The sequence below is a fragment of the Stenotrophomonas sp. STEN054 genome (genome assembly GCF_056854535.1).
On the sequence record NZ_JBXFWG010000034.1, the window covers coordinates 1 to 45,050 of the forward strand.

The 45,050-nt window shown below is 67.3% G+C and carries 39 protein-coding genes and 2 pseudogenes; 17 read left to right on the top strand and 24 right to left on the bottom strand.

What is annotated here, in order from left to right; all coding sequences use genetic code 11:
- The first annotated feature begins 226 nt into the window (after nt 1–226).
- From AC1VXD_RS13770 to AC1VXD_RS13780, 3 genes are all read left to right on the top strand, one after another.
- Nucleotides 227–880 carry a TetR/AcrR family transcriptional regulator gene (locus AC1VXD_RS13770; protein ID WP_482992505.1) on the top strand — a complete coding sequence of 218 codons (654 nt, stop codon included), beginning with the start codon at nt 227–229 and terminating at the stop codon, nt 878–880.
- 53 nt (nt 881–933) lie between these two features.
- The gene (locus AC1VXD_RS13775; RefSeq protein ID WP_482992506.1) at nt 934–3,306 is read left to right on the top strand and encodes a 3-hydroxyacyl-CoA dehydrogenase/enoyl-CoA hydratase family protein; all 2,373 of its coding nucleotides are present in this window, start codon (nt 934–936) and stop codon (nt 3,304–3,306) included.
- A 100-nt stretch (nt 3,307–3,406) separates the two neighbouring features.
- Complete coding sequence (locus AC1VXD_RS13780; protein WP_482992507.1) at nt 3,407–4,615, top strand: acetyl-CoA C-acyltransferase; 1,209 nt, start codon at nt 3,407–3,409, stop codon at nt 4,613–4,615.
- Between the two features lie 488 nt (nt 4,616–5,103).
- Here the strand turns inward: AC1VXD_RS13780 and galU are convergent, their stop codons facing one another.
- From galU to cmk, 8 genes are all read right to left on the bottom strand, one after another.
- The gene (gene galU / locus AC1VXD_RS13785) at nt 5,104–5,985 is read right to left on the bottom strand and encodes a UTP--glucose-1-phosphate uridylyltransferase GalU (protein ID WP_108768617.1); all 882 of its coding nucleotides are present in this window, start codon (nt 5,983–5,985) and stop codon (nt 5,104–5,106) included.
- On the bottom strand, nt 5,986–7,896 hold the full coding sequence (locus tag AC1VXD_RS13790; RefSeq protein WP_482992508.1) for a polysaccharide biosynthesis protein: 1,911 nt from the start codon (nt 7,894–7,896) through the stop codon (nt 5,986–5,988).
- 15 nt (nt 7,897–7,911) lie between these two features.
- Nucleotides 7,912–8,889, bottom strand: coding sequence for an MraY family glycosyltransferase (locus AC1VXD_RS13795; protein ID WP_482992509.1), 978 nt, complete (start codon nt 8,887–8,889; stop codon nt 7,912–7,914).
- 3 nt (nt 8,890–8,892) lie between these two features.
- Nucleotides 8,893–10,071 (bottom strand): lipopolysaccharide assembly protein LapB, encoded by a 1,179-nt coding sequence (gene lapB, locus AC1VXD_RS13800; RefSeq protein WP_482992510.1) that lies wholly within the window; start codon nt 10,069–10,071, stop codon nt 8,893–8,895.
- Between the two features lie 6 nt (nt 10,072–10,077).
- Entirely contained in the window at nt 10,078–10,362 is a 285-nt protein-coding gene (locus AC1VXD_RS13805; protein ID WP_108764889.1) for a LapA family protein, read from the bottom strand.
- A 77-nt stretch (nt 10,363–10,439) separates the two neighbouring features.
- The gene (locus tag AC1VXD_RS13810; protein WP_005409286.1) at nt 10,440–10,745 is read right to left on the bottom strand and encodes an integration host factor subunit beta; all 306 of its coding nucleotides are present in this window, start codon (nt 10,743–10,745) and stop codon (nt 10,440–10,442) included.
- Nucleotides 10,746–10,834: 89 nt separating this feature from the next.
- The gene (gene rpsA / locus AC1VXD_RS13815) at nt 10,835–12,520 is read right to left on the bottom strand and encodes a 30S ribosomal protein S1 (RefSeq protein ID WP_012510790.1); all 1,686 of its coding nucleotides are present in this window, start codon (nt 12,518–12,520) and stop codon (nt 10,835–10,837) included.
- A 213-nt stretch (nt 12,521–12,733) separates the two neighbouring features.
- Entirely contained in the window at nt 12,734–13,411 is a 678-nt protein-coding gene (cmk, locus tag AC1VXD_RS13820) for a (d)CMP kinase (RefSeq protein ID WP_079221613.1), read from the bottom strand.
- Between the two features lie 197 nt (nt 13,412–13,608).
- Here cmk and ykgO point away from each other — a divergent pair, with 197 nt between their 5' ends.
- From ykgO to bla, 7 genes are all read left to right on the top strand, one after another.
- Nucleotides 13,609–13,734, top strand: coding sequence for a type B 50S ribosomal protein L36 (ykgO, locus tag AC1VXD_RS13825; protein WP_054656844.1), 126 nt, complete (start codon nt 13,609–13,611; stop codon nt 13,732–13,734).
- A 149-nt stretch (nt 13,735–13,883) separates the two neighbouring features.
- Nucleotides 13,884–14,213 (top strand): hypothetical protein, encoded by a 330-nt coding sequence (locus tag AC1VXD_RS13830; protein WP_108768612.1) that lies wholly within the window; start codon nt 13,884–13,886, stop codon nt 14,211–14,213.
- A 39-nt stretch (nt 14,214–14,252) separates the two neighbouring features.
- Nucleotides 14,253–15,290 carry an agmatine deiminase family protein gene (locus AC1VXD_RS13835; RefSeq protein ID WP_482992511.1) on the top strand — a complete coding sequence of 346 codons (1,038 nt, stop codon included), beginning with the start codon at nt 14,253–14,255 and terminating at the stop codon, nt 15,288–15,290.
- 124 nt (nt 15,291–15,414) lie between these two features.
- The gene (locus AC1VXD_RS13840; protein ID WP_482992512.1) at nt 15,415–16,473 is read left to right on the top strand and encodes a sensor histidine kinase; all 1,059 of its coding nucleotides are present in this window, start codon (nt 15,415–15,417) and stop codon (nt 16,471–16,473) included.
- Nucleotides 16,466–17,107, top strand: a complete 642-nt coding sequence (locus AC1VXD_RS13845; RefSeq protein ID WP_482992513.1) for a response regulator transcription factor — start codon at nt 16,466–16,468, stop codon at nt 17,105–17,107. Before AC1VXD_RS13840 ends, AC1VXD_RS13845 begins: the two co-directional genes overlap by 8 nt.
- A complete protein-coding gene (locus AC1VXD_RS13850) occupies nt 17,104–17,619 on the top strand; it encodes a DUF1697 domain-containing protein (RefSeq protein WP_482992514.1) in 516 nt (171 codons plus the stop codon). Before AC1VXD_RS13845 ends, AC1VXD_RS13850 begins: the two co-directional genes overlap by 4 nt.
- A 147-nt stretch (nt 17,620–17,766) precedes the next feature.
- The gene (gene bla, locus AC1VXD_RS13855) at nt 17,767–18,618 is read left to right on the top strand and encodes a subclass B3 metallo-beta-lactamase (protein WP_482992515.1); all 852 of its coding nucleotides are present in this window, start codon (nt 17,767–17,769) and stop codon (nt 18,616–18,618) included.
- Between the two features lie 104 nt (nt 18,619–18,722).
- Here bla and AC1VXD_RS13860 read toward each other — a convergent pair whose 3' ends face one another.
- On the bottom strand, nt 18,723–21,005 hold the full coding sequence (locus AC1VXD_RS13860; protein ID WP_482992516.1) for an FdhF/YdeP family oxidoreductase: 2,283 nt from the start codon (nt 21,003–21,005) through the stop codon (nt 18,723–18,725).
- Between the two features lie 183 nt (nt 21,006–21,188).
- Here AC1VXD_RS13860 and fdhD point away from each other — a divergent pair, with 183 nt between their 5' ends.
- On the top strand, nt 21,189–22,022 hold the full coding sequence (fdhD, locus tag AC1VXD_RS13865; RefSeq protein WP_482992517.1) for a formate dehydrogenase accessory sulfurtransferase FdhD: 834 nt from the start codon (nt 21,189–21,191) through the stop codon (nt 22,020–22,022).
- A gap of 94 nt (nt 22,023–22,116) precedes the next feature.
- Here the strand turns inward: fdhD and AC1VXD_RS13870 are convergent, their stop codons facing one another.
- Genes AC1VXD_RS13870 through AC1VXD_RS13895 form a run of 6 tightly spaced genes read right to left on the bottom strand, consistent with a single transcriptional unit; the run spans nt 22,117 to nt 26,526 of the window.
- Nucleotides 22,117–22,845: a hypothetical protein gene (locus AC1VXD_RS13870; RefSeq protein ID WP_482992518.1), complete on the bottom strand. Its 729-nt coding sequence runs from the start codon at nt 22,843–22,845 to the stop codon at nt 22,117–22,119.
- Nucleotides 22,845–23,504 (bottom strand): DUF3299 domain-containing protein, encoded by a 660-nt coding sequence (locus AC1VXD_RS13875; RefSeq protein WP_482992519.1) that lies wholly within the window; start codon nt 23,502–23,504, stop codon nt 22,845–22,847. The genes AC1VXD_RS13870 and AC1VXD_RS13875 overlap by 1 nt, the downstream gene beginning before the upstream one ends.
- Nucleotides 23,494–24,045 (bottom strand): DUF3299 domain-containing protein, encoded by a 552-nt coding sequence (locus tag AC1VXD_RS13880; protein ID WP_482992520.1) that lies wholly within the window; start codon nt 24,043–24,045, stop codon nt 23,494–23,496. The genes AC1VXD_RS13875 and AC1VXD_RS13880 overlap by 11 nt, the downstream gene beginning before the upstream one ends.
- A gap of 3 nt (nt 24,046–24,048) precedes the next feature.
- Nucleotides 24,049–25,302 (bottom strand): ABC transporter permease, encoded by a 1,254-nt coding sequence (locus AC1VXD_RS13885; RefSeq protein ID WP_482992521.1) that lies wholly within the window; start codon nt 25,300–25,302, stop codon nt 24,049–24,051.
- On the bottom strand, nt 25,295–25,990 hold the full coding sequence (locus AC1VXD_RS13890) for an ABC transporter ATP-binding protein (RefSeq protein WP_482992522.1): 696 nt from the start codon (nt 25,988–25,990) through the stop codon (nt 25,295–25,297). The genes AC1VXD_RS13885 and AC1VXD_RS13890 overlap by 8 nt, the downstream gene beginning before the upstream one ends.
- Nucleotides 25,987–26,526 (bottom strand): ZrgA family zinc uptake protein, encoded by a 540-nt coding sequence (locus tag AC1VXD_RS13895; RefSeq protein WP_482992523.1) that lies wholly within the window; start codon nt 26,524–26,526, stop codon nt 25,987–25,989. Before AC1VXD_RS13895 ends, AC1VXD_RS13890 begins: the two co-directional genes overlap by 4 nt.
- Before the next feature lie 32 nt (nt 26,527–26,558).
- Between AC1VXD_RS13895 and AC1VXD_RS13900 the strand changes: the two genes are divergently transcribed.
- Nucleotides 26,559–27,029: a MerC domain-containing protein gene (locus tag AC1VXD_RS13900; protein WP_482992524.1), complete on the top strand. Its 471-nt coding sequence runs from the start codon at nt 26,559–26,561 to the stop codon at nt 27,027–27,029.
- A 34-nt stretch (nt 27,030–27,063) separates the two neighbouring features.
- Here AC1VXD_RS13900 and AC1VXD_RS13905 read toward each other — a convergent pair whose 3' ends face one another.
- Nucleotides 27,064–27,375: a LysR substrate-binding domain-containing protein gene (locus AC1VXD_RS13905; RefSeq protein ID WP_482992525.1), complete on the bottom strand. Its 312-nt coding sequence runs from the start codon at nt 27,373–27,375 to the stop codon at nt 27,064–27,066.
- On the opposite strand from AC1VXD_RS13905, the pseudogene AC1VXD_RS13910 reads away from it, so the two are divergent.
- Nucleotides 27,259–27,542, top strand: a pseudogene (locus AC1VXD_RS13910) (aldehyde dehydrogenase family protein). The gene AC1VXD_RS13905 and the pseudogene AC1VXD_RS13910 sit on opposite strands and share 117 nt — an antisense overlap.
- Nucleotides 27,543–27,608: 66 nt before the next feature.
- Here the strand turns inward: AC1VXD_RS13910 and AC1VXD_RS13915 are convergent.
- The 3 genes from AC1VXD_RS13915 to AC1VXD_RS13925 are packed head-to-tail and all read right to left on the bottom strand — an operon-like array spanning nt 27,609 to nt 33,117.
- A complete protein-coding gene (locus AC1VXD_RS13915; RefSeq protein WP_482992526.1) occupies nt 27,609–30,683 on the bottom strand; it encodes an efflux RND transporter permease subunit in 3,075 nt (1,024 codons plus the stop codon).
- Entirely contained in the window at nt 30,680–31,873 is a 1,194-nt protein-coding gene (locus tag AC1VXD_RS13920) for an efflux RND transporter periplasmic adaptor subunit (RefSeq protein ID WP_482992527.1), read from the bottom strand. Before AC1VXD_RS13920 ends, AC1VXD_RS13915 begins: the two co-directional genes overlap by 4 nt.
- A complete protein-coding gene (locus AC1VXD_RS13925; protein ID WP_482992528.1) occupies nt 31,870–33,117 on the bottom strand; it encodes a TolC family protein in 1,248 nt (415 codons plus the stop codon). Before AC1VXD_RS13925 ends, AC1VXD_RS13920 begins: the two co-directional genes overlap by 4 nt.
- Before the next feature lie 62 nt (nt 33,118–33,179).
- Between AC1VXD_RS13925 and AC1VXD_RS13930 the strand changes: the two genes are divergently transcribed.
- Both AC1VXD_RS13930 and AC1VXD_RS13935 read left to right on the top strand, forming a co-directional pair.
- Entirely contained in the window at nt 33,180–33,854 is a 675-nt protein-coding gene (locus tag AC1VXD_RS13930; RefSeq protein ID WP_482992529.1) for a response regulator, read from the top strand.
- On the top strand, nt 33,847–35,223 hold the full coding sequence (locus AC1VXD_RS13935) for a sensor histidine kinase (RefSeq protein ID WP_482992530.1): 1,377 nt from the start codon (nt 33,847–33,849) through the stop codon (nt 35,221–35,223). The genes AC1VXD_RS13930 and AC1VXD_RS13935 overlap by 8 nt, the downstream gene beginning before the upstream one ends.
- Before the next feature lie 691 nt (nt 35,224–35,914).
- Here AC1VXD_RS13935 and AC1VXD_RS13940 read toward each other — a convergent pair.
- The 5 genes and pseudogenes from AC1VXD_RS13940 to AC1VXD_RS13960 all read right to left on the bottom strand — a co-directional run bounded on the left by AC1VXD_RS13940 (nt 35,915) and on the right by AC1VXD_RS13960 (nt 41,641).
- On the bottom strand, nt 35,915–38,269 hold the full coding sequence (locus tag AC1VXD_RS13940; protein ID WP_482992531.1) for a GH92 family glycosyl hydrolase: 2,355 nt from the start codon (nt 38,267–38,269) through the stop codon (nt 35,915–35,917).
- A 155-nt stretch (nt 38,270–38,424) separates the two neighbouring features.
- Nucleotides 38,425–38,574, bottom strand: a pseudogene (locus AC1VXD_RS13945) (nuclear transport factor 2 family protein); the annotation flags it as partial.
- Nucleotides 38,575–38,734: 160 nt separating this feature from the next.
- Nucleotides 38,735–40,732 (bottom strand): DUF4034 domain-containing protein, encoded by a 1,998-nt coding sequence (locus AC1VXD_RS13950; RefSeq protein WP_482992532.1) that lies wholly within the window; start codon nt 40,730–40,732, stop codon nt 38,735–38,737.
- A gap of 164 nt (nt 40,733–40,896) precedes the next feature.
- Nucleotides 40,897–41,220, bottom strand: coding sequence for a thioredoxin family protein (locus AC1VXD_RS13955; protein WP_482992533.1), 324 nt, complete (start codon nt 41,218–41,220; stop codon nt 40,897–40,899).
- A gap of 4 nt (nt 41,221–41,224) precedes the next feature.
- Nucleotides 41,225–41,641, bottom strand: coding sequence for a baeRF12 domain-containing protein (locus tag AC1VXD_RS13960; RefSeq protein ID WP_482992534.1), 417 nt, complete (start codon nt 41,639–41,641; stop codon nt 41,225–41,227).
- 612 nt (nt 41,642–42,253) lie between these two features.
- Here AC1VXD_RS13960 and proP point away from each other — a divergent pair.
- A complete protein-coding gene (proP, locus tag AC1VXD_RS13965) occupies nt 42,254–43,741 on the top strand; it encodes a glycine betaine/L-proline transporter ProP (protein ID WP_482992535.1) in 1,488 nt (495 codons plus the stop codon).
- Nucleotides 43,742–43,848: 107 nt separating this feature from the next.
- Nucleotides 43,849–44,940, top strand: coding sequence for a catalase family protein (locus tag AC1VXD_RS13970; RefSeq protein ID WP_482992536.1), 1,092 nt, complete (start codon nt 43,849–43,851; stop codon nt 44,938–44,940).
- The last annotated feature ends 110 nt before the right edge of the window (nt 44,941–45,050 follow it).

A 45,050-nucleotide genomic window follows, 5' to 3' on the forward strand; every position in this document is an offset into this window, starting at 1 on the left:
CGGGGCCGGAGGGGCTACCCGCCCCCCCGGGGGGGCGGCGGTCCCCCCCCCACCCCCCCCCGGCGGGGGCGCGGGCCCCACCACGGCCCGCCTCGGCCCCTCCCCCGCCCATTCACCCACCTGAGCGGATTCTGACCGCCCCGGCCATTTTGCTGCACTGCAAAATGCCATACGCCCCCGTCTGGTCCTAGTATCAAACAATCGTTTGATTAAGGTCCGCCGCCCCATGGCCAAGCCCGCCCACTTCTCGACCAAGGACCGGATCCTCGGCGCCGCCGAGGAGCTGTTCGCCCTGCATGGCTTCGCCGGCACCTCGCTGCGCCAGGTCACCAGCCAGGCCGACGTCAACATCGCGGCGGTCAACTACCACTTCGGCTCCAAGGAAAACCTGGTCAACGAGGTGTTCCGCCGCCGCATGGACGAGATGACCAGCGTGCGCCTGGCCCAGCTTGAGCGCGCCCGCAGCGAACATCCCGGCCAGCTGCGCCCGGTGCTGGCCGCCTTCGTCGAGCCCGCCCTGGCCATGGCCCAGGACCGGCAGAGCGGCGGCGCCTTCGTGCGGGTGATCGCCCGCGCCTACGCCGAGAAGAACGACAACCTGCGCAAGTTCCTGTCCGACCACTACGGCCACGTGCTGCGCGCGTTCGGCAAGGCCATCGCCGAGTGCGTGCCGGGCCTGAGCAAGGAGGAGCTGTACTGGCGCCTGGATTTCCTGGCCGGTTCGCTCACCTACGCCATGGCGGATTTCGGCCTGATCAAGCGACCCGCAGGTGTCACCGAAGCGGCGCATCGTGCCCATGCCGCCCATGAACTGATCCATTTCGCCGAAGCCGGGTTCCGCGCCGCCGCACGCGGCAGTGCCCTGCCCGTTTCCCCGTGATTCCACCGGGTGTGACACACCCAGTAACTGCTGACCAACAAAGGCCCTACACCATGTCCAATTCCCTGCTAGTCCGCCGCGCCGCCGTGCTGGGTGCCGGCGTCATGGGTGCCCAGATCGCCGCCCACCTCACCAACGCTGGCGTCGACACTGTGCTGTTCGACCTGCCCGCCAAGGAAGGTCCGGCCGATGGCATCGTGCTGAAGGCGATCGCCAATCTGGGCAAGCTGAGCCCGGCGCCGCTGGCCAGCAAGTCGCTGGCTGAAGCCATCACCCCGGCCAACTACGAGTCGGGCCTGGACCAGCTGAAGGACTGCGACCTGATCATCGAGGCCATCGCCGAGCGCATGGACTGGAAGCAGGACCTGTATAAGAAGATCGCCCCGTTCGTGGCCGACCACGCGGTGCTGGCCTCCAACACCTCGGGCCTGGGCATCAACAAGCTGGCCGACGTGCTGCCGGAGCAGCTCCGTCACCGCTTCTGCGGCGTGCACTTCTTCAACCCGCCGCGCTACATGCACCTGGCCGAGCTGATCCCGGCCACCACCACCGACGCCACCGTGCTGGAAGGCCTGGAAGCATTCCTGGTCACCACCCTGGGCAAGGGCGTGGTGTACGCCAAGGACACCCCGAACTTCATCGGCAACCGCATCGGCGTGTTCTCGATCCTGTCCACCATCCACCACACTCAGGAATTCGGCCTGGGCTTCGATGAAGTGGACGGCCTGACCGGCCCGCTGGTCGGCCGCCCGAAGTCGGCTACCTACCGTACCTCCGACGTGGTCGGCCTGGACACCATGGCCCACGTCATCAAGACCATGGGCGATACCCTGCCGAACGACCCGTGGCATGAGTTCTTCAAATCGCCGAAGTGGCTGGACGCGCTGATCGCCAAGGGTGCACTGGGCCAGAAGACCGGCGCCGGCATCTTCCGCAAGGTCGGCAAGGACATCCTCGTCCTCGACCTGGAAAAGCAGGACTACCGCCCGGCCGACCGCACCGCCGCACCGGAAGTGGTCGAGATCCTGAAGATCAAAAACCCGGCCGAGAAGTTCGCCAAGCTGCGCGAAAGCCAGCACCCGCAGGCGCAGTTCCTGTGGGCGACCTTCCGCGACCTGTTCCACTACAGCGCCTACCACCTGGCCGACATCGCCGAGACCGCGCGCGACGTCGACCTGGCCATCCGCTGGGGCTACGGCTGGTCGCTGGGCCCGTTCGAGACCTGGCAGGCCGCCGGCTGGAAGCAGGTCGCGCAGTGGATCGCCGATGACATCGTCGCCGGCAAGAGCATGAGCAGCGCCCCGCTGCCGGACTGGGTGTTCGATGGCCGCGACGGCGTGCATGCCGCCGAAGGCAGCTACAGCCCGTCCCGCAACGCCAAGCTACCGCGCTCGTCGCTGCCGGTGTACCAGCGCCAGCGTTTCCCGGACCCGCTGCTGGGCGAGAAGTTCGCCCCGGGCGAGACCGTGTTCGAGAACGACGGCCTGCGCATGTGGCATGACGGCGACGGCATCGCCGTGGTCAGCTTCAAGACCAAGATGAACACCGTCTCCGACCAGGTGCTGGACGGCCTGCAGGAATGCGTCAGCCGCGCCGAGAAGGACTTCCAGGGCCTGGTGATCTGGCAGCAGAAGGAGCCCTTCTCCGCCGGTGCCGACCTGGCCGGTGCCCTCGGCCTGCTGCAGGCCGGCAAGGTCGACCAGTTCGAAGAGATGGTCGCCAACTTCCAGCGCACCAGCCAGCGCATCAAGTACTCGCTGGTGCCGGTGGTGGCTGCCGTGCGCGGCCTGGCCCTGGGGGGCGGCTGCGAGTTCCAGATGCACAGCGCCAAGACCGTCGCCTTCCTGGAAAGCTACATCGGCCTGGTCGAGGCCGGCGTCGGCCTGCTGCCGGCCGGTGGCGGCCTGAAGGAACTGGCCGTGCGCGCCTCGCAGGCCGCAGGCCCGGGCGGTGATGTGTTCGCCGAACTGAAGAAGACCTTCGAGACCGTGGCGATGGCCAAGGTGTCCAACTCGGCGGTCAACGCCCAGGAACTGGGCCTGCTGCGCAGCACCGACAAGGTGGTGTTCAACAGCTACGAGGCGCTGTACATCGCCAAGGCCGAAGCCCGTGCGCTTGCTGAAGCCGGCTACCGCCCGCCGCTGCCGGCACGCCGTATCCAGGTCGCCGGTGACGTGGGCATCGCCACCTTCAAGATGATGCTGGTCAACATGCTGGAAGGCCGTTTCATCAGCCCGTACGACTACGAGATCGCCGAGCGCATCGCCACCGTGCTGTGCGGCGGCAAGGTCGATCGCGGCACCCTGGTGGACGAAGAGTGGTTGCTGACCCTGGAGCGCAAGCACTTCGTCGAACTGGCCCAGCAGGAAAAGACCCAGGCCCGCATCGCGCACATGCTGAAGACCGGCAAGCCGCTGCGCAACTGATTGATGGCGGGTGCCGACCGCTGGTCGGCACTCCTCTGCCTCTGGTAGGTGCCGACCGCTGGTCGGTACACCGGCAAAACCCATTCGAGAGATGACCGCAATGACCAAGCAAATCCAGGACGCCTACATCGTCGCCGCCACCCGTACCCCGGTTGGCAAGGCGCCCAAGGGCATGTTCCGCAACACCCGCCCCGACGACATGCTTGCGCACGTGCTGCGCAGCGTCGTCGCCCAGGCCCCGGGCGTGGACGTCAACCGCATCGATGACGCGATCATCGGCTGTGCCATGCCGGAAGCCGAGCAGGGCATGAACGTGGCGCGCATCGGCGTGCTGCTGGCCGGCCTGCCGAACACCATCGCCGCGCAGACCGTGAACCGCTTCTGCTCCTCCGGCCTGCAGGCCGTGGCGCAGGCTGCCGACGCGATCCGCCTTGGCAATGCCGACCTGATGCTGGCCGGCGGCACCGAATCGATGTCGATGGTGCCGATGATGGGCAACAAGATCGCGATGGCGCCGAGCGTGTTCGATAACGACCACGTGGCCATCGCCTACGGCATGGGCATCACCGCCGAGAAGGTGGCTGAAGAGTGGAAGGTCTCGCGCGAAGACCAGGACGCCTTTGCCCTCGCCTCGCACCAGAAGGCCATGGCCGCCATCCAGAGCGGCGAGTTCAAGGACGAGATCAGCCCGTACGAGATCGTCTCGCACCTGCCGGACCTGGCCGACGGCCAGCGCATCATCACCCGCAACAAGGTTGCCGACACCGACGAAGGTCCGCGTCCGGACTCCTCGGCCGAAGGCCTGGCCAAGCTGCGCCCGGTATTCCGCAACGGCCAGTTCGGCGGCACCGTCACCGCCGGCAACTCCTCGCAGATGAGCGACGGTGCCGGTGCGGTGCTGCTGGCCTCGGAACAGGCGATCAAGGATTACGGCCTGACCCCGCTGGCCCGTTTTGTCAGCTTCTCGGTGGCCGGCGTGCGTCCGGAAGTGATGGGCATCGGCCCGATCGCCGCGATCCCGAAGGCACTGAAGCAGGCCGGCCTGACCCAGGACCAGCTGGACTGGATCGAGCTCAATGAAGCCTTCGCCGCGCAGTCGCTGGCGGTGATCCGCGATTGCGGCCTGGACCCGAGCAAGGTCAACCCGCTGGGCGGCGCGATCGCCCTGGGCCATCCGCTGGGTGCGACCGGCGCGATCCGTACCGCGACCCTGCTGCACGGCCTGCGTCGCCGCCAGCAGAAGTACGGCATGGTGACGATGTGCATCGGCACGGGCATGGGCGCGGCGGGTATTTTCGAGGCGCTGTAAGGTTCAAAGCGTTGCCGGTCGGTATGTCGGTGTGCTGCTGGGCCCGGGTGGGTGAGACTGCCCGGGACACGCCGTAAACCCATCCCTGGGGGCTTGGCAGCGGCATCCATGCCGCTGACAGTCCCGGTCAGCCTCACCCACCCGTGCCACCCTGCATTCCGCGCGGCGGAGGGGTGAGCAAAGGCAAGGTCAAAAGCCGGGGTCAGAGCCCTTTGCTGCGCAAAGGGCTCTGACCCCAAAATGCAAAAAAGGCAGCCATTGGCTGCCTTTTTTTTTGCTTTTGCCTTTGCCCTTGATTCCGCCCTTCCCGTCCGCGCCCCACGGAAACTGTCGAGAGGGGGCGGATGGCCCTCTCCAAGACCGTTGGCGCCATGGATGGCGCCATCGAGCACCATGGAGGGGCTTTGGCGTGTCTTGGAGAGGGCCATCCGCCCCCTCCCCCACGTATCAGACAAGGCGCTGCACGGAGCGCTCAAAAACCGAAAAACTCACTCTTCCGCCAGCATCTCCGTCAGCTTCGCGCGCGCCGGCTTCGCCAGCTTCTTGTTCTCAAGCGCGAAACGGATCGTCGCTTCAACCAGGCCCAGATGGGTGCCGCAGTCGAAACGGGTGCCCTCGAAGCGGTAGGCATCCACTTCCTCGGTCGCCAGCAGCGAAGCGATCGCATCGGTCAGCTGGATCTCGCCGCCGGCACCGGTGCCGGTGGACTCCAGCAGCTCGAAGATCTTCGGGCTCAGCACGTAACGGCCGACCACCGCCAGATCGCTCGGGGCGTCCTCCGGCTTCGGCTTCTCCACGATCTGCGAAATACGGCCCTTGCGGCCATCGAACGCCTCGGTCGCGACGATGCCGTAGCTCGCGGTGTTCTCGTGCGGCACGTCCTCCACCGCGATCACGCTGGCACCGCTGGCCTCGTTGAGGTCGGCCATCTGCTTCAGCGCGCCGTCGCCGCGGTTCCAGATCAGGTCGTCGGGCAGCAGCACGGCGAACGGTTCGTCACCGATCACCGCCTTCGCACACAGCACCGCATGGCCCAGGCCCAGCGCTTCGGCCTGGGTCACGAAGACCGCGCGCACACCCTCGGGCAGCACGTGGCGGATCATTTCCAGCTGCTCGTGCTTGCCCGCACGCTCCAGCTTCTGCTCAAGCTCGTAGGCCTTGTCGAAGTAATCGGCAACGGCGTGCTTGTAGCGGTTGGTGATGAAGATCAGGGTGTCACAGCCTGCCTCGATGGCCTCATCGACGGCATATTGGATAAGCGGACGATCGATGATCGGCAGCATTTCCTTCGGAACCGTCTTGGTTGCCGGCAAAAAGCGCGTCCCGAGCCCTGCCACTGGAAAAACAGCCTTACGAATTCGCTTGCTCATTTAATGCCTGTTGGCCTCACGTGCCGGAAAGGGGACCACTTTAGCGGAAGAGATGTATGCGTCTTGTTCAATCGGAGAGAACTCCGGCATGGTCGCGAACAGTACTTCCCGAATCGTATCCGTGTCGTACTCGGCGATTGCAGCACGCAGTCTCGGCACGTTGCCCAGCACCACGTCGCGCGAGAACGTGCGCACGCCGGCTTCGAGCACCTTGGGGTGCGAGGTCGGCCGGTAATCCTCGTCCGAATAGAACAGGGTCTCGTGCAGCTTCTCGCCCGGACGCAGGCCGGTATAGATGATCGGAATGTCCTTGTACGGCTGCTTGCCGGCCAGGCGGATCATCTGTTCGGCGAGCACGCGGATCGGCACCGGCTCACCCATGTCCAGGGTGTAGATGGCACCGTGCGAGCCCGACGCCGCCGCCTGCAGGATCAGCTGGCAGGCTTCGGGGATCGTCATGAAGTAGCGGGTCACTTCCGGGTCGGTCACCGTGATCGGGCCGCCGCGCAGGATCTGCTCGCGGAACAGCGGAACCACGCTGCCGGCCGAGTCGAGCACGTTGCCGAAGCGCACGGTCACGAAACGGGTGTACTTGGACGTCTGGTCCAGGCTCTGGCAGATCATCTCGGCGTAGCGCTTGCTGGCGCCCAGCGCGTTGACCGGGTCGACTGCCTTGTCGGTGGAGATGAACACGAAATGCTCGACGCGCGCTTCCATGCACGCGCGCGCCACGTTCTCGGTGGCGAGGATATTGTTGCGCACGGCTTCGCGCAGCTGGCGCTCCAGCACCGGCACATGCTTGTACGCGGCCGCATGGAAGGCGGTATCGACCGGGTGCAGCGACAGCGCGTGGCGCATCACCGCGGGGTCGCCGACGTCGCCGAGCACGGCTTCGATCTGCACGTCGGGGAAGCTGCGGCGCAGCTCGGCCTCGATGGTCAGCAGCAGCAGTTCGCTCATTTCCAGCATGACGATGCGCCCGGCACCGTGGCGCGCGCACTGGCGGCACAGTTCCGAACCGATCGAGCCGCCGGCACCGGTGACCATCACCGTGCGCCCGCCCAGCCAACCGCGGATCAGGTTCCAGTCCGGCATGATCGGCTTGCGGCCGAGCAGGTCCTCGATGGCCACTTCCTTCAGCTGGCCCGGCAGCGACTGGCCCTGCAGGATGTCGCTGAGCTTGGGCACCGTGCGGAACGGGATGCCGGTGCTCTCGCAGATGGCCACCACGCGCTGCATGCCCACCGCATCCAGCGACGGAATGGCGATGACCAGCAGCTTGGCCGCGGTTTCGCGGGCCACGGCCGGGGCATCGTCGAGGGTGCCCAGGATCGGCAGGCTCTGCAGCTTGGCACCACGCAGGTGCGGGGCGTCGTCCAGCAGACCCACCGGCTCGAAGTTGCCCGAGCGGCGCAGGTCGCGCACGAGGGTCTCGGCGGCCTGGCCGGCGCCGAGGATCAGCACGCGACGCGCGGTGGAATCGGACTGCAGCGCCTGGTAGTCCTTCCACGCGCGATACAGCAGGCGCGGCGCGCCCAGCAGTGCCGACAGCGCGAACGGATAGATCACCAGCACCGACAGTGGCACGCCGTTGAAGCGCTTCCAGGCCAGTACCAGGACGATGGCGACCAGGCCGACGAAACTGGCCTTGAAGATGTTCAGCAGGTCGCTGACGCTGGCGAACCGCCACAGGCCGCGGTACAGGCCGACCCGCCAGAACACGATGCCCTGCAGCGCCAGCACCAGCGTCGTATCGACGTTCCACAAGGGCAGCGACGGGGCGTCAGGCAGGATGGAGTAACGGCCGGCATGCAGCAGCTGCCAGCAGGCCCAGACCATGAACAGGTCATGGCAGACGATGGCCGTGCGAGGCAACAGACCGAGGATTCTGTCCCGCCAGGGTGAAGACATATGTAGCGTAATTCCTTATCGGTGGCGCAATCCATTGCGCAGGAGGAGCCATAGCAGGGCCATCGCGGAAATCCACGCGACCGCTGCGGCAGCCTCCCACCTCGACTGCAATCTGGTGCAAACAAAGAACACTGTAATACTGAACAGGCCTGCAACGAAGTACATCCCTGTCACCTGGGCGTGGCTGGCTCCTGCCTGCACTGCGCGCTGGTAGACGTGCTGGGTGTGGGGTTCCATCCAGCGCTCCCCTGAAAGGATGCGCGCCAACAGCGTGAAGCCCGCGTCCACAAGGAACGGCGAAAGGGGTACCAGCAGCAGCAACCAGTTGATTTCCGTACGCACCGCGGCCACTGCCAGCACTACCGAGACCGCGTAGCCAAGAGCGCCACTTCCGACATCGCCCATGAAAATGCGCGCGTTCGGAAAATTGAATGGGAGGAAACCCAGGCAGGCCAGGCCGAGCACGATCGCCACCAGTGAATACGGCCACGGCAGCACCAGCGCGAAGCCCAGCGCAGCAACCACCGCCTGGCTGCTGGCGATGCCGTTGATCCCATCCATGAAGTTCCAGATGTTGATCAGCGAGGCGGTGAACACCAGCACCAACAGGGCCAGCAGCCAGCTGCCGCCGTGCACCTTGACCAGCGCGGCCAGCAGGCCGGCGGCGATGAAATGGACCAGCAGGCGGCGCAGGGCCGGCAGCGGCTGGTGGTCGTCCCACCAGCCGATGCCTGCCACCAGCACCAGGCCGAGGCTGGCCACCAGCAGGCTGGGCATGGCCACCGGCCACGCCCACATGGCGGCAACCGCTGCCACCAGCAGGCTGATGACGATGGCGATGCCACCGCCGCGCGGGGTCGCCACGCTATGGCTGCGGCGTTCGCCCGGCTGATCCATCAGCTGCCGGCGCAGCGCGTAGCCACGCGCTACCCAGGTCAGTGCGGCGCTGAGCAGGGCCAGCCCCAGCAGCGCGGCCATCACCCGCCAGGCCATGGCTCAGAGCACCGCGTAATTCAGCAGTGGCTTGACCGTGCCCCATTCCTTGCAACTCGGGCACTGCCAGTGGTGGGTACGCGCACCGAAGCCGCAGCGCGTGCAGCGGTAGGCCGGGTTGCGCACCAGCAGCTGGTCGGTGATGTGCTTGAGGTCGTGCAGGGTGGCGGTGGAATCCGCGCCCTCGGCCAGGGTCAGGTCGATCAGCGCCGATTCGCCGCGCACCGACGGACGATCCTTCAGCTGGCGGCCGAGATAGGCACGCGCCGGAGCCACGCCCTCCTGCTCCTCCATCAGGCGGGTCAGCGCCAGCACCGGGGCGATGCCGCGGTAGTGCTCGGTCATTTCCGACAGGAACGCACGCGCGCCGCCGAGGTCGCCCACCTTGCGGTAGTTCTCCATCAGCGCCGGCAGCAGCTCGGGCAGGTACTCGGGATCGTTGCGCGCGGCACGCTCGAAGGCGCGCACGGCGGCCTCGGCATTGCCGGCATCGGTTTCCAGGCGGCCTTCGATGATGCCGGCACGCACCGACATCGCATCGGCCTGATAGGCGCGGGCGATGGCCGCCCTCGCCTCTTCCAGCTTGCCGGCGCCACGGAAGCGCTCGGCCAGCTCGCATTCGAACTGCCCGATCAGCTTGCCCATCGGCTCGCCGGTGACATCTTCGAAGCGGGTGGCGTTGTCGATGGCCTTTTCCCAGTCGCGCTCGGCCTGGTAGATGCCGATCAGGTGCTTGAGCGCCTGCGGTGCGCGCTGATCCAGCTGGGCCAGTTCGGTGAACACGGTTTCGGCGCGGTCCAGCAGGCCGGACTTCATGTAGTCCTCGCCCAGCGCCAGCAGGGCCTGCACGCGCTGCGCGTCGCTCAGGTCGCTGCGGTTGACCAGGCCTTGGTGCAGGCGGATCGCGCGATCCACTTCACCACGACGGCGGAACAGGTGACCCAGCGCGACCTGCGTCTCGAAGGTTTCCTTGTCCAGCTCGGCGATGTGCAGGAACAGTTCGATGGCCTTGTCCGGCTGCTCGTTGAGCAGGTAGTTCAAGCCGCGGAAATAGGTGCTGGACAGGTGGCTGACCTGGTTGTCGCCATGGCGTTGCCCGCCGCGCCGTCCAATGACCCAGCCGGCCAGCGCCGCCAGGGGAAGGAACAGGAAGAACCAGAACCACTCGGTGACGAAATCCATCTTCGATCAGCGTCCATCAAAAGATTGGGAGGGAGAAACCGGCGCCACCGGGGTGGCGACCGACTTGTTGGCGCGGCGCAGCTGGGCGTAGAGCGGAATGACCACGCTCACCAGCACCAGGCCGGCACCGACAATGACACCGATCAGCAGCGAAGCGATGATCGCCACGCCGATCGAGGTCTTGAGTTGGGTGAAAAGCAGGTTGATGGTCATCTCGTCCATGTTCATGGCGCCGATGATCAACCCGAGAAGCAGAACCGCCAGCAGGACCAGCAGACGAAAAACCTTCATGCGACAGCTCCAGTGGCAGGAGGTCGTAGCTTATCCGACTCGCCGCGGTATTCGCACGCAGTGACGCGACAGGACACTCAGGCCGGATCGGCGTCCAGCGGCAGCACACTGCTGACCCGCTCACGCAGTTCCTTGCCCGGCTTGAAATGGGGAACGTGCTTGCCCGGCAGGGCGACCGATTCGCCGGTCTTGGGGTTGCGGCCCAGGCGCGGCGGACGGTAGTGCAGCGAGAAGCTGCCAAAGCCACGGATTTCGATGCGATCCCCTGCAGAAAGGGAACCGCCCATCATCTCCAGCAACGACTTCACCGCCAGATCGACATCATCGGCCTTCAGGTGCGCCTGGCGGCGCGCGAGGATTTCGATCAGTTCGGATTTGGTCATTGCCGGCTCACATCAGGGGTCACTCACCCTGAAACGGCCCGGGCAGGATGCCCGGGCCGTCCAGGAAACAACGTACAGCGTAAGGCCGATTACTCGGACTTGTTGCCGCTCAGCTGTGCACGCAGCAGCGCGCCCAGCTGGGTGGTGCCGCTGGCAGCCGAGGAGGACTGGTATTCCTCCAGCACTTCGCGCATTTCCGCGTCGTCCTTGGCCTTGATCGACAGCTGCAGGGTACGGCCCTTGCGGTCCATGCCAACGAACTTGGCTTCGACCTTGTCGCCGACCTTCAGGTGCTGGGTGGCGTCGTCAACGCGCTCGTTGGCGATGTCGCGTGCCGAGACGTAACCTTCGATGCCGTCAGCCAGCTCGATGATCGCGCCCTTGGCGTCGACTTCCTTCACCACGCCTTCGACCTTGGAGCCCTTCGGATTGGCAGCCATGTACTGGCCGAACGGATCCTGCTCCAGCTGCTTCACGCCCAGGGAGATGCGCTCGCGCTCCGGATCGACAGCCAGGACAACGGCGTCCAGGGTATCGCCCTTCTTGAAGTTGCGAACGATGTCTTCGCCAGTGGTCGCCCAGCTGATGTCGGACAGGTGAACCAGGCCGTCGATGCCGCCGTCCAGGCCGATGAAGATGCCGAAGTCGGTGATCGACTTGATCTGGCCCGACACCTTGTCACCCTTCTTGTGGGTAGCAGCGAAGGTTTCCCACGGATTGGCGGCAACCTGCTTCATGCCCAGCGAGATGCGGCGACGCTCTTCATCGACGTCCAGCACCATCACTTCGACTTCGTCACCCACCTGCACAACCTTGGACGGGTTGACGTTCTTGTTGGTCCAATCCATCTCGGAGACGTGCACCAGGCCTTCGACGCCCGGCTCGATCTCAACGAACGCGCCGTAATCGGTGACGTTGGAGACCTTGCCGAAGACGCGGCTGTTGGCCGGGTAACGACGGGCGATGTTATCCCACGGATCTTCGCCCAGCTGCTTCAGGCCCAGCGAAACGCGGTTGCGCTCGCGGTCGAACTTCAGCACGCGCACGTCCAGCTCGTCGCCGACGTTCACGACTTCGGACGGATGGCGCACGCGCTTCCATGCCATGTCGGTGATGTGCAGCAGGCCGTCGATACCGCCCAGGTCCACAAACGCGCCGTAGTCGGTCAGGTTCTTGACGACACCCTTCAGGATCGCGCCTTCCTGCAGCTTGTCCATCAGCTGCTCGCGCTCTTCCGAGTGCTCGCTTTCGACGACAGCGCGGCGCGAAACCACGACGTTGTTACGCTTGCGGTCCAGCTTGATGAGCTTGAACTCGAGTTCCTTGCCTTCCAGGTAGGCCGGATCGCGCACCGGGCGCACATCGACCAGGGAACCCGGCAGGAAGGCGCGGACATCCTTGATGTCCACGGTGAAACCACCCTTGACCTTGCCGCTGATGCGGCCGGTGATGGTTTCGTTCTTTTCCAACGCTTCTTCCAGCTCGTCCCACACCATCGCGCGCTTGGCCTTCTCGCGCGACAGGACGGTTTCGCCGAAGCCGTTCTCGATGGAGTCGAGGGCGACCTTGACGATGTCGCCTTCGGCGACGTCGATTTCGCCAGCGTCGTTACGGAACTGTTCGATCGGCACGATGCCTTCGGACTTCAGGCCAGCGTTGATCACCACGACGTCGCCGCGGACTTCAACAACGGTACCGCTGACGATGGCGCCCGGCTTCAGCTTGGCCAGGTTGGCCTGGCTGGCTTCAAACAGTTCGGCAAATGATTCGGTCATTAGATTTACTCTGTTGGACACATGGGTCGGTTGGCTTCCCTATCGGAGACATGCCCCGCTGAAGACCGTTACCGCCCGCCTGTTGGTCGACCCCGGAAAAGCAGGTCGTGTGTAGTAGGAAAACCGCCACGCATCATTGCGCGACGGAGCTGGTACAGCACGGCTATGCGCGACCACCACCGATGATGCTGGTGGCACTCCCGCGCGAACGGATCAGGCAGCCGGAACCGGAAGCAGATCCATCACTCGGGCAACGACATCATCGATGCCGATGCCTGTGGTGTCGATGAGGACAGCATCGTCTGCCGGCTTCAAGGGCGCCACGGTACGCTGGGCATCACGGGCGTCGCGGGCCATGATCTCGCGCAGGAGGTCATCAAAGTTAACAGAAACCCCCTTGTCTTTCAACTGCTTATGCCGGCGCTCGGCGCGCTCCTCGGCGCTGGCGGTCAGGAAGACCTTGTAGGGGGCGTCCTTGAAGATCACCGTGCCCATGTCGCGGCCGTCGGCGACGAGGCCCGGCAGCTCCCTGAATGCGCGCTGGCGCTCCTTCAGGGCGGCACGGACCTCGGGAATGGCGGCAATGGCCGAGGCCAGCGCTCCAGTGGTCTCCAGGCGCAGCTCGTCAGTGGCATCGGTGCCGTTGACCATGACCCGCATCGATTCCCCCTGCTCAACAAACTGAACATGGGTGTCGAAAGTGCAGCGCACCAGCGCCGAGGCATCGGAGGTATCGATGTCGGCCCAGCTCGCGGCCACGCCCACCGCCCGGTACAGGGCGCCCGAATCGAGGTAGTGCCAGCCCAGGCGGCGCGCCACGATGCGGCTGATGGTACCCTTGCCGGCCCCCGAAGGGCCGTCGATGGTCAGGACGGGAGCGAGTGGATTCATGGGGGTCCTAGCGCGTGTGAAGGGGCCATTCTAGCGCCTGCCCAAGGCCCCGCGCAGAGACTTTGGCGCAACCACTTGAAACGACGACAAAAAGCCCGGTAGAATGGCGGGCTTGAACGAGCGCCAACTGCCGATTGTCTTGCGCATATCGCGGCCACGCTCCACCCGAACAACTACTGTTTACGCCGAGGTATGCCATGAAAATCCTGTCCTCCCTGAAGTCGGCGAAGGCCCGTCACCGCGACTGCAAGGTCGTCCGTCGTCGTGGCAAGATCTTCGTCATCTGCAAGTCGAACCCGCGTTTCAAGGCGCGTCAGCGCTAAGCCTCACGGCCTCCGGGCCGCGGCTGGTCCCACGCGGGACCGACCCGATGCAAGAAACCGCCTTCGGGCGGTTTTTTGTTGCGTGCAGCTTTTTTTCCTGCCGTTTTTTGCTGTAATCGCCTTTCTTGACCACTGGGGAGTAGATCGAGATGAAGCATTACCTGAGCACGCTGGCCGTCCTGGCCACCCTGGCCGCCGCCACGCCGGCGCTGGCCGATACCCTGCTGGTCGACCGCGCCGCTGAAAAGCCGGCCGGTGCCCTGCCCGTCCGCGGCCAGAGCATGCAGCAGGTGCAGTCGCAGTTCGGCGCGCCGAGCGAGCAGCTGCAGCCGCGTGGCGGGCAGAAGCGCCAGTGGCCGACCATCAACCGCTGGGTCTACCCGCAGTTCACTGTCTACTTCGAGAAGCAGAAGGTGATCGACGTGGTGGCCAACAAGGCGGATCCGAACGAGATCGGCCCGAAGCCGCCGATCCGCTGAACCCCCTACCCGCCACTGGCGGGCCTGTGTAGCGAGACCATGAACCAGACCCTTCGTTTTCCTGCCGAATGGGAAGCCCAGAGCGGCGTCCTGATTGCCTGGCCCACCGCCGACACCGACTGGGCCGACCGCCTGGGCCAGGTGGAGGAGACCTACATCGCGCTGGTCGCCGCCATCACCCGCTTCCAGCCGGTGCTGATCTGCGTGGCCGACGACGATGTGGAGACCTATGCCGAAATGCGGCTGCGCTCCAACCGCATCGACATGGACCGGGTCCGCTTCACCACGGCGGCCTATGACGACACCTGGCTGCGCGACTCCGGCCCGATCACCCTGCGCCGCACCGACGGCAGCTTCCAGCTGCTGGATTTCCGCTTCACCGGCTGGGGCGGCAAGTTCGACGCCACCCTGGACGACCAGCTGGTGGGCGCGCTCGACCAGGCCGGCGTATTCAACAACGCACCGGTGCGCAGCATTGCGTTCGCGCTGGAAGGCGGCGGCATCGAGACCGACGGTGAAGGCACCCTGCTGACCACCTGGAAGTGCCTGCACGAGCGCCACCCGGACCGCGACCGCGCCAGCCTGACCGCCGACCTCGCCGACTGGCTGCAGCAGGATCGCGTGCTGTGGCTGGACCACGGTTACCTGGAAGGCGACGACACCGACGCCCACATCGACACCCTGGCCCGTTTCGCCTCGCCTGACAGCATCGTCTACCAGGCCTGCGACGACGAGAGCGACTCGCACTACGCCGAACTGCAGGCGATGGGCAACGAACTGGCCGCGCTGCGCACCAAGGATGGGCAGCCGTACCGCCTGTTCCCGCTGCCGTGGGCACAGCCGGTGATCGACGAAGGCCGCCGCCTGGCCGCGTCGTACGCCAATTACCTGATCGTCAACGGCGCGGTGCTGATGCCGGCCTACGGCGACCCGGCCGACGACCTGGCCCGCGACGTGCTGGCCCAGGCCCACCCGGGCCGCGAGATCGTGCAGGTACCCTGCCGCTCGCTGATCTGGCAGAACGGCAGCCTGCACTGCATCACCATGCAGCTGCCGGAAGGGTTGTTGAAGGCGTAAGCCGGACCGGTAGCGCCGGGCCATGCCCGGCGAGCGCAGCGGTGTCCTGAAAATCCGCCGGGCATGGCCCGGCGCTACCGCCCCGCTTATCATCCCCCCACCACCCGCCAGGGAGCTGTTCCCGATGCCGTCGCTGTCGCCCCGCCGCCCGCTGGCGCTGCTTGCCCTGATCGTGGTGATGGCGGCGATCTTCCTGCTCGACACCGTCACCGACTATGCCGTGGCCGCCGCCTGCTTCTACGCGGCGGTCATCCTCGCTGCCTCGCGGGTGATGGCCCCGCGCGGCCTGCTCATCCTGGCGGCCGCCTGCATCGCGCTCACCGGCCTGAGCTTCTTTCTCACCCGTTTCGGCACCTACCGTATCGGCCTGGTCAACTCGACCATCGGCATGCTGGTTATCGGCATCACCACCTGGCTGGTGCTGAAGACGGAAGCGGCCAAGGCGGCCGTGCAGGAAGCCCAGGCGCGCCTGCTGCGGGTTGCCCGCGCCTCCACGGTGGGCGAACTGACCACCTCGATCGCGCATGAAGTGAACCAGCCACTGGCCGCCATCGCCAGCAGCGCCGAAGCCAGCCAGCGCTGGTTGGCGCAATCGCCCCCCAATGTCGACAAGGCGCTGCAGGCCATCGCCCGCATCCTGTCCGATGCGCACCGCGCAAGTGACGTGATTGCCCGGATCCGCGGCCTGACCCAGGGCGCCGCGCCCGAACGCCGCGCCTTCGACCTGAACCAGGCCGTGCAGGACATGCTGGCCCTGTCACGCAATGAACTGGACCAGCACCAGGTGGATGTGGCGCTGCTGCTCGATGCCGACCTGCCGCCGGTGTTCGCCGATCCCGTGCAGGTGCAGCAGGTGATCGGCAACCTGCTGCTGAACGCGGTCGACGCGATGGCCCTGCTGCCGCCTGGTGAGCGCCGCATCGCGCTGGCGACGGCGCGCGATGGCCTCGGCCAGGTCAGCCTGAGCGTGCGCGACCGTGGCGTCGGCCTGCCCAGCGAACAGCCGGACCGCGTCTTCGATGCGTTCTGGACCACCAAGGACCATGGCCTCGGTCTGGGCCTCAGCCTGAGCCGTTCGATGATCGAGGCCAATGGCGGCCACATCCGTGCCGAGCGCCCGGCCGGCGGCGGTGCCTGTTTCGTGTTCGAGTTGCCGGCCGCCGGCAAGGATGACCATGCGTAAGCCCCTGCCACCGCCGGCCGAGCTGGCGCCCATCGTCTACGTCGTCGACGACGACGCGTCCGTGCGCGCGGCGCTGGAGGACCTGCTGGCCTCGATGGGCCTGGAGGTGCGCGCCTTCGCATCCACGCAGGCCTTCCTCGACCACCCGCGCGAGGATGCTCCGGCGTGCCTGGTGCTGGACGTGCGGATGCCCGGGCAGAGCGGCCTGGACTTCCACCGCAGCATGGCGGAACTGGGCTTGCAGCTGCCGGTGGTGTTCATCACCGGCCACGGCGACATCGCCATGGGCGTCAACGCGATCAAGGCCGGCGCCATCGAGTTCCTGACCAAACCTTTCCGCGACCAGGAGCTGCTGGACGCCATCCACAAGGGTATCGCGCTGGACCGCGAGCGCCGCCGCGAAGGCGAGGCGCTGGGCGAGCTGCAGGCACGCTGGCACACCCTCAGCGTGGGCGAGCGCGAGGTGGTCGACGGCGTAGTGCGCGGCCGGCTCAACAAGCAGATCGCCGCCGACCTGGGCGTCAGCGAGATCACGGTGAAGGTCCGTCGTGCGCAGGTAATGCGCAAGATGGAGGCGCGCACGTTGGTCGACCTGGTGCGCATGTATGACCGCCTGCAGGCTGCTGCGCCATGAACGCCTACGTAGCCCTGCTGCGTGCGGTGAACGTGGGCGGTACCGGCAAGCTGCCCATGGCCGGGCTGGTGGCTATGTGCATGGACGCGGGCTTTGAAGAGGTGCGCACCTACATCGCCAGCGGCAACGTGGTGTTCCGCAGCAGCGCGGACGAGGCGACGGTACGCGATGCCCTGGCGGCGCGACTGCAGGCCTACGCCGGCAGACCGGTGGGCGCGCTGGTGCGCAGCGCTGCGGAGATCGCCGACGTTGCCGCGCGCAACCCGTTCCCGCAGGCCGCCGGCAATCGCGTGGTGGCGCTGTTCGTCGATGGCCCGCTGCCCAGCGACCCGCTGCAGGGCGTGAAAGGCCTGCACGGCGAACAGCTGGCGCTGGGGCCACGCGCACTGTACGTGCACTACGGCGACGGCATGGCCGATTCGAAGCTGCGCATTCCCTGCGCTGCCCACGGCACCGCGCGCAACCTCAACACCGTGGCGAGACTGGCCGCGATGGCCGCTGCGCTGGGTTGAGAGTCCACTTCTTCATCGACGACCCCAGCACCTCGCGCTCGGTGGCCGGGCCAACCATCGCGCTTATTGCAGCCATGAGCAATACGCGAAACGGGAAAAGAAGGGGCCGTGATAGCGTCGTTGCACCTTCACCCGCGACCTTTCCGCATGCGCCTGCTGCCTCTTGCCCTCGTCCTTGCCACCTGCCTGCCGCTGGCCGCCCATGCCGCCGAACCGGTGCTGTCGCAGCTGAAGGCCTACACCGTTGATCCCTCCTGGCTGCAGCCGATCGCCCCGCTGCAGATTGCCGACCACACCTGGCAGATCGGTACCGCCAATCTCACCTCACTGCTGGTGCAGACCCCGCAGGGGGCGGTGCTGCTGGACGGCGGCATGCCACAGATGGCCGATCACCTGCTGCACAACCTGCAGCTGCGCGGCGTGGCCCCGGCCGACCTCCGCGCCATCCTGCTCAGCCACGCCCATGCCGACCATGCCGGGTCGGTGGCCGAACTCAAGCGCCGCACTGGCGCGCGCATACTGGCCAATGCGGAGTCAGCGGTGCTGCTGGCCCGTGGTGGCACTGATGACCTGCACTTCGGCGATCGTTTCGCCTTCCCGCCGGCCCATGTCGATCGCATCATCATGGATGGCGAGATCGTCGACATCGGCGGCATGCGCTTCACCGCACAGTTCGTACCGGGCCACACCCCGGGCAGCACGGCCTGGACCTGGACCGACACCCGCGACGGCAAGCCGGTACGAATCGCCTATGCCGACAGCCTGAGTGCACCGGGCTACACGCTGAAGGACAATCCGCGCTACCCGCACCTGGTCGAGGACTTCCGCCGCAGCTTCGCCACCGTGCGCGCCCTGCCCTGCGACGTGCTGCTGACCCCGCATCCGGATGGCAGTGGCTGGGACTATGCGGCCGGGGCCAAGGCCGGCGCCAGGGCGGTGACCTGCGGTGCGTATGCGGATGCCGCGGAGCAGAAGCTCGACGCCGCCCTGGCCCGGTAGAGTCGAGCTCGCTCGACGCCGCCCTGGCCCGGTAGAGTCGAGCTCGCTCGACTGTTCTGAAACAGCCGAGCATGGCTCGCCTCTACAGAAAGCATAGGCCGCTACTACGGCACCTCGGCCATCGCGCGCATCCGCACCGGGATCGATTTGGCCGCGGGCGTGCCGCTGATACGGTCATGGTAATCCAGCGGCAGCAGCGCATTCAGCTCCGGGTAGTACCCCGCCAGCGCGCCGCGGGGCATCGGGTAGTCCAGTACGGTCAGGCCGTCGATGCGCCGCACCACGCCATCACTGGCGATGGTCTCCAGGCTCACCCGCGCCTCCTTGCCAAGCCCACGTGCCAGCCGGTCCTCGATGTTCATGAACACCACGTTGCGGTCGTTGTAGACGCCACGGTAGCGATCGCTGTAGCTGTAGATGGTGGTATTGAACTGGTCGTGCGAACGCACCGTGGCCAGGCGCAGCATGTCTGGGTCGTCCACGATGTCATTCACCTCCAGGCCTGGCATCACCAGTATGTTGGCCTTGCCGGTGTCTGTCGGCCACACCCGACGGCGCGGCGGGATGTCCAGATGAAAGCCATGCGGTTGCTGGATGCGCTCATTGAAGCCGGCGTAAATCTCGGGGTAGACCGCTGCGATCAGTTCGCGGACCTGCGTGTAGTCGTGCATGCACGAGGCCCAGTCCACCCGGCTGTCCGGCAGCGTGGCCATGGCCATGCGACAGACGATCTCCACTTCCGGCAGCACGTGCTCGCTGACCGGCTCGAGCACGCCCCCCGAGGCACTGACATTGGACATCGCATCTTCGATGGTCACGAACTGCACGCCGGCCGGCGTGCGGATGCACTCCGAGCGCGCTACCACCGGCAGGATCAGCGCATCGCGGCCGTGCACCAGATGGCCTCGGTTGAGCTTGGTGGCGATGCCCACGGTCAGCTCCAGCCGCCGCATCGCCTCATAGGCACGCGGCGTATCGGGCACAGCGTGGATGAAGTTGCCGCCGAGGCCGATGAACACCCTGGCCGATCCATCCAGCATGGCCTGCATGGATTCGACCACGTGGTGGCCATCCGCGCGCGGCGGCTCGAAACCGAATACCTGCTGCAGCCGATCCAGGTAGGCGGGCTTGGGCTTTTCATCGATGCCGACGGTGCGGTCGCCCTGCACGTTGGAGTGGCCACGGATGGGGCCGATTCCAGCGCCGGGCTTACCGAAGTTGCCACGCAGCAACAGCAGGTTGGCTACCTGCTGCAGCAGCTGCGAACCGTGCTGATGCTGGGTCAGTCCCATGCCGTAGCAGATCACCGTGGCCTGTGAACGGATGTAGACTTCCGCGCAGCGCCGGATCTGCGCCTCGGCGATGCCCGACACCCGCACGATCTCGCCCCAGGGCTGCGCCAACACGTCCTCGCGCAGCGCATCCAGGCCAAGGGTGTGCTCGGCCAGGAAGGCGTGGTCAAGCACGGGCTCGCCCTGCGCTTCGCGCTCGAACATCACCTTCATGATGCCCTTGATGAAGGCGAGGTCGCCGCCGATGCGGATGTGCACGAACTCGCTGCTGATCTCGGTCGAGCCCAACGTGGCCATCTGTACGATGTCCTGCGGCTCGGTAAAGCGGATCAGCGCACGCTCGGGCATCGGGTTGACCGCCACGATGGGGATGCCACGTTTGCGCGCTTCCACCAGGTTGCTCATCATCCGCGGCGAATTGGTGCCGGTGTTCTGGCCCATCACGAAGATCGCCTCGGCATGCTCGAAGTCGTCCAGCACGATGGTGCCCTTGCCCACCCCGATCACCGGCGGCAGGCCGCGGCTGGTGGGTTCATGGCACATATTGGAGCAGTCCGGGAAATTATTGGTACCGAACTCACGCACGAAGATCGAGTACAGGAACGCCGCTTCGTTCGGCGTGCGGCCGGAGGTGTAGAACTCGGCCTGGTCAGGATGGTCGAGCGCGCGCAGGTGCCGGCCGATCAGCGCGAAGGCCTCGTCCCAGGTGCACGGCACGTAGTGATCGCTGGCCGTGTCGTAGCGCATCGGCTCGGTCAGCCGCCCCTGCATCTCCAGCCAGTAGTCGCTCTGTTCCATCAGTTCGCTGACCGTGTGTTCGGCGAAGAGCTCCCGGGTTACACGGTGCTCGGTCGCCTCCCAGGCCAGTGCCTTGGCACCGTTCTCGCAGAACTCGAACCTGCGCCGGTGGTCGGCATCGGGGAAGGCGCAGCTGGGGCACTTGAAACCGCCCGGCTGGTTCATCGCCCGTAGCGCCTTGGAGCCCTTGCCGACCACGCTCTGCTGCAGCAGCACCTTGGCCGTCGCTCCGGCCGCACCCCAGCCACCGGCCGGTTGGTTGTAGGGGGTGTATCGCGGCGGCTTCTGTTCGGACATGGCTTGGCAACCTGGTAGCGCGCAAGGGACCGGGGCCAGTCAAGCACGACCGTAGCTGTCGCGCCATCACCCGGTTAAGGGGCGCCAGCGTGCCACGGCAACAGTTACAACGGCGTCTTCCCATGACCGCTGCGCTATCCTGTGGCGGTACATGGCCTTTGTGCTCCACCCAGGACGTACTGCATGCCCGCACCGCCCCCGCCTACCACACCGCCTGCCGGTACTGCGTTGCGCACCCTGCAGCGCTGGCGTGAAACGGGACGGGACGAACGGGTCGACTTCATCGCCGAGGAAGTGCCGGTAGCGATGGGCTACAACGGCACGGTCTTCGCGGTGATGATGGCCACGCCCTGTGACCTGGAGGACTTCGCGCTGGGCTTCTCGCTCAGCGAGGGCCTGATCACGCGCTCGGAGCAGCTGATGGCCGTCGAGGTGCATGACCAGCTGGAAGGCATCGAACTGAAGATGACCGTTGCCGCCGACGCGCCCGGTGCGGCACTGGCCCCGTCCGACAGTCGTCTGCTGCCGGGCCGGGGCGGCTGCGGCCTGTGCGGCTCGCGGCAGTTGGAGGACGTGCTGCGACCTCTGCCGCCGGTGGGTGATCGCCGCCTGTATTCACCCACTGCACTGCAACGCGCCGTGGCCGGACTGGCCCAGCACCAGCCGATGAATGCCGCCAGTGGTTCCACCCACGCCGCCGCCTGGGCCGATGCCAGTGGCCGCATCGGCTGGGTACGGGAGGATGTCGGCCGCCACAACGCATTGGACAAGCTGATCGGCGCGTTGCACCACAACGCACACGGCAGCGAAGGCGGCCTGCTGGTCATTTCCAGCCGCGCCAGCTACGAGATGGTCAGCAAGGCGGCGCGCGCTGGTGTCAGCGTGCTGGCGGCAGTCTCGGCACCCACGGCGCTGGCCATCGACCTGGCCCGCACCGCCGGCCTGTGCCTGGTGGGGTTTGCCCGCAATGGCGGGTTCAATGTGTATACCCACCCTGAGCGATTGCAGGCGCCGTAGCGTCGAGCTTGCTCGACTGCTCAGGAGCAGCAGAGCATGGCTCGGCTCTACAACGGAGACGGCAGTCGAGCATGGCTCGACTCTACAGGTCCGCTTACCGGCAACCGTCCGGCAAGGCGGCAACGGCCGCCACCACCTCCCCCTGCATGCCCTTTCCTACGGCCATGTCCAGCTCGCCTCCGGCACTGCCGTGCTGGCGTTGCACCTCATGCTCGCAGGCGCCGCGCACACGGCTGCGCGCGTTGGAGCGCAGCATGCTGCAGCGCCAGTCCCCCGGGCCCAGCGGCAGCACCGAATAGACCACGCTGTTGCAGGCATTGCCTGCGCGCTCGACCAGGCTGCGACCGCCGAAGTCGCGCGGCACACTGCTGCGCGTCGGGTCGTAATAGCTGTCGGGGAAGCTGCGCGCGTACTGCTCGACGTCCACCTGCAGCGGCTGTGTCCCCAAGGCGGGCAACTGCAGCGGTTCATCGCATTCCGTGCTGTCGGCGCGGTGCTGGATGAACTGATAGATCGGCCGATCAAGCCGACGGTCCTCCGCGGTCACCGCACTGACCGCACCCAGCACCGGCAGCGCGGCGCGGTTGGCCATGCGTGCCAGCACACCGGCCTCGGCCGGGACGCAGCGATCACGCACCGTGGCCGCCAGCAGGAACACCACGTCGTCACGGAACGCACGATCCTCGCGCAGGTGCCGCTCGATGTCGGCCTGCAGCGCGGGCACCGGTGCGGGGAACGCCACGGACGGCGGACGTCCCTGCGGTGCCCAGCGCTGCCAGGCCAGCAGCGCGGCACCGATCCCCAGCCAGTACGAGCGCCGCATCAGCTGCCGATCGCCGTCAGCGTGGCCGCGTCCGCATCATAGGAGGCGCTGGCGATGTCGCCCTCGAAGCGCTTGATCCGCAGGTGGCCCGACAGCCGATAGGCATCCCACAGATTGCCGATTGCAATCGGCTTGGCCAGGGTCACGTGGATGATCTGGTTCGGTGGCGGCGGCGGCACGTGGATGCAGGCGCCGTAGAACGGCACGAACAGCAGTTCATTCACCGCCCCGGCGTCGTCCATGCCCAACGGCACTACGTACCCGTCCAGGTCGACCTCGCGACCGTCCACGTCATCGACGACGGCAGCGGAGCCGAACTGCTGCGCGCGGTCGGGGCTGGAGTGGTCGATGGCCGCGCCCGGCGGCGTGCCCGAGCCCGTGTCATCGATCAGCCCACCGACGCCGGACATCGCACCCATGCCGCCGCTGCGGTCGATGCCGATCTGCGGCGGCGGGCGCAGGAAAGCGTCCTCCTCCGGCATCAACGCGCTCCAGGCCGTGATCGCGCCCTCGGCCGGCGCGGCCTTATCCGGCGTGCTCACCGCATCGGACGTGGCCGCGGCGGCAGCTGGTTCGGCCGCCACGTCGGGCACATCGCCGCCGGGCCGGCTGCAACCGGCCAACAACATCAACACCAGGATACAGACGTTACGGTTCATAGGGCCTCAACTCGGGGTCTGCCATGGTGTAGGCCGAACCGGCCAGATCGTCGTCCACGCGCTCGGCGCGCAGGGTGCCGGCGAGGAAGAACGGCGAGTACATGTCCGGCATGTCGATCGGCCGCGACAACCGCACGTGCACGATCTGGTTCGGGGGTGGCGGCGGCACGTGGATGCAGGCGCCGTAGTACGGCACGAACAGGAACTCGGTCAGCCGGCCATCGCTGGCATTGGCCAGCGGCACCACGTAGCCCGGCAGACGCACGGCGCGGTCCAGCACCGTGCCCACCGTGCGGAAGGTGCCGAACTGGGCCATGCGCCGGTTGCCGTTATGCTTCACTTCCGGCCCGTCACCCCGCTCCAAGGCGGCCAGTTCGTCGGCGGGCATCATCTGCAGCCAGTCCAGTTCCTGCTCGGCAGCCGCTTGGGTTGTCGCGCCTTCCTGCACAGGCGTCGGCGGCAGGGCCTGCACGCCGGTATCCAGCGGACGTTCGCAGCCGGCCAGCAGCAGGATCACGGCAAGGGAAAGCCACGTGCGCATCGCTCAGGCTCCCGCCGACAGGCCGTCGGCCAAGGTGCGTCGATAGGCCAGCAAAGCAGGTACCAGACCGGCCACGGCACTCAGCACCAGCACCCCGCCTACCCACGCCAGCTCGCGCAGGTCCGGCCAGACATGGATAATCGACAGGCCGAAATTCGCCAGCGCCCAGCCGCGCCCGGCAAGGCTGGCGGCCACCAGGATGGCCAACGCCAGCACGCAGGCCATGCCGCTGGTCGCCACCGCTTCCAGCACCAGCAGGCCGGCGATGTAGCGTGGCCGTGCACCGGTGGCGCGCAGCACCGCCATCTCGCGACGGCGCTCCTGCAGGGTCGACACCAGCAGCGCCACCAGCGAGACCAGGCCCAGCAGCACCACCATCGCACTGATCAGCTGCAGCGCCCGCTCGGCCGTGCCCAGCGACTGCCACAGCTGCTGCAGGGTCACGCCGGGCAGGATCGCCAGCAGTGCCTCGTCGGGGTAGTCATTGATCGCGCGCTGTACCGAGAATGTGGCGATGCGCGAGTTCAGGCCGAGCAGGAAGGCAGTGATGCTGGTCGGGGTCAGGTCCAGGTGCCGCGCCTGTTCGGCGCTGACCTTGTGCCCGCGCAGCTGCACGCCCGAACGCCAGTCCACGTGGATGGCCTCGATCGCCGGCAACGACACCAGCACCGACGAATCCACCGGCGTGCCAGTCCGCTGCAGCACGCCGCTGATACGGAATGGCTTGTCGGCATGCTTGGCCAGCGTCACCGCGGCAGTACCGTGGGCGAGAACCATCTCATCGCCGACCTGCACGCCCTGCGCGCGGGCGACGTCGGCGCCGACCACGGCGTCGTACAGATCATCGAAGGGCTTGCCCTCACCGAAGGCCAACGTATGCCCGGCACCGTAGCGGTAGTGCTCGAAGTAGCCGCCGGTGGTGCCGATCACCCGGTAGCCGCGCCAGGAATCACCCAGCGACAACGGCACCGCCCACTTCACCTGCGGCAGCGTCGACAGCTCCTGGTAGGACTGCCAGGACACGTTGTTGGTCGGGTCGCCGATGTGGAACACCGAATACAGCAGCAGATTCACCGGCCCCGAGCGCGCGCCGACGATCAGGTCGGTGCCCGAAACGGTGCTGGCGAAACCCTCATGGGCCTGCACGCGCACGCGCTCCACGCCCAGCAGCAGGGTCACGCTGAGGGTGATGACCAGGACGGTCAGGGACACGCTCAGCGCACGGCTGCGCAGGCTGGCCCAGGCAAGTTCAAACATGGGCGGCTCCGGCGTGGTTGATGTCCTGCAGCTGCACGACGCGGTCGAACAGCGGTTGCAGGCTGTCGTCATGGCTGACCACAACCGCGGTGGTACCGGCCGCGGCACACTGCGCGGCCATCAGCTGCAGGAAGGCGCTGGCCGCCTCGCGGTCCAGTGCCGAGGTCGGCTCATCGGCGAGCAGCACGGCCGGGCGACCGATCAACGCCCGCGCCGCCGCCACGCGCTGCTGCTGGCCGACGCTGAGGGTGCCGGCACGGCGCTGCAGCAGGTCCCCATCCAGATGCAGGGCCCGCACCAGGCGGAGGATCTCATCCTCCAGCGGGCCACCGACCCGTGCGCTGCGCGCGGGGGAGAAGCGCAGGCCCAGCGCGATGTTGTCCCGCACGCTGAGGAAGGGCAGCAGGTTGAACTGCTGGAAGATCACACCGAGCTGATCGGCGCGGAAGCGGTCGCGCGCCGCTGGCTTCAGGGCGTGCACGGCCGTACCGGCCACCCTCACCTCGCCTTGTTCGGGGCACAACACACCAGCCAGCAGGCCCAGCAGGGTGCTCTTGCCCGACCCGCTGGCACCGCGCAGCAGCACGCTGCTGCCGGCCGCGATGCGCAGCTGCGGAATGTCCAGCACGGTGCGCCCGCCGTAGCTGAAACGCACCTGCTCCAGTGCGATCACGGCGGCGGCGTTCATGGGGCCAGCACCACGCGCAGGTTCTCGGCGTTGAGCACGGTGCGGCCCTGGCCGGCCGCCGTCGCGCTGTTGACAATGACCTCGTGCAGGTTCGGGAAGGCCTTCGGCAAGGCCAGCACCAACACGCGCAGCGCGGCCGGGTTGGCGCACTGGTAGCGCAGTTCGGCGTTGAAGCCGGCATGGGTGTGTTTGGCCGGCGTAGCGGCAGTGGCGGGCGCGGCGGCGGCAAAGCCCTCGGCGCGTGCGTCACGTTTCAGCGGCGTGCACTGCGCTGCGGTGGGCAGGGTCAGCCAGTCGCCGCGCTTGAGCGTGGCCAGTGCCGCGTCCAGCGCCGCCTGTTCGGTGGCATTGGCCGGCGGTCGCTCGAAGTCGAGGATGCCGATGCCCGGCGCCTGCAGGGCCAGTTCAAGGGTGCCCTGGTCCACGGCCAGGTCGACCAGGGCCTGGCCATGCACGTGGGCGCCTGGCTGACGCACGTCATGTGCCTGCACTGCAGGAGCTGCAAACAACAGGAACAGCAAAACGGAACGCTTCATTGAGGACTCCATCGTTGTTACTATGTAACATTATGGACCACATCCCCACGCCACCCGCAAGGGCACTGCCCCAGCCGCCAGCTTCGGCACGCTGGCACCCCCGTCTCGACCTGGCCGGCGCCTGGCTGTCTCTGGCCTGCGCCGCGCACTGCATCACCCTGCCCCTGCTGCTGGCCTTCGTGCCGGCGGCGATGATGGCCCTGCGCTCGTTCCAGCACCCGGCCCACGGCGCGATGACCGCGCTGCTGGTGATGTCGCGCTGGGAATGGGTGTTCGCCGTAGTTGCCTCCACCGTGGCCATGGCCAGCACCGTGTCGGGCTGGCGTCGCCACCAGCAGTGGCGACCGCTGCGGCTGGCGGCCTGCGGCGCGGTCACGCTGCTGGCGTCCTCGCTGTACATGCCGCTGAAGGAATCGCTGGTCTGGCATGGCGTGGCGACCGCCTGCGGCGGCGTGCTGCTGGCCACCGCCCACACCCTCAACCGGAGGGCGTTGCAACGGTAGTCGTCCACCTTGGTGGAAGTTCCCGACGTGCCAACTAAGGTTGGAATCTACACGGCGTCGGGGCCAGACCCTGCGCGTCGCGTTCGCGCAGCAGATCGGCGAAGGCCTTCAACGCGGGCGGCAGGTGACGGTGGCCGGGAAAATACAGGTACAGACCCGGGAACGGCGGGCACCAGGCATCCAGCACCGGCACCAGCGCGCCGCTGTCCAGGTCCTCGCGGATATGGATATGCCATTCGGACAGGAACGCCAGGCCGACACCGGCCTGGCCGCCGAGGCGGTGGCGATCGCCAATGACACGCCTTACGGCCTGAGCGCGCTGGTGATCGGCGCAGATGAAGCACATGCGACGGCGGTGGCGCGGAAGATCCAGTCCGGCCGCGTGCTGGTGAATACGCTGCGGCACGAGCCGCTGGCCCGTTCGGCGGCATGAAGCAGTCGGGCACTGGCCGCGAGAGCGGCGCGTGGGGCATGGAAGCATTCCTGGAAGCGCAGACGTTGGTGGTGGGGTGATGGCCGTCCACCGGTAGTGTCGGGCCATGCCCGGCGGATATGGATTGTGCCAACCAAGGTTTGCACCTACCGGTTCGCGGCGCGGCGGCTGTGCACCCAGTAGTACAGCGTGGGCAGCACCAGCAGGGTCAGCAGCATCGCCGACAGCAGGCCACCGATCACCACCACCGCCAGCGGCTTCTGCGTCTCGGCACCAATCGCGTGCGAGGTGGCCATCGGCAGCAGACCGAACATTGCCAGCAGCGCGGTCATCAGCACTGTGCGCAGGCGCTGCAGCGAGCCCTGCACCACCGACTGCAGCAGGTCCATGCCCTGCTCACGCAGCTGGGCAAACCGGCTGAGCATCACCACACCGTTCAGTACCGCCTGCCCGAACAAGGCGATGAAACCGATCGCCGCCGACACCGACAACGGGATGCCGGTCAGCCACAGGGCAAGGATGCCACCGATCATCGCCAGCGGCACGTTGGCCAGGATCAGCGCCGCACTGCTGATGTCCTTGAACGCATCAAACAGCAGCACGAAGATGATCAGCACCGACAGCGGGATCACCCAACCCAGCCGCTTCATCGCGCGCTGCTGGTTCTCGAACTCGCCCGACCACTCCAGGCGGTAGCCCTCGGGCAGCGTCACGCTGGCATCCACCCGCGCACGCATGTCGGCCACTACACTGCCCATGTCACGCCCGGCGATGAAGATGCTCACCGCCTTCACCCGCTGTGCGTTCTCGCGCGAGATGTTGATCGCACCGCTGGCCATCTGGAAATCGGCGACGTCGGACAGGGTCACGGTATGCCCATCGCCGATGCCCACCGGCACCATGCGCAGGCGCTGGAGATCACGGTCGGCATCGTCCAGGCGCAGGGTGATCGGGAACTTCCGGTCGCCCTCCCACAGCTCGCCCACTTCGCGGCCGCCCAGCGCGGTCTCGATCACCTCATCGATGTCACGCACGTTCAGGCCATAGCGTGCGGCACGGTCACGATCGATCTGCACCTGCAGTTGCGGCAGCGAGCCGTCGCGGTCGATGAAGGCGCTCTCCACGCCGTCCACGCCACGCACCTGGCCGAGAATGGCCTGGGCTTCCCGGTTCAGCACATCCAGGTCGGCACCGCTGACCTTGATCACGACCTGGCCCTTGATCTGCGAGATGCTCTCCAGGATGTTGTCGCGCACCGGCTGCGAGATCGAGAACTCCGGTCCTGGAATGCGCTGCTCCAGGGTGCGCTGCAGGTCGGCGATCAGCTGCCGCTTGTCCACGCCCTTGGGCCATTCCTTCTCCGGCTTCAACGCCACCAGCGCCTCGATCTGGTTCGCGCCCTTGGCATCGGAACCATCCTCAGGACGGCCCAGCTTGGCCACCACCGTGGAGACCTGCGGGTAGCTGTTCACCAGTTCGCGGATGCGCCGCGACTGCTGCTGCGCCTCGGCGAGGCTGGTGCTGGGGTCGAGCGTGGCGGTCAGCCAGATCGAGCCTTCATCCAGCTCCGGCAGGAACTCCGAGCCCAAGCGCGTGCCCAGCGCCAGCGTACCGACCAGCAGCGCGACGGCGGTCAGCACCACCGCCCGCGGACGGGCCAGCGCACGCTCCAGCACCGGCTGGTACCAGCCGGTCAGGCGGTCCATCAGTGGGTTTTCGCCGCGCATGCGGTCGCGCCGCAGCCACCAGTAGCAGAACAGCGGCACCACGGTCAGCGCCAGGATCAGCGCACCGATCAGCGCCGAGGTGACCGAGTAGGCCATCGGCGCGAACATACGGCCTTCCTGCCGCTGCAGGGTGAAGATCGGGATATGCGCGGCGATGATGATCAGCATCGAGAAGAAGGTCGGCCGCCCGACTTCCGAGGCCGCCGACAGCACGGTGCAGAACCGTGTCTTGCGGTCTGCCGTACGCGGCAGCGCGGACAGGCGCGAAACGATGTGCTCGGTGACGATCACCGCACCGTCGATGATGATGCCGAAATCCATCGCCCCCAGCGACAGCAGGTTGGCCGGCACGCCCCACAGGTGCAGGCCGAGGAAGGTCGACAGCAGGGCCAGCGGCATCATCGCCGCCACGATCAGCGCGGCGCGTGCGTTGTAGAGGAACAACCACAGCACCAGGAATACCAGCACCGCACCTTCCAGCAGGTTGCGGAACACCGTCTTCAGCGTGGTCGAGACCAGCCAGGAGCGGTCGTAGAACGGCTCGATACTGACGCCTGCCGGCAGCTGGCTGGCTTCGATCCCGGCCACGCGCGCATGCAGGGCGTCGAGCACATCGGACGGATTTTCGCCCTTGCGCATCAGCACCATGCCGAACACCGCATCGTCGTTGTCGTCCTGGCCAACCAGGCCCTGCCGCGGCAGCCCGGTATCGGCGATGCTGGCCAGGTCGCGCACCAGCACCGGCGTACCGCCTTTCTGTGCGACCACCACGCTGCCGATATCGGCAGGCGTGCGCATCAGGCCGACGCCGCGGATCAGGAACTGCTGCTGGCCACGCTCCACATAACCGCCACCGGCATTGGAGCTGCCCTTCTCCAGTGCTTCGGAGAATTCGCCGAGGCTGATGCCACGGTCACGCAGCTTGTCCAGATCCGGCTTGACCTGGAACGTACGCGCATAGCCGCCGAAGCTGATCACGTCGGCCACGCCGGGCACGGTACGCAGGCCACGCTCCATCACCCACTCCTGCACGGTGCGCAGCTCGGTGGGGCTCATGTGCGGGGCCTTCAGCACGTAGCGGTAGACCTCGCCCACCGCCGAACTCATCGCCTCCAGCTCGGGGGTCACGCCCTCGGGCAGGTCCACGCCCTGCAGGCGCTCCATCACCTGCTGGCGCGCGAAGTAGTCATCGGCCTTGTCGTCGAAGGTCAGGATGATCATCGACAGGCCGAACTGCGTATGCGAGAACACCCGCACCGAGTGCGGGATGCCCGACAGTGCCACTTCCAGCGGCATGGTGACTTCGCGCTCGACCTCCTCCGCGGCGCGACCCGGGTGCAGCGAGACCACGGTCACCTGGGTGTCGGACACATCGGGGAAGGCTTCCACCGGCAGTACGCGGAACGCAGCGATGCCGGCACCGATGAACAGCAGCAGCGCCAGCATCACCATCAGCGGCTGGCGCAGGCAGCAGGCAATCAGGCGATCGATCATGGTGCGGCATGCCCCATCGCGGGAGCAGCGGTTGCCGAGGGCGCCGTTGCCGGGGCCGGCGCGTTGTCCACCAGCTGCTGCAGCAGCAGGCCGCCCTCGACCACCACGCGGGTGCCGGCCGCCAGCCCTTCGCGCACCCACAGGCGCCCGTCACCCAGCTCCTCGGCCTGCACGGCGCGACGCGCGTAGTGGCCCTTGCCTTCGTCCACGAACACGACCTGCTTGCCATCGATCAGCAACACGGCGGCATCCGGCACCGACACGCCACCCTGTGCCGGCAGCGCCACCTGGGCGCGCACGTACTGCCCCGCCTTGAAGCTGCGGCCGTGGTTGTCCAGTTCGGCGCGCGCCTGCACCACGCGGCGCTCGCTGTCGACGAAGTCATCCACATGCTGCAGGGTCGCCTGCAGCGTGCTGCCATCGGCAGCCGGCACGCGCACCGCCATGCCCGGCTGCAGGCGCCCGGCCAGGCTCTCGGGAACGTCCAGCAACAGCCACAGGCGGTCGGGATCACCGATCACTGCCAGCGGGTGCTCGCCATCGGGACCCACGTTCATGCCCGGGCTCATCCGTCGCTCCACCAGCACGCCGTCGATGGGCGCACGCAGCGGCAGGCGCTGGTCCACGCGGTTGCCATTGCCATAGACGGTGGCGAACGCGGCGGCGCGTGCATGGTCGGCCTGGCTGCCGGCAAAATGCGCTTCGGCTTCATCCAGTTCGCGGTCCGAGGCCACGCCGGCGGCATGCAGCTCGCGGGTGCGCTCCAGTTCGCGACGGGCCTGCTGCAGCTCGGCGCGACCGCGTACGCCTTCGGCCTGCGCCTGGCCGAACTCCGGCGAGGTGATCCAGGCGATGACCTGGCCAGCCTTGACCTTCTGCCCCGGCTGCGCCTCGATGCGCGAGACCTGGCCCGGCAACGGCGCGCGCAGCGCACTGGAGCGTGTTTCGTCCCAGACCACCCGGCCCGGCAACTGCAGCGAGGCACTGGCACCCTCGCTCACGGCTTCGCTGCGCAGTACGTCCAACTGGCGGCTGTCGGCCGGGAACTGGATCTGCCCGGCACTGACCACCGGCGCGCCATCGGCATAGGTGGCCGGTTCACGCCCACAGCCGGACAGCAGGGCCAGCGCGAGCAGCGCAGGCAGCAATGCGCGGCGCGCACGCGGTTGAGTGGCGGCAAGCGGGATCACAGGGTCTCTCCTTCGGCAACGGACGTGGCGGCGCTCCAGCGCGCCAGTGCAATGGCATGGTCGGCACGCGCCTGGATCAGCGCGGCTTCGAACTCACGCCAGCTGCGGCGTGCGTCCAACAGGTCGGTCAGGCTGGCGGCGCCGCGGCGATAGGCCAGTTCGATGCCCTGCACGGCCTTGCGTGCGCTGTCGGCGTGCAGCCCCTCGTAATCCCGGCGGCGCTGCGCGGCGGCATCGGCGCCGGCCTGCAGCTGGTCCAGCTCGGCCCAGGTCTGGCGCTGCAGCGCATGCAGCTCCAGTGCGGCGACATCGCGGTCGGCCTCGGCACGCTGGATACCCCCCTGCGTGCGCGACGGCGCCCCCAGCGGGATCGTCACCGACACGCCCCAGGTCACGCCATTGATGTCGGTCGGCTCGCGCTCGGCCTCCACGCCCCACTGGATATCGCGGCGGCGTTCGCTGCGGGCAAGCGCCACACCCGCATCGGCCGCGGCCAGACGCGAGCGTGCGGCGCGCAGGTCCACCCGCTGCTGCGGGTCGGCGGCGCTGCCAGCCGCTTCCCTGCTTGCGTCGGGCCACGCGTCGTCCGCACTGAGAGAGGTGCTTTCCTCCCTGCCCAGCAGCAGGGCCAGGGTGTGCTGCGCATCGCGCAGGTCCAGCGCTGCTTCGCGTGCCGCATCGGCCATTGCGAGGTCATCCACGGCAAGGCGGGCACGATCCACGGGGGCCATTGCACCGCTGGCGACCTGCCGCTCCGCAGCGGCCATTTGCTCGGCCGAACTGCGGCCGTTGGCCTCGGCAATGTCCCGTACGTCCTGCGCGGCCTTCAGCCTGAAATAGGCTTCGTGCAGGGCCACCAGCTGCCGGCGGCGCATGTCCAGCTGTTCCAGCCCGGCCGCCTCCACCAGCGCATCGGCCTGGCGCATGCGCAGCGTTCGTTTGCCGCCGCGTTCCCAGGTGAAGCCCAGGCCGAGGGTTCTGTCGACGCGCTTGTCCTGCCAGCGGCCGCCGCCGACGCCGTGCTTCGGGCTTATCTTGCTGGTGCCCAGCGACAGTTCCGCTGCAGGCCGCAATGCAGCGGTCAGCGCATCACCCTGCGCACCGCGCAGTTCCAGCGCCGCCGCGCGCAGGTCCGGGTTGTGCGCATCCATGGCACGTTGCGCGTCCTGCAGGCTGATCGCCCACGCCGCAGGTGCACACGCCAGTGCGGCCAGCAGGGCCGCCGAACGAGGGAGGAAATTCATGCGCGCCACGGTAAGGTGGCGCACTTGCGCCAAACTTTCCCGAACCTTGCGCGAAGCTTGCAATGCGAATCCTGTTGATCGAAGACGACGCGGCCCTGGCCGACGGCCTGGTGCGTGCCCTGCAGGGCGCCGGCCATCTGTGTGACCACCTGGCGCAGGGCCTGTTGGCGCCGGGGGCGCTGGCCGCTGCACCGTATGACGTGATGGTGCTGGACCTGTCGCTGCCCGATGTCGACGGCCTCGACCTGCTGTCGCGCTTGCGCGACCAGGGCATCAGCCTGCCCGTGCTGATCCTCACCGCACGCGATGGCGTGGAGGACCGCATCCTCGGCCTGGACCGCGGTGGCGATGACTACCTGGCCAAGCCCTTCGCGCTGGGCGAACTGGAAGCGCGCCTGCGCGCGTTGGCACGACGCCGCAGCGATGCGCCTGCACAGAAGCGGCTCGGCCGCCTGTGCCTGGACAGCATCCGCCAGGAGGTGCAGGTGGACGGCCAGCGCATCGAGCTGACCGCACGCGAGCTGGCCCTGGTCGATGCGCTGATGCAGCAGCCCGGACGCACCGTGACCAAGCAGCGCCTGTTCGACGCGCTGTACAGCTGGGACCACGAGGCCAATCTCTCCGTGATCGAAGTGCATATCAGCCGCCTGCGCCGCAAGTTCGAACAGGCCGGCGCGGATGTGGGCATCCGCATGCTGCGTGGCCTCGGCTACCGGCTGGAGGCCATCGATGGTTGAGCGCGTGGCGAGCCTGCGCGGGCTGCTGCTGCGACGGCTGTGGCTGCCGCTGCTGGTGCTGCTGCTGTGCAGTGCGGTGGGCTCGTTCGCACTGGCGCGCTACTTCGCTGGCCAGGTCTACGACCGCTGGCTGCTGGATTCGGCGATGTCCTTGTCCGAGCTGGTGAAGGAGCAGGATGGTCGCGCGGTGATGGACGTGACGCCGGCCATGTCACGCATGTTCACCTGGGACACGGTGGATGAAGTGCATGGCGAAGTGGTCGATGCCAGCGGCGCGCGGCTGTATGGCGATCTGGCCGAGGCACTGCCGCGGCCCGCACAGACCGCCGATGACGACGCGGTCTACTACGATGCGCGGCTGCGCGGGCAAGCGGTGCGCATGGTGGAGGTGCTGGTACCGACCACGGGCGGGCATCAGGTGCGCCTGCGCGTGGCCGAGACACTGCGCAAGCGGCACCGGCTGGAGCGCAAGTTGCTGATGACCAGTGTGCCGTTCCAGGCCGCGATCCTTGCTCTGGCTGCGTGGCTGGCCTGGTCAGGCACAGGCGCGGCGGCGCGCCATGCCAACCAGGTGGCGCGGCGACTGGCGAGCCCGCGACCTGACCCGCTTGCGCCTCTGGACCCGCAGCAGGAGGCACCGCGCGAGCTGTGGCCCGCGGTGGAGGCCTACAACGCACTGCTGCAGCGGCTGGATGCAATGCAGGCGGCGCAGCGGCGCTTCGTCAGCAATGCCGCGCACCAGCTGCGCACGCCGTTGGCGGCGATGCAGGTGGAGCTGGAGAGTTCGCTGCGGCAGCAGGACCCACAGGCGCAGCAGCTGGCGCTGTCCGGAACCCTGGCTGGATTGTCGAGACTGCAGCATCTGGTCAACCAGCTGCTGCTGCTCAGCCGTTCGGAGGATGCACAGGGCGCTTCGTTGCCGTTGCAGGTACTGGACGTGGCCTCGCTGGCGCGCACCGTGGTCGAGCGCTATGCCGACCGCGCGTTGGCTGCCGGCGTGGACCTGGGATACGAGGGGCCGGACGAAGGCGTGCCGGTGCAGGGCGATGCACCGTTGCTGCGCGAGGCGCTGGGCAATCTGCTGGACAACGCGCTGCGCTATGGCGCCATGCGCGGAATGATCACCCTGAGCGTGCAACGCGATGCGGACGGCGTGCAGGTCTGGGTGGATGATGATGGCGCCGGCATCGACGCGGCCGAACGTGGCCGCGTCACGGAGCGCTTCTACCGCGCCAGCAGCCAGGGCGATGGCTGTGGCCTGGGCTTGGCCATCGTGGCCGAGATCGCGCAGCGGCATGACGCCGGGTTGGAGATCGGGAGTGCGCCGATGGGCGGCGCGCGGGTGGGCATGCGGTTCCGCGCCCTGTAGAGCCGAGCCCATGCTCGGCTGCCTCTGGCGCGGCGCCTGAGCCGAGCCTGGGCTCGGCTCCACAGGTTCCGCCGCCGGGCGTGGCCCGGCGCTACCGTGACCGTGGCCAAGATCGCGCAGCGGCATGCTGCCGCGCTGGACATCGGCAGCGCGCCGATGGGTGGTGCACGGGTGGGCATGCGGTTCCGCGCACTGTAGAGCCGAGCCCATGCTCGGCTGCTTCTGGCGCAGTGCCTGAGCCGAGCGTGGGCTCGGCCCTACAGGTTCCGCCGCCGGGCGTGGCCCGGCGCTACCGTGACCGTGGCCGAGATCGCGCAGCGGCATGATGCAGCGCTGGAGATCGGCAGCACGCCGATGGGTGGCGCACGGGTGGGCATGCGGTTCCGCAGCGGGTAGAGCCGAGCCCATGCTCGGCTGCCTCTGGCGCAGTACCTGAGCCGAGCGAGGGCTCGGCCCTACAGGTTCCGCCGCCGGGCGTGGCCCGGCGCTCCCGTTACCGTGGCCGAGATCGCGCAGCGGCATGCTGCCGCGCTGGACATCAGCAGCGCGCCGACGGGTGGCGCACGCGTGGGAATGCGGTTCCGCGCCCTGTAGAGCCGAGCCCATGCTCGGCTGCCTCTGGCGCGGCGCCTGAGCCGAGCGAGGGCTCGGCCCTACAGGTTCCGCCGCCGGGCGTGGCCCGGCGCTACCGTTACGGCGTTGACATCGAATACGGCGCCTGCGCGCCCTGCCCCGGCCACTCCTTGTTCGGTTCGGCCTGCATGGTGAAGGTCAGCTCGCCACCGGCCAGGATCTCGTCATGGCGCAGGAAGGTGCGCTTAAGCGGCTTGCCGTTGAGGCTCACGCTGCCCACGTAGGTGTGCTTGTCGTCCAGGCCGTTGGCCACGATCGTGAACGTCTTGCCGTTCGGCAGGCGCATCGCGGTCTTCGGCAGGAACGGACGGCCGAGGATGTACTCGCCCGAACCCGGCGCCACCGGATAGAAGCCCAGCGCGGTGAACACGTACCAGGCCGACATCTGGCCGACGTCATCGTTGCCGGCCAGGCCATCGGGGCGGTCGGCGTACTGCGTGTCCATGATCTGCTTCAGCCGGGCCTGGCTGCGCCACGGCTGGCCGGCGTACGAATACAGGTAGGCGACGTGGTGGCTGGGTTCGTTGCCGTGCGCGTACCAGCCGATCAGGCCGGTGATGTCTTCCATGTGCTCGAAGATGGACGGATCGACCTTGGCGTTGAACACTTCGTCGAGCCGCGCCAGCAGCTTGTCGCTGCCGCCGTGCGCTGCGGCCAGCCCTGCCACGTCCTGCGGCACATACCAGGAATACTGCCAGGCGTTGCCTTCGGTGTAGTCGGTGCCGTAACCGCTGGCACTTGGGTCGAACGGCGTGCGGAAGCTGCCATCACGCTTGCGCGCGCGCATGAAGCCGGTTTCCTTGTCGAAGGCATTGCGCCAGTTGCCGGCACGCCTGTCGAAGGTGGTGGCCACGTCGGTCTTGCCCATCGCCTGCGCCATGCGCGCGATGGTCCAGTCGTCGAAAGCATACTCCAGCGTCTTGCTGGCCGCCTCGCCCTCCTCGTCGATCGGCACGTAGCCAAGCTCGCGGTACTGCGCGATGCCGTCGTAGGGGCCGTAGTTGGCCGTCTCGACCATGGCTTTCAGCGCCTTGTCGGCGTCGAAGCCGCGAATGCCCTTGACGTAGGCATCGGCGATCACCGGCACCGCGTGGTATCCGATCATGCACCAGTCTTCCAGGCCGTGGAACGACCACACCGGCAGCATGCCGTAGGGGCTGTGGTCGTGGTGGGCCAGCATCGAATTGATGAAATCGCTGTTGCGCTGCTCAGGCTGCACCAGGGTCAGCAAGGGATGCAGGGCGCGGTAGGTATCCCACAGCGAGAAGGTCGAGTAGTTGGTGTAGCCCTCGGCCTTGTGCACGGCATTGTCGGCGCCGCGGTACTGGCCGTCGGCATCCATGAACAGCGTCGGCCCCAGCAGGGTGTGGTACAGCGCGGTGTAGGCGCTGCGGCGCGCATGTTCTGGCGCGTCGATGTCCAGCACCGACAGCGCCTTCGTCCACTCCTGCTTCGCCTGCGCACGCACACGGTCAAAGTCGAAGTCGGCGACTTCCGCGTCGAGATTGGCGATGGCACCGGCCTCGCTGACAGGCGAAATCGCCACCTTGACGATCAGCGGTGCATCCAGCTTGCCGAAGTCGAAGGTGCCGACCAGCTGCCGGCCCTCGATCTGCGCACGCTGCTTCGGGTCCTTCTCACCCGGAGGCGCGAAGCCCTTGTAGACGATGTCCTTCTCGGTGCTGTGCAGCTCGTGGCTGGTCAGCGGCCGCGAGAAGCGCATCGCGAAATACAGCTGGCGACCCGCCGCCCAGCCGCGCGTTTCACGGAAGCCGGTGACGGTCCCGTCGTCGCGGACGCGCACCCGCGACCACAGGATCTTGCCCGGGTAGTCGTACATGCTGGTGCGCATGTCCAGCAGCATCTTCGCGTCGGTACCCCTGGGGAAGGTGTAGCGATGCACGCCGACGCGGGCGCTGGTGGTGAGCTCGGCGCGCACCTTGTAGTCGTCCAAGGTAACCGCGTAGTAGCCCGGCTCGGCCTTCTCGTCGTCATGGCGGAAGCGCGAGGCATAGCCGCTGCGCGGCTTTTCCGGATCGCCGCGCTCCAGGCCGGGCTCACCGGTGAACGGCATCACCAGGATGTCGCCCAGGTCCGAATGGCCGGTGCCGGAGAAATGCGTGTGCGAGAAGCCGACGATGCTGCTGTCGTCGTAGCGGTAGCCGGCTGCCCAGCCATAGGCCTTTTCGCGCGGCTGGATGCGCGTGTCCGGGCTGAGCTGGACCATGCCGAACGGCACCGTGGCACCCGGGTAGGTATGCCCTTCCCCGCCGGTGCCGATGAAGGGGTCGACCGAGGCATAGGCCTTGTCGGCGGCGGACTTCGGCGTGGCGGCCGTGCCCACGCCGGAGGCAAGCATGGCAGTGGCGGCGACGGCGATCAGGAGGCGACGGTCCAGCAGGGGCATCGGCATTTGGATCGATTCAGGTGGTGAACTGATCGTAGCACCGGGTTTGCCGCGAGGCATGTTGCGCTGCGGTTGCCCGGGCGCACCCTGGTAGAGGCCGGCTTTTTTCGGCGTTGTGCCAACCAGGGTTGGCACCTACCAAATGCGTGGCGCAGGCCACAGCGGCTGACCGCTTCGATCCAGTGCGGCAGGTTGTAGTAGTTGGTGATGCGCGCGACCTTGCCGTCACGGATCTCGAAAGACGCACCCCCGGGGAGCACGTACGGCTGGCCGTGCGCCTCGGGCAGGCCTTCGTCGCATGCTCGGCTGACCCTTTCTGTAGAGCCGAGCCCATGCTCGGCTGGAACAGCAGTCGAGCATGGGCTCGGCTCTACAAGAGCAGTCGAGCATGGGCTCGACTCTACAAGAGCAGCCGAGCATGGGCTCGACTCTACAAGAGCAGCCGAGCATGGGCTCGGCTTTACAAGGGCGTCAACGCGGCGGCAGGCCGTCGCTCACGCGTTCCATTGCCTGCCGGTAGCGGCGGCTGCCAAACAGACCGCGCTGCAGGGTCGTGCGCATCGCCTGCACCTCGTCCTCATCCGGCTGCTGCGCGCAGGCACGCTCGGCCCAGAACACCGCGCGGTCAAACTCGACCTCGCTGCGCGCGGCGTAGTACTGCGCCAGCATCCAAGCCGCCTGCGTCCACGCCTGTCCGCCCCAGAATTCCAGCGTATCCAGCAGACGCGGCAGGCGCCCCTCGGCAGGGACCTGCGTGCGCAGGTAGTACCCCGCACCCGCTACGCAACTGCGGACGCGACGCTGCAGACGCTCGCCCCATTCTTCTTCGTTCGCCGCCAGCTCCAGGCAGCGCAGCTCGCAGGCATTGGACAGATGCACCAGCTCGTCCGCGCCGATGCCGGCAATCCCGCCCTCCTCCAGGCCTCGGTCGTAGACCAGGCTGAGGTTGTAGATTGCGCGGCCACTGTCCTGCTCGACTGCACGGCGGTACCACTGGATGGCCAGCGCCGGATCGTAGGCAGGCGCGTGCTCGAAGTAGTGGTAGCCCAACGCGGCCTGCATCTCCGGGAAGCCCAGTTCGGCACCGACCTGCGCCATATGCAGCAGCGCAGTGTGCTGCAGCGACTCGTCGAAGGCGTAGTAGACGTCGTTGAACGGGCAGTCCGCGCCCGGCGCTGGCACCGCCATCAGCGCGGCCACGTGGCGCCAGGCCGCCTCGGCCTGCGCCGCATCCGGCGTCACCCCGCACCAACCGGTGTCGCGCAGTACGCCCTGGATTACCGCCGCCCAAGCTGAGTTGCGCCACTGGCGTGCCACCACCGGTGCCAGCCACTCCCCCATGCCGGTCGCCGCGGCCGCATGCAGCATGCGCATCAGCTGATGATCATCGAACCCGCGCGGCACGCTGGGATCGGCCGCCTGCGCGTAGTACGCCGCAGCCATTTCGGGGTTGTCCACCCGCGAAGCCAGCTCGGCCAGCTGCAGATGGATCCCTGTCCGCTCCAGCGCCGACTGCGGCTGCGCCAGCAGTTCCATGCCACGCGCAAAGGCCTGCTGCACCGCGCTGCGGTCGTCGGTGTCGATGCTGTCCACGTCGATGGCATCCAGCCACACGATCATGCGCAGCTGGTTGCGCTGCGATGCGTCCAAGCCTTCAGCCAATGGACCCTCTGCCAGCGCGAGGATCTCTTCATGGCTGCCGCCCCAGCGTGGCGTACGCAGCCGCGCGTAGGTGTCCAGCAACGGCAGGCCGTGACCTGCGGCCTGCAGGCCCATCTGCAGCCAGGCCAGGGCCGGCTGCGGCGAAGCCTCGTCGCTCGCAATCGGGTCACCCTCCTCATCCAGTTCCGGCGGCGGCGGGACCGCGGCAGACCAGGACGCAGGCATCTGCGCCGGCAGGTCCGGCAGGCGTGGCGCCTGGGTCATCCACGCGCCGAGCAGCGCCTGCATGTCGCGCCACGGGCCGGCGCCATCGGCGGGATGAAAGCCATCGTGCATCCAGTCGCTCATCCACACCGGCACGCCGAACGCCGCCACGCTGCGCATCAGCTGGTGCAGCAGCGGCCAGGACAACGGCCCGCGATCGGCCAGGGCAATCGCGTGGACGAACAGCGCGGTCTGCGCGGCATGCACGCTGGACCAGGCGCCCTCGCCCACCGATGACGTCCAGCCCGAGCCCCGAAGATCGACGGCAATGCGATCCCACACCAGGGCGGCCAGCAGCAGCGGTGCATCGGCTTGCGAGGCCTGCTGTTGCCACGCTGCCAGGGCCTCCCACAGCGCATTGATCGACAGTGCCTGCGGCGGCGCAAGCAGCGCCAGTGCACGCGCACCGCCCTCGGCATCCTGCGGTGCGAGGAGGTCGGGCAAGGCGGACTCGATGGCCTCGAAGCGATGGGCGAGCAGGTCATCCCAGATCGCGGGTGCGGCATGACGCCGCGGGGATTCAGCGGAAAGCGGAGAGGTCATCGGAATTCAAGCAGAGCGACAGCATCGGCGGATTATAGCGCTGCAGCGGGGCTGCACTCCGGGTTTGCATCGGTAGTAGTCACGCTTGCTTGACCGTTTTTTGGCGACGTACATCCGACCAGCAGCCGAGCATGGGCTCGGCTCTACACAGAACCGGGCAGGCGCTACGTCGGCAGTGCCGCCACCAGGGTGGACAGATCCGCGCTGTCCACTGGCCGCACCACGCGCGCCATTTCGTGGCCGTCGCGCAGCAGTACCACCGTCGGCCACAGCTTCACCTGGAACGAGCGGCCCAGCGGCTTGCCCTTGCCATCCTCGATCTTCCAGTGCGGCAGATCATGCGCGTCCACGAAGCGCTGCAGCACCGGTTGCGCGGCCTGGCAGTGGCCGCACCACGGCGCACCGAACTCGACAAGCAGCCAGCCGGGCTGCGCATCGACATCGCTGCGGGCCGGCTCGGCGGCCTGGTGGTCGCGCATGAAAGGCATTGCGTTACGCTGCCAGTGCGCGCTGGATGTCTTCCAGCGGTGCGTTGGTGAAGTTCTTCGCCAGGTCATCCAGCAGCCGCGCCTGCGTTTCCTTGTGCAGCAGCGGGCGGATCCGCCCCAGAGTGATCGGATCGGCCACCAGGATCAGGTGCGCGTAGCGGTTCTTCAGCGCGTCCTCGTTCAACTGCTCGGCCACCTGCTTGGCGAACGTCGCTTCGTTGAGCTGGGAAATGGACATGTCCTTCGGCACGGCACCCGACGGGCCCTGCCCCGACACACCCTGCTCGCTGATGTCCTGCAGGCGCAGCTCGCCCTCCTGCTTCAGCGTCAGCTGATGATCGCTGCCGACGTTGGTGAACACGCGCGCCGAGCCACCATCGGTGACGACGACAAGGGTACCTTCGGGAATGCGACGAGTCATGCGATGCTCCGGTTGCGTTGGTTCGCCACCACCGTAAGGGCTGCGTTGTGAGCGGTGCGGCCACACTGCGTCCACAGCATGTCATCGCGGCATGCATCATCAAGGCGTGCGCATGAACGGGCAGTCGGGCGCACAGCGTCCGCTACAGCCCGCTTCGCTGCATGTTCACGTCGTAACCGTTATCATGAAGGGATGATCGACACGACGTACTACGTGGCAGGCACACCTGTCACGTGGGAAGCACGGCCGACCGGCGTACCGCTTGCCACACCCGCTCCCACCCCCTCATTCCTTCGCCGCGTGCAGGATCCGGGTGGATGACGCCGCTCAGGCGCTGATCTTGACCGTTCTTCCGATGCCCACCCAGCCTGGTCCGGTCAGCCCGTTCTGATCGGCGGCATGTGCCATCACCCCTGGCATCGATCTTCACCAGCCCTCGCCAATCCACGGCGTAGTTTCCCGTGCGTGGTTTTTTCCCGTACGTCCTGGTCCAACGTGGACCGCCCGCACCGATGCCCCTGCGCCAGTTGCGCCAGCATCGCTGTTTCCGATTTCCGGGACACCACACCGCCTATTCCGCACTCCCCCTTCAAGAACAGAAAGGACGTCCCCATGCAGGACAACCCCGATGCCCATGCCCACTTCGGTTGGTTCAAACGCCGCCGCCACCTTGAGGTCGACGAGATCACCGTCGTCGACAAGCCCATGCTCAAGCGCGCCGTCGGTGCCGCTGCACTGGGCAATGCGATGGAATGGTTCGACTTCGGCGTCTACGGCTACCTTGCGGTGACCATCGGCCAGGTCTTCTTCCCCTCCAGCAATCCCACCGCGCAGGTGATCGCCGCGTTCGCGACCTTCACCGTGGCCTTCCTGGTGCGCCCGCTGGGCGGTCTGGTATTCGGCCCGCTGGGTGACCGCTACGGGCGGCAGAAAGTTCTGGCCTTCACCATGATCCTGATGGCGCTGGGCACCTTTGCCATCGGTCTGATCCCCTCCTACGAACGCATCGGTATCTGGGCGCCGGTCCTGCTGCTGCTGGCGCGCGTCGTGCAGGGCTTCTCCACCGGCGGCGAGTACGGCGGCGCGGCCACCTTCATCGCCGAGTACTCAACCGACCGCAACCGCGGCCTGATGGGCAGCTGGCTGGAGTTCGGCACGCTGGGCGGCTACATCGCCGGCGCCGGCACGGTCACCGCGCTGCACATGCTCCTGAGCAGCGAGGACATGCTGGACTGGGGCTGGCGCATCCCGTTCCTGGTCGCCGGTCCGCTGGGCCTGCTCGGTCTGTACATGCGCATGAAGCTGGAAGAGACCCCGGCCTTCCGCGCCTTCGCCGAGGAAGCCGAGAAGCGCGAGCACGACCGCCCGGGCCTGGGTGACCTGTTCCGCGTGCATGGCCGCCAGCTGCTGGTGTGCATGGGCCTGGTGCTGGTGTTCAACGTCACCGACTACATGCTGCTGACCTACATGCCCAGCTACCTGAGCGTGACCATGGGCTATGCGGAGAGCAAGGGCCTGCTGCTGATCATCATCGTGATGCTGGTGATGATGCCGCTGAACATCGTCGGTGGTCTTTTCAGCGACAAGCTCGGGCGCCGGCCGATGATCATCGGCGCCTGCATCGCGCTGCTGGTGCTGGCCGTGCCCTGCCTGCTGCTGATCGGCAGCGGCAACGACTGGCTGATCTTCCTGGGCCTGATGCTGCTGGGCCTTGCCCTGGTGTGCTTCACCAGTTCGATGCCGTCCACGCTGCCGGCGCTGTTCTACACACCGGTGCGCTACAGCGCGCTGTCGATCGCCTTCAACGTGTCCGTGTCGCTGTTCGGCGGCACCACGCCGCTGGTCACCGCCTGGCTGGTCGAGCGTACCGGCGATCCGCTGGTGCCCGCCTACTACCTGATGCTTGCGGCGGTGATCGGCCTGATCACCATGATGTTCGTGAAGGAGACGGCGAACATGCCGCTGCGCGGTTCGCCGCCGGCCGTGGCCAGCGACAAGGAAGCCGCCGCCCTGCTGAAGAGCGATGGGCCGGTGACCGTTGACCCGACCCTGCCGCCGCTGCCGGAAGCCGGTGATGGCGAGACGCCAAAGCCCGCCTGAGACAGCGCAGGCGCCCACCCATGGGCCGTGAAAGCGGCCCATGCCGGCCCTGCACCAGCGGATAACCGCAACCGCGCATTCTGGCTTCATCCCTGATGGAGCCAGCCATGCGCACGCTACTTCCCCCCGTTCCCTTCCACGCCGGCATGGAGCAGCGAGAGGCTGACGAAGCCGAGACCATCGATGCGCTGCGCGAGGTATTCCTCGGCATGGCGCGCACGGTGGCAGAGGCCGAAGGCCATGCTTATCGTGCCGTGCATGCAAAAGGCCAGGCGCTGCTCAAGGGCAGGCTGAAGGTTTCTGATGCCCTCCCACAGGAACTCGCGCAAGGACTCTTCGCTGCGCCTGCAACCTACGAGGCGGTCGTTCGCTTTTCTTCCCCGCCCGCCGAACAGTTGCCGGACACGGTGTCCACCCCGCGCGCCATCGCCATCAAGATCCTTGGTGTGAGCGGCGCCCGCGTCGCGGAAAGCGAAGAGCAGCACAGCCAGGACTTCCTGATGGTCAACGGCCCCGCCTTTACCAGCCCGGGTCCAAAAGGCTTTCTCCGTTCAACAAAGCTGCTGGCGGCAACCACCGAGCGCATGCCGCGAACCAAGGCAGTGATTTCGGCCACCCTTCGCGGCGGCGAAAGGTTGCTGGAAGCCGCAGGCGGCGGCAGCGCGAAGATCAAAGGGATGGGCGGCGAACCGCAGACACATCCAATGGGGGAAACCTTCTTCAGCCAGGTGCCGTTCCGCTTCGGCCCCTACGTGGCCAAGTTCTGCCTGCGCCCAGTCTCGGCCACCTTGCAGGCACTGGATCGGGCACCATTGCAAAACATCGAAGACGGCCAGCGCGATGCCATTCAGGAGACGCTTGCGAGCGGGCGTGGCCATCTGGTCTGGGAGCTGTGCGCGCAGCTGTGCCGGGATGAAAAAGCGATGCCCATCGAGGATGCCTCGGTGGAGTGGCCACAGGAGCAGAGCCCGTTCATTGCCGTTGCCGAGCTGCACGTTCCGCCCCAGGTGAGCTGGGATGATGCGGAGTCACCGGGCGTCGAGGATCGCCTGGCGTTCAGTCCATGGCACGCGCTGGAAGCACATCGGCCGCTGGGTGCGCTGAACCGGGCACGCAAGGTTGTCATGGCCGCCTCGCGTGAGCATCGCTCTCAGCACAACCGGTGTCCGCTGCACGAGCCCGTTGCAGGCGGACAGTAGAGTCGAGGGTTGTATCCAGCCAAAACTAGCAAAACAACGCCGAAAACCCACAAGACAAAACTACCTGGCGACCCCCCCGCCATGGCTCGCGAGTAAACAACCTAGACTAC

Bases quoted from the DNA above. Each gene is read 5' to 3' on its own strand.
- AC1VXD_RS13770 (WP_482992505.1), top strand. From the start codon at position 227: ATGGCCAAGCCCGCCCACTTCTCGACCAAGGACCGGATCCTCGGCGCC.
- AC1VXD_RS13775 (WP_482992506.1), top strand. From the start codon at position 934: ATGTCCAATTCCCTGCTAGTCCGCCGCGCCGCCGTGCTGGGTGCCGGC.
- AC1VXD_RS13780 (WP_482992507.1), top strand. From the start codon at position 3,407: ATGACCAAGCAAATCCAGGACGCCTACATCGTCGCCGCCACCCGTACC.
- galU (WP_108768617.1), bottom strand. From the start codon at position 5,985: ATGAGCAAGCGAATTCGTAAGGCTGTTTTTCCAGTGGCAGGGCTCGGG.
- AC1VXD_RS13790 (WP_482992508.1), bottom strand. From the start codon at position 7,896: ATGTCTTCACCCTGGCGGGACAGAATCCTCGGTCTGTTGCCTCGCACG.
- AC1VXD_RS13795 (WP_482992509.1), bottom strand. From the start codon at position 8,889: ATGGCCTGGCGGGTGATGGCCGCGCTGCTGGGGCTGGCCCTGCTCAGC.
- lapB (WP_482992510.1), bottom strand. From the start codon at position 10,071: ATGGATTTCGTCACCGAGTGGTTCTGGTTCTTCCTGTTCCTTCCCCTG.
- AC1VXD_RS13805 (WP_108764889.1), bottom strand. From the start codon at position 10,362: ATGAAGGTTTTTCGTCTGCTGGTCCTGCTGGCGGTTCTGCTTCTCGGG.
- AC1VXD_RS13810 (WP_005409286.1), bottom strand. From the start codon at position 10,745: ATGACCAAATCCGAACTGATCGAAATCCTCGCGCGCCGCCAGGCGCAC.
- rpsA (WP_012510790.1), bottom strand. From the start codon at position 12,520: ATGACCGAATCATTTGCCGAACTGTTTGAAGCCAGCCAGGCCAACCTG.
- cmk (WP_079221613.1), bottom strand. From the start codon at position 13,411: ATGAATCCACTCGCTCCCGTCCTGACCATCGACGGCCCTTCGGGGGCC.
- ykgO (WP_054656844.1), top strand. From the start codon at position 13,609: ATGAAAATCCTGTCCTCCCTGAAGTCGGCGAAGGCCCGTCACCGCGAC.
- AC1VXD_RS13830 (WP_108768612.1), top strand. From the start codon at position 13,884: ATGAAGCATTACCTGAGCACGCTGGCCGTCCTGGCCACCCTGGCCGCC.
- AC1VXD_RS13835 (WP_482992511.1), top strand. From the start codon at position 14,253: ATGAACCAGACCCTTCGTTTTCCTGCCGAATGGGAAGCCCAGAGCGGC.
- AC1VXD_RS13840 (WP_482992512.1), top strand. From the start codon at position 15,415: ATGCCGTCGCTGTCGCCCCGCCGCCCGCTGGCGCTGCTTGCCCTGATC.
- AC1VXD_RS13845 (WP_482992513.1), top strand. From the start codon at position 16,466: ATGCGTAAGCCCCTGCCACCGCCGGCCGAGCTGGCGCCCATCGTCTAC.
- AC1VXD_RS13850 (WP_482992514.1), top strand. From the start codon at position 17,104: ATGAACGCCTACGTAGCCCTGCTGCGTGCGGTGAACGTGGGCGGTACC.
- bla (WP_482992515.1), top strand. From the start codon at position 17,767: ATGCGCCTGCTGCCTCTTGCCCTCGTCCTTGCCACCTGCCTGCCGCTG.
- AC1VXD_RS13860 (WP_482992516.1), bottom strand. From the start codon at position 21,005: ATGTCCGAACAGAAGCCGCCGCGATACACCCCCTACAACCAACCGGCC.
- fdhD (WP_482992517.1), top strand. From the start codon at position 21,189: ATGCCCGCACCGCCCCCGCCTACCACACCGCCTGCCGGTACTGCGTTG.
- AC1VXD_RS13870 (WP_482992518.1), bottom strand. From the start codon at position 22,845: ATGCGGCGCTCGTACTGGCTGGGGATCGGTGCCGCGCTGCTGGCCTGG.
- AC1VXD_RS13875 (WP_482992519.1), bottom strand. From the start codon at position 23,504: ATGAACCGTAACGTCTGTATCCTGGTGTTGATGTTGTTGGCCGGTTGC.
- AC1VXD_RS13880 (WP_482992520.1), bottom strand. From the start codon at position 24,045: ATGCGCACGTGGCTTTCCCTTGCCGTGATCCTGCTGCTGGCCGGCTGC.
- AC1VXD_RS13885 (WP_482992521.1), bottom strand. From the start codon at position 25,302: ATGTTTGAACTTGCCTGGGCCAGCCTGCGCAGCCGTGCGCTGAGCGTG.
- AC1VXD_RS13890 (WP_482992522.1), bottom strand. From the start codon at position 25,990: ATGAACGCCGCCGCCGTGATCGCACTGGAGCAGGTGCGTTTCAGCTAC.
- AC1VXD_RS13895 (WP_482992523.1), bottom strand. From the start codon at position 26,526: ATGAAGCGTTCCGTTTTGCTGTTCCTGTTGTTTGCAGCTCCTGCAGTG.
- AC1VXD_RS13900 (WP_482992524.1), top strand. From the start codon at position 26,559: ATGGACCACATCCCCACGCCACCCGCAAGGGCACTGCCCCAGCCGCCA.
- AC1VXD_RS13905 (WP_482992525.1), bottom strand. From the start codon at position 27,375: ATGTGCTTCATCTGCGCCGATCACCAGCGCGCTCAGGCCGTAAGGCGT.
- AC1VXD_RS13915 (WP_482992526.1), bottom strand. From the start codon at position 30,683: ATGATCGATCGCCTGATTGCCTGCTGCCTGCGCCAGCCGCTGATGGTG.
- AC1VXD_RS13925 (WP_482992528.1), bottom strand. From the start codon at position 33,117: ATGAATTTCCTCCCTCGTTCGGCGGCCCTGCTGGCCGCACTGGCGTGT.
- AC1VXD_RS13930 (WP_482992529.1), top strand. From the start codon at position 33,180: ATGCGAATCCTGTTGATCGAAGACGACGCGGCCCTGGCCGACGGCCTG.
- AC1VXD_RS13935 (WP_482992530.1), top strand. From the start codon at position 33,847: ATGGTTGAGCGCGTGGCGAGCCTGCGCGGGCTGCTGCTGCGACGGCTG.
- AC1VXD_RS13940 (WP_482992531.1), bottom strand. From the start codon at position 38,269: ATGCCGATGCCCCTGCTGGACCGTCGCCTCCTGATCGCCGTCGCCGCC.
- AC1VXD_RS13950 (WP_482992532.1), bottom strand. From the start codon at position 40,732: ATGACCTCTCCGCTTTCCGCTGAATCCCCGCGGCGTCATGCCGCACCC.
- AC1VXD_RS13955 (WP_482992533.1), bottom strand. From the start codon at position 41,220: ATGCCTTTCATGCGCGACCACCAGGCCGCCGAGCCGGCCCGCAGCGAT.
- AC1VXD_RS13960 (WP_482992534.1), bottom strand. From the start codon at position 41,641: ATGACTCGTCGCATTCCCGAAGGTACCCTTGTCGTCGTCACCGATGGT.
- proP (WP_482992535.1), top strand. From the start codon at position 42,254: ATGCAGGACAACCCCGATGCCCATGCCCACTTCGGTTGGTTCAAACGC.
- AC1VXD_RS13970 (WP_482992536.1), top strand. From the start codon at position 43,849: ATGCGCACGCTACTTCCCCCCGTTCCCTTCCACGCCGGCATGGAGCAG.